The organism is Kitasatospora sp. NPDC096204 (assembly GCF_044763205.1).
GTDB lineage: Bacteria > Actinomycetota > Actinomycetes > Streptomycetales > Streptomycetaceae > Kitasatospora.
The window spans coordinates 69630-115757 of record NZ_JBIWFT010000034.1 but is presented as its reverse complement, the minus strand read 5'-3'; the positions used below and the strand labels follow the sequence as shown (position 1 = coordinate 115757).

Annotated in this window: 39 protein-coding genes and 2 pseudogenes; 28 read left to right on the top strand and 13 right to left on the bottom strand. The window is 72.2% G+C overall.

The genetic code is table 11. The features are described 5' to 3' along the window. The 5 genes from ACIQ87_RS30555 to ACIQ87_RS30535 form a co-directional block, all read left to right on the top strand. On the top strand, positions 1 to 1538 hold a 1538-nt coding region (locus ACIQ87_RS30555; protein WP_402412877.1), incomplete at its 5' end, for an alpha/beta fold hydrolase. Between the two features lie 233 nt (positions 1539 to 1771). After that, positions 1772 to 2572, top strand: a complete 801-nt coding sequence (locus ACIQ87_RS30550) for an ABC transporter ATP-binding protein (protein ID WP_380452069.1) — start codon at positions 1772 to 1774, stop codon at positions 2570 to 2572. Beyond that, entirely contained in the window at positions 2572 to 5082 is a 2511-nt protein-coding gene (locus ACIQ87_RS30545; RefSeq protein WP_402412874.1) for an ABC transporter permease, read from the top strand. Before ACIQ87_RS30550 ends, ACIQ87_RS30545 begins: the two co-directional genes overlap by 1 nt. A 338-nt stretch (positions 5083 to 5420) precedes the next feature. Beyond that, positions 5421 to 6728 (top strand): sensor histidine kinase, encoded by a 1308-nt coding sequence (locus tag ACIQ87_RS30540; protein ID WP_402412871.1) that lies wholly within the window; start codon positions 5421 to 5423, stop codon positions 6726 to 6728. Next, positions 6692 to 7336, top strand: a complete 645-nt coding sequence (locus ACIQ87_RS30535; RefSeq protein WP_380452078.1) for a response regulator — start codon at positions 6692 to 6694, stop codon at positions 7334 to 7336. The genes ACIQ87_RS30540 and ACIQ87_RS30535 overlap by 37 nt, the downstream gene beginning before the upstream one ends. A 176-nt stretch (positions 7337 to 7512) precedes the next feature. Here the strand turns inward: ACIQ87_RS30535 and ACIQ87_RS30530 are convergent, their stop codons facing one another. Next, positions 7513 to 7914 (bottom strand): YccF domain-containing protein, encoded by a 402-nt coding sequence (locus ACIQ87_RS30530; RefSeq protein ID WP_402412868.1) that lies wholly within the window; start codon positions 7912 to 7914, stop codon positions 7513 to 7515. Between the two features lie 474 nt (positions 7915 to 8388). Here ACIQ87_RS30530 and ACIQ87_RS30525 point away from each other — a divergent pair, with 474 nt between their 5' ends. Next, positions 8389 to 10098: a GAF domain-containing protein gene (locus ACIQ87_RS30525; protein WP_402412865.1), complete on the top strand. Its 1710-nt coding sequence runs from the start codon at positions 8389 to 8391 to the stop codon at positions 10096 to 10098. 86 nt (positions 10099 to 10184) lie between these two features. Here ACIQ87_RS30525 and ACIQ87_RS30520 read toward each other — a convergent pair whose 3' ends face one another. Then, complete coding sequence (locus tag ACIQ87_RS30520) at positions 10185 to 10604, bottom strand: pyridoxamine 5'-phosphate oxidase family protein (protein ID WP_402412862.1); 420 nt, start codon at positions 10602 to 10604, stop codon at positions 10185 to 10187. A gap of 161 nt (positions 10605 to 10765) precedes the next feature. Beyond that, positions 10766 to 11467 carry a response regulator gene (locus ACIQ87_RS30515; RefSeq protein WP_402412859.1) on the bottom strand — a complete coding sequence of 234 codons (702 nt, stop codon included), beginning with the start codon at positions 11465 to 11467 and terminating at the stop codon, positions 10766 to 10768. Positions 11468 to 11724: 257 nt separating this feature from the next. On the opposite strand from ACIQ87_RS30515, the gene ACIQ87_RS30510 reads away from it, so the two are divergent. Next, the gene (locus ACIQ87_RS30510) at positions 11725 to 12498 is read left to right on the top strand and encodes an HPF/RaiA family ribosome-associated protein (protein ID WP_402412856.1); all 774 of its coding nucleotides are present in this window, start codon (positions 11725 to 11727) and stop codon (positions 12496 to 12498) included. A gap of 239 nt (positions 12499 to 12737) precedes the next feature. Here the strand turns inward: ACIQ87_RS30510 and ACIQ87_RS30505 are convergent, their stop codons facing one another. Next, on the bottom strand, positions 12738 to 14327 hold the full coding sequence (locus tag ACIQ87_RS30505; RefSeq protein ID WP_402412853.1) for an oleate hydratase: 1590 nt from the start codon (positions 14325 to 14327) through the stop codon (positions 12738 to 12740). Positions 14328 to 14573: 246 nt separating this feature from the next. On the opposite strand from ACIQ87_RS30505, the gene htpG reads away from it, so the two are divergent. From htpG to ACIQ87_RS30485, 4 genes are all read left to right on the top strand, one after another. Beyond that, positions 14574 to 16562, top strand: coding sequence for a molecular chaperone HtpG (gene htpG, locus ACIQ87_RS30500; protein ID WP_402412850.1), 1989 nt, complete (start codon positions 14574 to 14576; stop codon positions 16560 to 16562). A gap of 569 nt (positions 16563 to 17131) precedes the next feature. Further along, on the top strand, positions 17132 to 17599 hold the full coding sequence (locus tag ACIQ87_RS30495; RefSeq protein ID WP_402412847.1) for a hypothetical protein: 468 nt from the start codon (positions 17132 to 17134) through the stop codon (positions 17597 to 17599). Positions 17600 to 17745: 146 nt separating this feature from the next. Further along, complete coding sequence (locus ACIQ87_RS30490; RefSeq protein WP_402412845.1) at positions 17746 to 19398, top strand: multicopper oxidase family protein; 1653 nt, start codon at positions 17746 to 17748, stop codon at positions 19396 to 19398. Positions 19399 to 19866: 468 nt separating this feature from the next. Next, complete coding sequence (locus ACIQ87_RS30485) at positions 19867 to 21678, top strand: amino acid transporter (RefSeq protein ID WP_402412891.1); 1812 nt, start codon at positions 19867 to 19869, stop codon at positions 21676 to 21678. Positions 21679 to 21815: 137 nt separating this feature from the next. On the opposite strand, the gene ACIQ87_RS30480 is transcribed toward ACIQ87_RS30485, so the two are convergent. Further along, complete coding sequence (locus tag ACIQ87_RS30480) at positions 21816 to 22418, bottom strand: transglycosylase family protein (RefSeq protein WP_402412842.1); 603 nt, start codon at positions 22416 to 22418, stop codon at positions 21816 to 21818. Positions 22419 to 22638: 220 nt separating this feature from the next. On the opposite strand from ACIQ87_RS30480, the pseudogene ACIQ87_RS30475 reads away from it, so the two are divergent. Then, positions 22639 to 22920, top strand: a pseudogene (locus ACIQ87_RS30475) (hypothetical protein); the annotation flags it as partial. A gap of 74 nt (positions 22921 to 22994) precedes the next feature. Here the strand turns inward: ACIQ87_RS30475 and ACIQ87_RS30470 are convergent. After that, entirely contained in the window at positions 22995 to 23657 is a 663-nt protein-coding gene (locus ACIQ87_RS30470) for an ArsR/SmtB family transcription factor (protein WP_402412888.1), read from the bottom strand. A gap of 155 nt (positions 23658 to 23812) precedes the next feature. Here ACIQ87_RS30470 and ACIQ87_RS30465 point away from each other — a divergent pair, with 155 nt between their 5' ends. The 5 genes and pseudogenes from ACIQ87_RS30465 to ACIQ87_RS30445 all read left to right on the top strand — a co-directional run bounded on the left by ACIQ87_RS30465 (position 23813) and on the right by ACIQ87_RS30445 (position 28096). Continuing rightward, positions 23813 to 25087 carry an MFS transporter gene (locus tag ACIQ87_RS30465; protein WP_402412840.1) on the top strand — a complete coding sequence of 425 codons (1275 nt, stop codon included), beginning with the start codon at positions 23813 to 23815 and terminating at the stop codon, positions 25085 to 25087. A 107-nt stretch (positions 25088 to 25194) separates the two neighbouring features. Beyond that, positions 25195 to 26799 carry a purple acid phosphatase family protein gene (locus tag ACIQ87_RS30460; protein WP_402412837.1) on the top strand — a complete coding sequence of 535 codons (1605 nt, stop codon included), beginning with the start codon at positions 25195 to 25197 and terminating at the stop codon, positions 26797 to 26799. 80 nt (positions 26800 to 26879) lie between these two features. Further along, positions 26880 to 27527: a lysophospholipid acyltransferase family protein gene (locus tag ACIQ87_RS30455; protein ID WP_402412835.1), complete on the top strand. Its 648-nt coding sequence runs from the start codon at positions 26880 to 26882 to the stop codon at positions 27525 to 27527. A 34-nt stretch (positions 27528 to 27561) separates the two neighbouring features. Beyond that, positions 27562 to 27819 (top strand): annotated as a pseudogene (locus ACIQ87_RS30450) (restriction endonuclease); the annotation flags it as partial. 79 nt (positions 27820 to 27898) lie between these two features. Next, positions 27899 to 28096, top strand: a complete 198-nt coding sequence (locus ACIQ87_RS30445; protein WP_402412833.1) for a DUF397 domain-containing protein — start codon at positions 27899 to 27901, stop codon at positions 28094 to 28096. Between the two features lie 9 nt (positions 28097 to 28105). Here the strand turns inward: ACIQ87_RS30445 and ACIQ87_RS30440 are convergent, their stop codons facing one another. Continuing rightward, the gene (locus ACIQ87_RS30440; RefSeq protein ID WP_402412830.1) at positions 28106 to 28714 is read right to left on the bottom strand and encodes a TetR/AcrR family transcriptional regulator; all 609 of its coding nucleotides are present in this window, start codon (positions 28712 to 28714) and stop codon (positions 28106 to 28108) included. A 59-nt stretch (positions 28715 to 28773) separates the two neighbouring features. Here ACIQ87_RS30440 and ACIQ87_RS30435 point away from each other — a divergent pair, with 59 nt between their 5' ends. Continuing rightward, positions 28774 to 29676, top strand: a complete 903-nt coding sequence (locus ACIQ87_RS30435; RefSeq protein ID WP_402412827.1) for an alpha/beta fold hydrolase — start codon at positions 28774 to 28776, stop codon at positions 29674 to 29676. Positions 29677 to 29755: 79 nt separating this feature from the next. Here the strand turns inward: ACIQ87_RS30435 and ACIQ87_RS30430 are convergent, their stop codons facing one another. Together ACIQ87_RS30430 and ACIQ87_RS30425 are read right to left on the bottom strand one after the other, a co-directional pair. Further along, the gene (locus tag ACIQ87_RS30430; RefSeq protein ID WP_402412825.1) at positions 29756 to 30169 is read right to left on the bottom strand and encodes a peptidase inhibitor family I36 protein; all 414 of its coding nucleotides are present in this window, start codon (positions 30167 to 30169) and stop codon (positions 29756 to 29758) included. Positions 30170 to 30342: 173 nt separating this feature from the next. Continuing rightward, positions 30343 to 30630: a hypothetical protein gene (locus ACIQ87_RS30425; protein WP_402412822.1), complete on the bottom strand. Its 288-nt coding sequence runs from the start codon at positions 30628 to 30630 to the stop codon at positions 30343 to 30345. A 99-nt stretch (positions 30631 to 30729) separates the two neighbouring features. Here ACIQ87_RS30425 and ACIQ87_RS30420 point away from each other — a divergent pair, with 99 nt between their 5' ends. The 5 genes from ACIQ87_RS30420 to ACIQ87_RS30400 all read left to right on the top strand — a co-directional run bounded on the left by ACIQ87_RS30420 (position 30730) and on the right by ACIQ87_RS30400 (position 35963). Continuing rightward, positions 30730 to 30855, top strand: coding sequence for a hypothetical protein (locus ACIQ87_RS30420; protein ID WP_402412819.1), 126 nt, complete (start codon positions 30730 to 30732; stop codon positions 30853 to 30855). A 125-nt stretch (positions 30856 to 30980) separates the two neighbouring features. Next, positions 30981 to 31436, top strand: coding sequence for a hypothetical protein (locus ACIQ87_RS30415; RefSeq protein WP_402412817.1), 456 nt, complete (start codon positions 30981 to 30983; stop codon positions 31434 to 31436). Next, positions 31436 to 31858, top strand: a complete 423-nt coding sequence (locus tag ACIQ87_RS30410) for a cupredoxin domain-containing protein (RefSeq protein ID WP_402412814.1) — start codon at positions 31436 to 31438, stop codon at positions 31856 to 31858. Before ACIQ87_RS30415 ends, ACIQ87_RS30410 begins: the two co-directional genes overlap by 1 nt. Positions 31859 to 31907: 49 nt before the next feature. Further along, the gene (locus tag ACIQ87_RS30405) at positions 31908 to 35246 is read left to right on the top strand and encodes a hypothetical protein (RefSeq protein ID WP_402412812.1); all 3339 of its coding nucleotides are present in this window, start codon (positions 31908 to 31910) and stop codon (positions 35244 to 35246) included. 93 nt (positions 35247 to 35339) lie between these two features. Beyond that, positions 35340 to 35963, top strand: coding sequence for a hypothetical protein (locus tag ACIQ87_RS30400; protein ID WP_402412809.1), 624 nt, complete (start codon positions 35340 to 35342; stop codon positions 35961 to 35963). On the opposite strand, the gene ACIQ87_RS30395 is transcribed toward ACIQ87_RS30400, so the two are convergent. Continuing rightward, positions 35951 to 36415: a hypothetical protein gene (locus ACIQ87_RS30395; protein ID WP_402412806.1), complete on the bottom strand. Its 465-nt coding sequence runs from the start codon at positions 36413 to 36415 to the stop codon at positions 35951 to 35953. The genes ACIQ87_RS30400 and ACIQ87_RS30395 overlap by 13 nt on opposite strands. A 432-nt stretch (positions 36416 to 36847) precedes the next feature. On the opposite strand from ACIQ87_RS30395, the gene ACIQ87_RS30390 reads away from it, so the two are divergent. Further along, positions 36848 to 38035, top strand: coding sequence for an alpha/beta hydrolase (locus tag ACIQ87_RS30390; RefSeq protein ID WP_402412803.1), 1188 nt, complete (start codon positions 36848 to 36850; stop codon positions 38033 to 38035). A gap of 42 nt (positions 38036 to 38077) precedes the next feature. Here the strand turns inward: ACIQ87_RS30390 and ACIQ87_RS30385 are convergent, their stop codons facing one another. After that, positions 38078 to 38878 carry an STAS domain-containing protein gene (locus tag ACIQ87_RS30385; protein WP_402412800.1) on the bottom strand — a complete coding sequence of 267 codons (801 nt, stop codon included), beginning with the start codon at positions 38876 to 38878 and terminating at the stop codon, positions 38078 to 38080. A gap of 315 nt (positions 38879 to 39193) precedes the next feature. Here ACIQ87_RS30385 and ACIQ87_RS30380 point away from each other — a divergent pair, with 315 nt between their 5' ends. Further along, the gene (locus tag ACIQ87_RS30380) at positions 39194 to 39394 is read left to right on the top strand and encodes a hypothetical protein (protein WP_402412798.1); all 201 of its coding nucleotides are present in this window, start codon (positions 39194 to 39196) and stop codon (positions 39392 to 39394) included. Positions 39395 to 39447: 53 nt separating this feature from the next. On the opposite strand, the gene ACIQ87_RS30375 is transcribed toward ACIQ87_RS30380, so the two are convergent. Next, positions 39448 to 39933, bottom strand: a complete 486-nt coding sequence (locus ACIQ87_RS30375) for a universal stress protein (RefSeq protein WP_402412795.1) — start codon at positions 39931 to 39933, stop codon at positions 39448 to 39450. 215 nt (positions 39934 to 40148) lie between these two features. Continuing rightward, positions 40149 to 42380 carry a potassium-transporting ATPase subunit KdpB gene (gene kdpB / locus ACIQ87_RS30370; protein WP_402412792.1) on the bottom strand — a complete coding sequence of 744 codons (2232 nt, stop codon included), beginning with the start codon at positions 42378 to 42380 and terminating at the stop codon, positions 40149 to 40151. 302 nt (positions 42381 to 42682) lie between these two features. On the opposite strand from kdpB, the gene ACIQ87_RS30365 reads away from it, so the two are divergent. From ACIQ87_RS30365 to ACIQ87_RS30355, 3 genes are all read left to right on the top strand, one after another. After that, positions 42683 to 42856, top strand: coding sequence for a hypothetical protein (locus ACIQ87_RS30365; RefSeq protein ID WP_402412789.1), 174 nt, complete (start codon positions 42683 to 42685; stop codon positions 42854 to 42856). Between the two features lie 50 nt (positions 42857 to 42906). Continuing rightward, positions 42907 to 44259, top strand: a complete 1353-nt coding sequence (gene lysA / locus ACIQ87_RS30360; RefSeq protein WP_402412786.1) for a diaminopimelate decarboxylase — start codon at positions 42907 to 42909, stop codon at positions 44257 to 44259. Between the two features lie 156 nt (positions 44260 to 44415). Beyond that, positions 44416 to 45975 carry a phosphatidylinositol-specific phospholipase C domain-containing protein gene (locus ACIQ87_RS30355; RefSeq protein ID WP_402412783.1) on the top strand — a complete coding sequence of 520 codons (1560 nt, stop codon included), beginning with the start codon at positions 44416 to 44418 and terminating at the stop codon, positions 45973 to 45975. Positions 45976 to 46128 lie beyond the last annotated feature (153 nt).

The window sequence follows — 46128 nt, the reverse complement described above, 5'->3', positions numbered from 1 at the left end:
GCTTCCACGACGGTGTCCGGGCGCTGGAGGCCGCGGGCGTCACCCGTTTCGTGGAGCTGGGCCCCGACGCGGTGCTGACCGGGCTGGCCCGCGAGAGCGTCCAGGCGCCGGACACGGCGTTCGTCCCGCTCGGCCGCCGGCTCGGCTCGGAGAGCGTCACCCTGCTGACGGGGCTGGCCCAGCTCTACGTGGACGGCCTGGCTCCCGACTGGCAGGCGGTCTTCCCCGGTGCCGGGCGGGCGGAGCTGCCGACGTACGCCTTCCAGCACCAGCGGTACTGGCTGGCGGCGGACGTCCCGCTGGTCGTCGGCGCGCTCGACACCCCCGACCAGCAGGCCGGGGCGGGGGAGGTGGCGCCGCTGCGCGCGCGCCTCGCCGGGGTCGGCGAGTCCGAACAGCACGAGCTGCTGGTCGAGTTGGTCCGCTCGCAGAGCGCCGCCATCCTCGGCCACTCCTCCGTGGAGGCGATCGAGCCGGAGGTCGGCTTCCTGGAGGCCGGGATGGACTCGGTCTCCGGCACCGAACTGCGCATCGCACTCTCCGCGGCCACCGGGCTGGCCCTGTCCGCCGGCGTGGTCTTCGACCACCGCACCCCGGCCGACCTGGCCGCCCACCTGCGAACCGAGCTGGCCCACGGCGGGTCCGGGCTCGCCGGGGCCGGCGCCGACGGCGCTGTCGACGGCGGCGCCGAGGACGCTGCCGAGGACCTGGAGTCGATCAGCGGGCTGCTGCGCCGGGCCGCCGCCGAGGGCCGGATGGCGAAGGGGATGGCGCTGCTCGACGCGGTCGCCGAGATCCTGCCCGACTTCTCCTCGGCGGCCGAACTGGAGCGCCTGGCCGAGCCGGTCCGCCTCGCCCAGGGGGAGCAGGGACCCAAGCTGATCTGCTTCCCCTCCCCGATGGCGCTCGGCGGCGCCCACCAGTACGCCCGGTTCGCCTCGCACTTCCGTGGCCGCCGCGAGGTGGTGGTGCCGCCGGTGCCGGGGTTCGGCCCCGGGGAGGCGCTGCCGTGCTCGGTGGACGCCGTGCTCGACGTCTTCCTCGAAGGCCTGCCGGCCATGGCGGCGGGGGAGCCCTTCGTCCTGGTCGGCTACTCGTCCGGCGGCCAGTTCGCGCACGCCACCGCCGAGGTGTTGGAGAAGGCGGGCACCCCGGCGGCCGGGGTCGTCCTGCTGGACACCTACCTGCCCGGCGGCGAGGGCCAGGACGAACTCTGGCCGCAGATGTTCCGGGGCATGCTGGACCGGGAGTCCTCCTTCGGCCGGTTCAGCGCCGCCAGGCTTGCCGCGATGAGCCGCTACAGCGACCTGATCGTGGACTGCCTGCCGGGAGCGCTGTCGACCCCGGTGCTCTTCGTCCGCCCGGCGCAGCCCTTCACCGACGCGCCCGGCACCGAGGACTGGCGAGCCTCGTGGAGCGGCGAGCACCTGCTGCGGGAGGTGCCCGGCACCCACTTCACCATCCTGGAGGAGTCGGCGCCGGTGGTGGCAGAGGCGGTCGACGACTGGCTTTCGACGCTCGGAACCCTCGAAAGCTGACCGTTACTCGCCGGCCCTGCCGTCAGGGGCCCGGTGACCAGGGGCGCGGGCCATCGGTTCCGCGCCCTCGGTGTTCCCGGAAGCGGCTTGCGGTGGTGGTAGAACATCCGCCACCGAGGGGGAGAAAGTTCTACCTCGGATACGCCAAGCAATGCCAATGTGCCGAACCGCCGCCGCTTCTACCGTTGATACCAGTTCGCGTGAGGTGCGTGATTAACCGGGTGGGAGTTCCAGTGCAGACTCAGGAGAGCGGTCAGCAGGCAGTGGCCGTCCGGCTGGAAGCGGTCGAGAAGATCTACGGCAAAGGCGACAACGAGGTGGCCGCGCTCAAGAGACTGAGCATGACCTTCGATACCGGCAGCTTCACGGCCGTGATGGGCCCCTCGGGATCGGGCAAGAGCACCTTCCTGCACTGCGCCGCCGGTCTGGTCAAGCCCACTTCGGGCAAGGTGCTGGTCGGTGACACCAACCTCGCGGACCTGGACGAGGTGCGGCTCACCAAGCTGCGCCGCGACCGGATCGGCTTCATCTTCCAGTCGTTCAACCTGCTTCCGGCCCTGACGGTCATGCAGAACATCGTGCTGCCGCTCCAGCTGGCCGGCAAGCGTCCGAACAAGAGCCAGATCCTGATGGTGGTCAACCGGGTCGGTCTGGCCGACCGGCTCGACCACCTGCCCGGCCAGCTCTCCGGCGGCCAGCAGCAGCGCGTGGCGATCGCGCGAGCCCTGGTGACCCGGCCCGCCGTGGTCTTCGCCGACGAGCCGACCGGCGCCCTGGACACCCGTACCGCCGCGGCCGTGCTCGGCCTGCTGCGCGAGTCGGTGACCGCCGGCGGGCAGACCCTGGTCATGGTCACCCACGACCCGGTGGCCGCCTCCTACGCCGACCGCGTGGTCTTCCTCGCGGACGGCCGCTTCGTCGGCGAGCTGTACCAGCCGACCGCCGAGGCCGTCGCCGCGCGGATGACCCGGCTCGGCGCCTGGGACGACGAGAACTTCGAGCCCTCCTCCGCCCTGTCGGGGGGTGGCCGCTGATGCTGCTGCTGGCCCTGCGCACACTGAAGTTCCGTAAGACCGGGTTCATCGCCACCTTCGTGGCGATGTTCCTGGGTGCCGCGATCGTGATGGCCTGCGGTGGCCTGATGGAGACCGGCGTCCGGATGGCGGCCCCGCCGCAGCGCCTGGCCGGGGTGCCGATCGTGGTGACCGGTCAGCAGACCTACGACGACACCGCGCTGACCGAGCGCAACCGGATCGACCCGAGTGTGCTCGACACGGTCAAGGCGGTTCCCGGCGTCGGCAACGCGATCACCGACCTGTCGTTCCCCGCGACCGTGGTGGTGGGCGGCAAGGCGGTCGACGCCGGCTCGAAGGGCCACAACTGGTCCGGCGCCGGGCTGACCCCGTTCACGCTGACCCAGGGCGTGGCCCCGGGCAACGGCCAGGTGGTCCTCGACGCGAAGCTGTCGGCAGATTCGGGCGCCGGCGTCGGCTCCAGCGTGCAGCTGACCGTGCACGGCGCTGCCCGGACCTTCACGGTCTCCGGCATCGCCCACCAGACCACCGGCGAGACGATCCAGCCGAGCCTGTTCTTCTCCGATGCCCAGGCGCAGCAACTGGCCGATTCCAAGGGCAAGTTCGACTCCATCGGGGTGCAGCCGGCGGCCGGTGTCGACGTTGCCGCGCTGGAGCAGGCCGTGAGTTCGGCGGTCAGCGGCAAGGCGATGGTGCTCACCGGCGAGCGGCGCGGCCTGGCCGACCTGCCGGGCACGCTCTCCAGCCAGCGGACCGTGACCATCCTGGCGGCGATCTTCGGCAGCTGGGCGGTCCTGATCGTGATGTTCGGTGTCGCCTCCACGCTCGGGCTCTCGCTCCAGCAGCGGGCGCACGAGATGGCCCTGCTGCGGGCGATCGGCACCACCTCCCGGCAGGTGCGCCGGATGATCCTCGGTGAGACCGCCGTGCTGTCGGTGATCGCCACCGCCCTGGCGATCGCCCCCGGCCTCGTCGTCGGCAAGCTGCTGTACGGGCAGCTGACCGGCAACGGCGTGGTGTCCAAGGAGATCATCTTCCGCGAGGGCTGGATCCCGATCACGGTCGGCGCCTTCGCGGCGATCGCGGCCGCCATGGGCGCGGCGCTGTTCGCGGGGCGCAAGGCCGCGAAGACCGAGCCGGTCGCGGCGATGGCCGAGAGCACCCTGCAGACCAAGTGGCTCACCACCACCCGCCTGCTGCTGGCGCTGTTCTTCATGCTCAACGGCGTCACGCTGTCGGTCGTCACGGTCACGGTGATGACCGACGGTCCGACCCTGGCGAGCACCGCGGGACCGGCCTCGGTCCTGTTCGCGATCGGCGTGGCGCTGCTCGCCCCGGGGATCACCAAGGCGATCGTGGTGGCGCTCCGTTGGCCCGTCCGCGCGTTCTCCGGACTGTCCGGGTACATGGCGCTGCGCAACGCCACCACCAACAACGTCCGGATGGCGGGCGCGGTGGCTCCGATCATCCTGCTGATCGGCATCGCCAACGGCACCCTGTACATGCAGGCCACCGAGGACACCGTCTCCGCCAAGAGCTACGAGAGCAACGTGCTGGCCGACTACGTGCTCGACTCCTCGACCGGCGGCTTCGCGCCGGGCGTGATCGGCTCGGTCCGCTCCATCCCGGGCGTGTCCGGCGTCTCCGAACTGGTCAGCTCCATCGGCTTCGTGGACGCCGCAGGCAGCGGCAACACCATGGATCTGCGTGGCGTCTCGGCCAACGGTGTCCAGCAGACCATCGCGCTCGACTCGCTGAACGGATCGATCGGCGACCTGAAGGGCAACACGGTTGCCCTGTCGGACAAGCAGGCGAAGGACTTCGGCGTCCGCATCGGGGACAACCTGAAGATCCACTTCGGTGACGGCACCGCCGCCGACCCCAAGGTCGTGGCCACCTACGCCGACAACCCCCAGGAGCAGTACCTGCTGCTGCCCTCCGACGTGCTGGCCCCGCACACCACCACCGGCCTGCCGACCAAGATCCTCGTCAAGGCGGACGGCAGCGCCGACCACGCCCAGATCCAGTCCCACCTCGACGGCGTGGCGGCCACGGTGCCCGGCACCGCGATCGCCGACCGTTCCACGCTGACCAGCTCCAACAACCAGATCCAGCAGATCCTGGTCTCCTCGAACTACACCATCGTCGCCATGATCGTCGGCTACGCGGCGATCACCGTGATCAACAGCCTGGTGGCGGTGACCCGCAAGCGCCAGGGCGAGTTCGGTCTCCAGCGTCTGACCGGCTCCACCAAGGCCCAGGTGCTGGGCATGCTGAGCGTCGAAGGCGCCCTGGTCGCCGTCATCGCGACCGTCCTGGGCACCATCTCCTCGGCGACCACGATCGTCCCGTACAGCCTGGTGAAGGCCGACTCGATCCTGCCGAAGGGCTCGATCGGCATCTACCTCGCGATCATCGGCGGCGCGCTCGTCCTGATCTTCGGCGCGACCCTGTTCCCCTCCTGGAGGGGCATGCGGACGCCGCCGATCGAAACGGCCAGGTCCGCCTGACCGGCACGCCGGGGCCGCTCTTCCGTCACCCCCGGACGGAGGAGCGGCCCCACAGCCGTTTCCCGGCCGACCGCCGGTCGGTCAACTCGTCACGGCCCGTTGAGTTTTAGTAACGTGGCGCCGATCGAAAAAACCCGCGAGCACGACCGGTGGGTACGTCCTGTACGTACTCGTCGGACGGGCTCGCGGGATCACTGCTGTCACGGATGGACGATCGCTCAGGTGTACTTCGCTTACCGCCCTTCCTTCGACCCGTCCATCGACCGAGCCGCGGATCCGGAGGCCTTGCCCATATCCCGCCGGGCCACATCCCCCTGCGCGGGCCCGAGCGAGACCTGGTGAACATCAGGAACGGCCTGCACGAGTTCCCCGCCCGACTCCGCCGGGCCGGCACCGACCTGGTGGTAGGGGTGCTGATCGCGCTGGGCGCCATGCTCTCGGTCTGCCTGTTCCTGATCACCGCCTATTTCGTGATCCTCTTCGTCATCGGTATCGGCGCGGTGATGCTGCCGATCGTGACCAAGTGGGTCCGCTGGCTGTGCAACGCCAACCGGCGGGTGGCCGCCCGATCGGGAATCGAGATCGCCGTTCCCTACCGGCCGGAGCCCCAGGAGTTCGAGAAGGACATCGTCGGCTGGATCCGCCGCTGCAAATGGATTCTGACCGATCCGGCCAGCTGGCGGGACCTGCTCTGGCTGCTGCTCAACTCGGTCGTCGGCATGATCGGTTTCCTGCCCGCCGTGGTGCTCTACTACGTCCTCGAAGGGTTTGCGCTGGCCTGCGGCCTGTGGCGGCCCATCCTGCGGGCGCAGGGCACCGGGCGCGAGTACTTCTTCGTCCCGATCCAGAGCCAACCCACCGCCGCCCTGGGCGCGCTGGCGGCAGCGGCGCTCTTCGTCGTCTGGGTGTGGTACAGCCCGGCCTTCCTCACCGCGCACGCGTACTTCACCCGCCTGCTGCTCGGCCCCACCGAGCGCTCCCGACTCGCCGTCCGGGTCCAGCACCTGGCCGAGACCCGATCCGGTGCCCTGGACGCGGCCGCCGCCGAACTGCGCCGGATCGAACGCGACCTGCACGACGGTGCCCAGGCCAGGCTGGTCAGCCTCGGCATGACCCTCGGGGCGCTCGAACGCCATCTCGGCAGCGAGTCGGACGAGGCCCGCAGGCTGCTGCGCGACGCCCGCACCTCCTCCATCTCGGCCCTGCGTGAGCTGCGCGACCTGGTGCACGGCATCCACCCGCCGATCCTCGCCGAACGCGGCCTGGCCGACGCGCTGCGCGCCCTCGGCCTGGCCAGCCCGCTCCGGGTCGAGGTGACGGTGAGCATCCCGGGCGAGGTGCCGCCACCGCTCGAATCCGCCCTGTACTTCGCGGTGTCCGAGCTGCTGACCAACGCCCTGAAGTACTCCGGCGCCGAGCACGTCGAGGTCAGCGCCTGGCAGGACGGCGCCGTGCTGCACGCCCGGGTCATCGACGACGGCCGCGGTGGTGCCGACCCCACCGCGGGAACCGGTCTGCACGGCATCCGCCGGCGGCTGGCCACCTTCGACGGAACCCTCGACATCAGTAGCCCGCTGGGTGGTCCGACCGCAATCAAGATGGAGATACCGTGCGTGTTGTCCTCGCTGAAGACCTCTTCCTCCTGAGGCAGGGGCTGATCCAACTCCTGGACGCCTACGGCTTCGAGACCGTGGCGGCCGTCGACAACGGTCCCGACCTGCTCGAGGCCGCCGCCAGGCATCGTCCCGACATCCTGATCGTCGACGTCCGGCTGCCGCCGACCTTCACCACCGAAGGCCTCAAGGCCGCCCTGCAGGCCAGGCGTGAGATCCCCAAACTCCCGATCCTCGTGCTCTCCCAGCACGTCGAGCAGATGTACGCCAGGGAGCTGCTCGCCGACGGCACCGGCGGCATCGGTTACCTGCTCAAGGACAGCGTCTTCGACAACGAGCAGTTCATCGACGCGATCCGCCGGGTCGCCGCCGGCGGCACCGCCATGGACCCCTCCGTGGTCTCCCAACTGATGGTGAGCCACGCACGCGACGAACCGCTCGCCGCACTCACGGTACGAGAGCGCAGCGTCCTGGAGCTGATGGCCGAGGGCTGCTCCAACACCGCCATCGCACAACGCCTCGTCATCACCGAGGGTGCGGCGGCCAAGCACATCTCGAGCATCTTCGTCAAGCTCATGCTGCCCCCGGACAGCGACAGCAACCGGCGCGTCCTGGCGGTCCTCGCCTACCTCAACGCCTGAGTGGACGCACGAGGCCCTGTCCGGCCGGTCGCGCCGGGAGGAAGCCGGAGTGGCCGCCGCTGCTCGGTCGCCGCCTACGCGGCGCGCAAGGCCCTCACCCGCCGCGCCTGACCCCCGGAAACGCGAACGGCCGGCGAGGGCTGCTGCCCTCCGCCGGCCGTCGAGGTCCGTGACGGTTACCGCGCGCCCCACTCCTGGTCGGTCGGCACGATCTCGCGGCCGAGCGGCATCAGCGAGACCGGGATCATCTTCAGGTTGGCCCACCCGAAGGGGATGCCGATGATCGACAGGAACAGCGGGATGCTGGTGATCAGGTGCCCGAGAGCCAGCCACCAGCCGGCGAACACCAGCCAGATGACGTTCCCCACGCAGGACGCCGGCCCCGCGTCCGGCCGCTCCACCGCCGTCCGCCCGAACGGCCACAGGATGAACCCGGCCAGCCGGAACGACGCGATGCCGAACGGGATCGTGATGATGAGTACGCAGCAGATGATTCCCGCGACCACGTAGGCAAGAGCCATCCAAATGCCGCAGAAAATCAGCCAGATGACATTGAGGATGAACCTTATTGCACTCATGCGGGATACCTTCTCACGGCTGGTGGCGTTGCACTACGACCGTGCCATGCCCGTCGGCGAGCGTGTCCACGCCCTTAGGGGTCGTACCTCAGGGACCGGTCCGGGTCGCAGCCTCGGACGGAACACCCGGGGCCCCGGCGCCGATCGAAGGTGAAGGGGGATGATCGCATGACTCGCCGATATCCCTTGACCAAGGGGCAAGGGATTCGGAAGTTCGATTCCTGACATCTCGGCCGGTGTTTTCGTGGGTCGTAGGACGCTTTCGTTCGGTCAGGGTCGGCTGTGCCGGTTCAGGAAGTCGGTCAGGGCACGTTCGGGGGCGTTTCCTCCCGGGCCCGGCGCGGTGGCGGGCCGGGGCCGGCGGCAGGGGTCGGGTCGGCTCCTGACAGGTCGGAGGTGGTGCCTGCGCCCACCGGGGGCGGTCGCCTTCTGCGACAATCGACCGGCCGGTGACCAGGACGAAGGGAGGCCCGGATGGGTGCGGGCGGGGCGCGGTCGCGGATTCCGCAGCTGCGGCTGGACGAGCTGTTGGAGGAACTCCAGGCCCGGATCGACGCGGCCCGGGGCACCCGGGACCGGGTGCACAGCCTCCTGGAGGCGGTCCTGTCGGTCGGGCGCGAGCTGGACCTGACGCAGGTGCTGCGCAGGATCGTGGAGGCCGCGGCCCTGCTGGTGGACGCCCGGTACGCGGCACTCGGCGTGATCGGGCCGGACGGCGAGACGCTCTCCGACTTCCTGACCGTGGGGATGTCACCGGAGGAGATCGCGAGGATCGGCCCGTACCCGACGGGCCGGGGGCTTTTGGGCGAGCTGATCCGCAACCCCGAGCCGCTGCGCCTGGAGGAGCTGTCGGAGCACCCGGCGTCGTACGGCTGCCCGGCGCACCACCCGGTGATGCGGACCTTCCTCGGCGTTCCGGTCCGGGTGCGCGACGAGGTGTTCGGCAACCTCTACCTGACCGACAAGCGGGGCGGTGAGGAGTTCGACGCCGACGACGAGTCCGTGATCGCCACCCTGGCCGTCGCGGCCGGCGTGGCGATCGACAACGCCCGCCTGTACGAGGAGGCCCAGCGCCAGCAGCGTTGGCTGAGCGCGAGCGCGGAGATCACCCGGAGCCTGCTGTCGGGCAGTTCCCGCTCCGAGGTGACGGAGCTGATCGCGCGGCGGGCGCAGGAGATCACCGGCGCCCGGCTGGCGGACGTGTCGGTACCCGTCCCGGGTACCGACACGGTCCGGGTGGAGCTGGCCCTCGGCGGCGACACGGCCGCCAGGCAGGGCCTGGTGGTGCCGCTGGACGGGACGCTGTCGGGGGAGGCGAGCGCACAGGGCTCTCCGGCGACCACGGTAGACCTGGCGGGTGATCCGCGGCTGTCCGGCGGCCCTCGGCGGTTCGAGGGACTCGGACCGGCGGTGGCGGTCCCGCTGGGCCGGACCGAGGGGCCGAGCGAGGGCGTGCTGCTGCTGGCCAGGGAGGCCGGTGAACCGGCCTTCACCGAGCGGGAGATCGGCCCGCTGCTCGGCTTCGCCGACCAGGCGGCACTGGCGCTGGAGCTGGCGGAGCGGCGTCGGGACGCCGAGCAGCTGGTGCTGCTGGAGGACCGCGACCGGATCGCCCGCGACCTGCACGACCTCGCCATCCAGCGGCTCTTCGCGACCGGGATGACGCTGCAGAGCGCGTCCCGGTTCATCGAACACCCGGGTGCGTCGGACCGGGTGCTCCGTGCGGTCGGCGACCTGGACGAGACCATCAAGATCATCCGATCGACGATCTTCGGGCTCCGCGCGCGCGAGGAGCGCGGCGGGCAGGGCCTGCGGGCCAGGGCCATGCGGACGGTCGAACGGGCGCAGGCGGTCCTGGGCTTCCCGCCCCGGCTGAGCATGGAGGGCCTGCTGGACACCGACGTCCCGGCGGAGGTCGCGGAACACGTCGTGGCCGTCCTGGGGGAGGCGCTGAGCAACGCCGCCCGGCACGCGAAGGCGAACCGCGTGGAGGTCGCGCTGCACGCCACCGGGCAGCGGGTCGTACTGACGGTGCAGGACAACGGTGTCGGCGTCCCCGCGCAGGGGCGGCGCAGCGGCCTGCGCAATCTCGCCGAGCGGGCGGAAGGCCTCGGGGGCGCGTTCGAGGTGATCAGCCCGACCGAGGGAGGCACCCGGCTGACCTGGTCCGCCCCGCTGGCGTGAGGACCGGCCGGCCGCGCTCGCGGGGTCGGCCACGGCTCGCGGGGCCTGGCGGGCCGGTCATGCCTCGCGGGTGTTCGCGGGGCCGGTCACGGCTCGCCGGGGGGTGAACCGGGCAGGGAACGCCCGGTCACCAGTTCCGGGCGGATGCGGATGGTCACGTGGCCGGCGGCCGGTTCCGCGGGCGTGGGCACGACGGCGGGAACGGGGCGGCCCTCCGGGGCGTCGGCGGTGACGGCCGCCCGCCCGAGGACGGTGACGCTCCAGCCGCTGCCGTCAGCCTCGCTGAGTTCGCCCACCTCGAAGGCGACCACCGCGTCGGCGACCGCCCGGGCGATCTCGGAGTCGGCGTCGGCGCGGAACAGGACGCTGCCGTCCGCCGCGATCCGGTGACGGACCGGCATGACGGCCGGCAGCGCACCAACGGTATAGACCAGTCGGCCGACGGCTGTCCCGCTGAGAAGCCTCAGGCACTGCAGCTCGTCCAGTGGTGTGAATTCGGCGGTCATGGCATCCATGCTCGGCGGGGGCACGTCCTTCCGCGAGGGGCTGATGGTCCCCCGAAGGCCCCGGGTGGTCCCCGGACACCGGGTGCTTTCGGCCCGGGCGCGGGTGCCGCTCAGACGGCCCGGCCGCTCAGACGGTCCGGCGGGTCGGACGGCCAGGCGGGTCAGAGGGTTCGGCGGGCCGACTGCGGGTCCTGGCCGGTCAGCACCTGGTTGGCGATGATCGCGGCCTGGACCCGGCGCTCCACACCGAGCTTGGCGAGCAGCCGGGAGATGTGGTTCTTGACGGTCTTCTCGGCGAGGAAGAGCCGCTGGCCGATCTGCCGGTTGGTCAGGCCCTCGCCGACCAGGGCGAGGATCTCCCGCTCGCGGTCGGTGAGCTGCGGGAAGTCGGACGGCTGCTGGGCCGCGGCCTCACCGCGCAGCCGGGCCATCAGCCGGGTGGCGGCACCGGGATCGAGCATGGACTGCCCGGAGGCGACCGTGCGGACCGCGGAGACGAGGTCGGTGCCGCTGATCTGCTTGAGGACGTACCCGGCCGCGCCGGCCATGATCGAGTCGAGCAGGGCCTCCTCGTCGTCGAAGGAGGTGAGGATCAGGCAGGCCAACTCCGGCATGCGGGAGCGCAGTTCGCGGCAGACGGTCACGCCGTCGCCGTCGGGCAGGCGCATGTCCAGGATCGCGACGTCCGGGCGCAGGGCGGGAACGCGGGTGAGCGCCTGCGTCATCGTGGAGGCCTCGCCGACCACCGTGAAGCCGGGCTCCGCGTCCAGCAGGTCGTGCACACCCCGTCGGACCACCTCGTGGTCGTCGAGGAGGAACACCTTCACCGGCTCGCCCGCGTCGGCCACCGTGTCGTCCGCCATCACCGCTCCGTGCTCAGCCCGCCCCAGGGGCAGGTCGTACAGATCTCACCGCAGTGTGCCGGATATCGGGGCGCGCCGGTAGGGCCGGACGGCCCTATCCCACGACCCGAGGCATTGCCGACGGCGGCGGAACCGGGACCCAGGGCGCTACCGACGGTGGCGGGACCGGGACCCAAGGCGCTGCCGACGGGACCTTCAGCCCTCGGCCCGGCGGGCCGGCGCGCGGCAGTCTGAAGCCCACCCGGAAAGGAACTCCGATGACCCGTCTGCAGAGCCGTCCCGCCCCCGCCGTCCTGGTGACGACCCGTGGTGAGGTCTCCCTGGCCGCGCCCGACTACGCCCGGACCAAGCTGCTCGCCGTACTCGAACGTCTCGATGAGCCGGTCCTCTCCGTTCGGGTGAGGCTCACCCAGGAGCCCAACCACGCCGTGGCCAGGCCGTCGACCGCCCAGGCCACGATCGATCTGAACGGCCGTCCGGTGCGGGCCCATGTCGCCGCCGCCACCATGCAGGAGGCCGTCGACCTGCTCCAGGACCGGCTGAACGCCAGGATCGCCCGGGTCCGGGCCCACCGGCACCACCACCGCCACCACGCCGGGCAGCTCGCCGCCGCGGGGCGCGAACACCGGCCGCAGCGCCGGGTGTTGGGTGCCGAGGAGCGCCGCATCGTGCGGCACAAGAGCTACAGCCTCGCGCGTCAGAGCACGTGGGCGGCGGTGTTCGAACTGGAGGCGATGGATTACGACTTCCACCTGTACACCGACGCGGTGACGGGCTGCGACAGCGTCGTCCACCACGACGGCGAGACGGGGGAGTACCGGATCGCGTCGGCCGGAGCGGCGCCGGAGACCGAGCCGGGCATCTCGGTGAGCACCCACGAGGCGCCCGAACTGACCGTCGCCGACGCCGTCTCGCGGCTCGACCTCAGCGGCCTGCCCTTCGTCTTCTTCACCGACAGCGAGACCGGGCGCGGCAATGTGCTGTACCACCGGTACGACGGCCACTACGGCGTCATCACCCCCGTGCGGTAGCCGGGGCGAGCCGACCCGGCGGGGCCGCTCCCCGGCCGCCCCGGGTCGGCCCCGCCCCGTCCCGGCCCCCGTCCCGGCCCGATCGTCAACGGCCCGCCACCGAAGCCACGGTGGCGGGCCGTCGGCGTGCGGTGTGCGGCCGTGCGGCATTCGGCGGCGGTCGCGCGGCGGAGGCCGGAAGCCGTAAGCCCGATGCCGCGCCCACCCGGGGATGGACGCGGCATCGGGGCGTCGCGGGCTCAGCCGAAGGCGGTCTTCAGTGCCTGGAACGCCGTCTTCGGGTCGGACAGGGCGTGGTAGACCGGCGGAATCGGATTATCGAGGCCGAGCAGCCGGTAGACGGCGTGCATGGCGCCGCGCACCGAGTACTCGACGGTGAAGACGACGTCCTCGGGAATCTCGACGAACTGGCCGAGGAAGGCGAAGTTCCGGGCGCCGTGCGGGATCACCAGCGGCCGGTCGTGGACACCGCGCCGGACGAACTGGCTGGTGATGTAGGGCATCATCACGGTGGTGACCGTGGTGGTGGCGCGCACCTCGTCGGCGATGTCGTCGAAGCCGAGCTGGCCGAGGAGTTCGTCCAGGATCTCCCGGCCGGTCGACTCGGCCATCGCCTTGCCGGTGTGCTCGCCGGGCGTGTCGATGAACAGGCCGTAGCCCCACAGGGTGAGGACGTCCTCGGGCTGGCCCTCGAAGTGCGGCGGGCGCGGCACCACGACGGACATCAGCCAGGGCGAGTCCTTGAACGTCATCAGCGCACCGGTGCCGGGGGCGTTGCCGGAGAACTCCTCGATCCGCTTCAGCAGGGCGGGGCTGCGCATGGTCAACGTGAAGGACTGCCAGGCGGCTTCGGCGATGTTGCCGTTGAAGACGGCGGGCCGGCCGAAGTCGGGGGCCTTGCGGGAGAGCGTCTCCCAGAGTGCCCAGCCGCCGTCGCGCTTGTCGCGGACCAGCTCGGCCACGGTGTCGTCCGAGCCGTAGGCGGCGTCCGCGGTCATCGAGCCGAGGGTGATGAACGCCAGGTCGGGATCGGCGAGTTCGAGGGTCTCCGGCCGGCCGTCCCGGTCGAGGTGGAGGCGCTTGGCGCGGCGGATGCCGCGGTCCTCGGTGAAGTCGACGTCCCGCACCGTGACGCCGTGCTCGAAGCGCACCCCGCGCTCGGTCAGCCACCGGACGAGCGGCCGGACGATCGAGTCGTACTGGTTCAGCCGGGTTCGGCGGACCCCGGAGAGGGTGTGGATGCGCGGGAACTCCTGGACGAAGCGCAGGAAGTAGCGCTTGAGCTCGATCGCGCTGTGCCAGTTCTGGAAGGCGAAGGTGGTGCGCCACATCGCCCAGAAGTTGGTGGCGAAGAAGTGTTCGGAGAAGAACTCGTCGATCCGCCGGGGGCCGATCACCGACTCGGGCAGGGCCAGCAGACGGGCGAGTTCCATCCGGTCGCGGGTGTCCAGGCCGAGTTGCGAGGCGTCCAGGATGCGGTGGTCCCGGTCGATCAGGCGCGCCTTGGCGTCGGTGGGCCACTGTTCGTTGAAGGCGAGGATCTCCTGTCGGACCGTCCGGTCCGGGTCGTCCAGGGTGGGGATCGTCTCCAGGAGGTTCCACAGGCAGGTGTACGCCTCGTCCTCCAGCATCCGCCCGCCGCGCGTCACGTAGCCCTGTTCGGCGGCTCCCCGGCCGTCCAGTGAGCCGCCGGCCAGGGGGAGCTCCTCCAGGACGTGGATGTTCTCACCGGGGAACTCGCCGTCCCGGATCAGGAAGGCCGCTGCGGCGAGGGAGGCGATGCCGCCCCCGACGAGGTAGGCCTTGGTCTCCCGCGAGCTGTCGATCATGGTTTCTCCGGATGTGCGGGTCGGCGCCCCTGGGCGCCCTGCGTCGGGTCGGCAGGCTGCTTCCAGCCTTCTGGGACCGGGGCGGTGGCCGCGAGGGCCGAGTGGTCCCGGCCGCGGGACCACTGGTCCCGGGCGGTCGGGTCGTGACCACCGGACGTCCCCGGGGCGGCCGCGCGGTACGCTGAGCGGTTCCGGTGGCTCGATCCGATCCGAGCCCGTTCCGTCCTTCCGAAGGAGACACCTCTCGTGGCCAGCCCGACCCAGACGCTGGAGTTCCAGGCGGAGACCCGCCAGCTGTTGCAGCTGGTGATCCACTCGATCTACTCGAACAAGGACATCTTCCTGCGCGAGCTGATCTCCAACGCCTCCGACGCCCTCGACAAACTCCGCCTGGAGTCCCTCACCGACAGCGGCCTCGGTGTCGACACCTCCGACCTGCACATCAGGCTGGACGTCGACCGGGACGCCCGCACCCTGACGGTACGGGACAACGGCATCGGCATGACCCGCGACGACGTCGTCGACCTGATCGGCACCATCGCCAAGTCCGGCACCGCGAGTCTGCTGGCCAAGATCAAGGAGGCCAAGGACGCGGAGGCGGCGCAGAGCCTGATCGGCCAGTTCGGGGTCGGCTTCTACTCGGCGTTCATGGTCGCGGACAAGGTCGCCCTGCACACCCGCCGGGCCGGCACCGAGCAGGGCACCGTGTGGGAGTCCGACGGTGAGGGCACCTACACGATCGCGGAGGCCGGTGACCTGCCGGTCGGCACGTCGGTCACGCTGCACCTCAAGCCCGCGGACGGCGAGGACGGGCTGGGCGACTACCTGGCCGCGTGGAAGATCCGCCAGATCGTCAAGCAGTACTCGGACTTCATCCGCTGGCCCATCCGGATGGCCCCCGAACCCGCGGGCACCGGCGCCGGGTTCGGAGCCGAGACCGGCACCGAGTCCGGCACGGAGTCCGGCACCGAAGGCGAAGCCGCGGGCGAGCGCGGGGACGAGCTGGAGACGCTGAACTCGATGAAGGCGCTGTGGGCCCGTCCCCGCAGCGAGGTGACCGAGGCCGAGTACAACGACTTCTACCAGCAGATCAGCCATGACTGGCAGCCCCCGGCCGAGACCGTCCACATGCGCGCCGAGGGCACCTTCGAGTACGAGGCGCTGCTGTTCATCCCCTCCCACGCCCCGTTCGACCTGTTCTCCCATGACGCCAAGCGCGGTGTGCAGCTGTACGTCAAGCGGGTGTTCATCATGGACGACTGCGACGCGCTGATGCCGAACTACCTGCGGTTCGTCAAGGGGGTCGTCGACGCCCACGACCTGTCGCTGAACGTCTCCCGCGAGATCCTGCAGCACGACCGCCAGATCACCGCCGTGCGCCGGCGCCTCGTCAAGAAGGTCCTCGGCGCCCTCAAGGAGATGCGGGCCGGCAGGCCCGACGCCTACACCGCGCTGTGGGAGCAGTTCGGCCGGGTCCTCAAGGAGGGCCTGATCGAGGACCGCGACAACACCGACGCGCTGCTGGAACTGGTCAGCGCCGCCTCGACCGACGACGCGGAGAAGACGACCACGCTGCGCGAGTACGTCGCGCGGATGAAGGACGGCCAGGACACCATCTACTACCTGACCGGCGAGAACCGGGCCATGGTGGAGAACTCCCCGCACATGGAGGCGTTCACCGCCAAGGGGTACGAGGTCCTGATCCTCACCGACCCGGTCGACGAGGTCTGGACCGACCAGATCCCCGCCTTCGACGGCCACCGCTTCCAGTCCATCGCCAAGGGCCAGGTCGACCTCGACGGCGACGCCGAGGGTGACGGCGGCGACGAGGCGAAGACCGAGAAGGCCCAGCGCGAACAGGACTTCGCCGCCCTCCTCGGCTGGCTCCAGAACGCCCTGGCCGACCACGTCAAGCAGGTCCGCCTCTCCACCCGCCTGACCACCTCCGCCGCGTGCCTGGTCGGTGACGCGCACGACCTGACCCCCACCCTGGAGAAGATGTACCGGGCCATGGGCCAGGAACTCCCGCCCGTCAAGCGGATCCTGGAACTCAACCCCACCCACCCCCTGGTCACCGCCCTGCGCCAGGCACACGAGGCGAACGCCGACGACCCCGCGCTCGCCGACACCGCCGAACTCGTCCACGGCAGCGCCCTGCTCGCCGAAGGCGGCGACCTGCCCGACCCGGCCCGCTTCACCCGCCTGCTGACCGACCGCCTCACCCACACCCTGTAACCCCGCCCGGGGTGCGGCCCGCCCACGCCGACCGGCCCGGCCGGCCGCACCCCGCGCGTGTGTCGCGTGTGTGTGGGCAGCGGGCCCGGCGAGGGCGGGCGCGGGCCGGTGCGGTGGCTGGGGTAGCGTTCCTCTGTCCACCAACCGGCCCGCCCCGTCGGGCTCTTGAGCGGAAGCCCCGATGATCGAAGCCGGCTACTCGGCCGCCCCTGCCGTCTTGCCCGTGTTCGTCGTCCTCGCCCTGATGAGCTCGGCCGGAACCGCGTGGTGGGCCCGCCGGAGGGGGTGGCCGTCGCGCCGGCGGTGCTGTGGGGGTTGAGTCTGGCGGGCGAGGTGGCGGTGACGCCGACGGCCGCCGGGTACACGGGGCGCCCGAGTTGCACGTGGCGGCCGCGGTGCTGGGTGCGGTGCCGGATGCGGACCGGCACGGCACGGCCTGAGCGGCACGGTGCACGGCGCGCCCCGGGGCGGTCCGGGGCGCCCCGGGACGGCCCAGGGCGCCCCGGGGCGTAAGGTCGGGATACCCTGCGGGGGTAACAAGGGGCAGTGCGGAGGACGGGAGGCGGAGGATGGCGCGCTCGCGGTCGCGGGTGTTCGGTCCGCCGGTGCCATGGGCGCCGCGCCTGCTGCTGCTCGCCGCGCTGCTGCTCGGCATCGTGACCATGCACACCCTCGGTCATCCGAGCGGCGGGCACGGTGGCTCCGGCGGGCACGAGGGCCCGGGGACGCACGCCTCCGCGATGCACCCGGCGGGCGCCGTCCACCACGGACCGGCCGTCGAGCCCGTCCGCTACGCCGCCTCCGCGGCTGACCTCGCCGCCGACCCCGCCGCCCCCGGCGGCATGGACCCGATGACGGTCTGCCTCGCCGTCCTGGCCGGCTGGACCCTGGTGTTCCTCCTCGCCGGCTCGCTGCTGCGCCACAGCGGTGACGCCGCCGCCGACGTACGGGCCCGGCTGCTGCGGGCCGTACGCGCGCTGCCCCCGCCCGGAGGCGGGCGGATACTCCTCACCCGGCTTTCGGTGCTGCGTCAGTAGGCGCGCGCCCGCCGTTCCGTGCCCGCGCCCGCTCAGGGGCGCCCACGCGCACATCAACGCGCCCGCTCGCACTCCCGAGTGCCCGCGTGCGGAACGGCCGACGCGACGTCCTGCACACCCACACACCGCACGAGGTGCACTCCGTCATGCGCACACCCACCCGTCGTACCGTCCTCGGCGCCGCGCTCGCCGCCGCCGGGACCGGCCTGCTCACCGCCTGCTCCTCCGACTCGATGAAGGGCATGGACCACGCGTCCATGGGCCACGGCCCCACGGGCGGAGCGACCGCGACCGCCGCCCCGGCCGGCTACCTCGCCCCGAACGGCCCCGAAGTCGCCGCCGCCGAGGCCGCGCGCAACCCGGGCCCGGAGCGCAGGGTCGCGCTCACCGCCACCGAGACCACCCTCGACCTGGGCGGCCGCACCGTCCGCAGCTGGGCGTACGGCGACCGGCTGCCCGGCCAGGAGGTGCGCGCCACCCTCGGCGACACCCTCGCCGTCACCCTGGCCAACCACCTGCCGCAGGCCACCTCGCTGCACTGGCACGGCCTCGCGCTGCGCAACGACATGGACGGCGTCCCGGGCCTGACCCAGGCCGACGTCAGGCCTGGCGCCTCCTTCGAGTACCGCTTCGCGCTCAGCCACCCGGGCACCTACTGGTTCCACCCGCACTCCGGCGTCCAGCAGGACCGCGGCCTGTACGCCCCGCTGATCGTCGAGGACCCGAAGGAGCCGCTCGCCTACGACAGGGAGTGGGTCGTCGTCCTGGACGACTGGGTGGACGGCGTCGACGGCAGCACCCCGGACGCCGTCCTCGCCGAACTCGCCAAGGGCATGGGCGGGATGGGCGGGATGTCCGGAATGGACCACGCGGGCGGCATGGACCACACGGGCGGCTCCGGGCACGACATGTCCGGGATGCCGGGCATGAACGCGGCCGGCACACCCGGCACGCCCGGCACGGCCGCCGGCCCGAGCCGGATGCTGATGGGCGCCCGGAGCCCACTGCTGGGTGGCGACGCCGGCGACGTCGCGTACCCGTTCCACCTGGTCAACGGCAGGCTCGCCAGCGCGCCCGAGACCTTCACCGCCAAGCCCGGCGACCGGATCCGGATCCGGCTGGTCAACGCCGGCGGCGACACCGCCTACCGGGTCGCCCTCGGCGGCCACGAGCTGACCGTCACCCACACCGACGGCTTCCCGGTCGAACCGGCCACCACCCAGGCGCTGCTGCTCGGCATGGGCGAGCGCTACGACGTCCTGGTCACCGCCAAGGACGGCGCCTTCCCGCTGACCGCGCTGGCCGAGGGCAAGAACGCCACCGCCCTGGCCGTGCTGCGCACCGGCGGCGGTGCCGCGCCCGACGCCGCCGTCCGCCCGGCGGAGCTGGACGGCCGGCTGGTCACCGCCGGGCAGCTCAAGGCCGCCCAGGGCGTCCGGCTGCCCGCCAAGGCGCCGGACCGCACGGTGAAGCTGGAGCTCACCGGCGGGATGGCGAAGGCCGACTGGGCGTTCGACAACCGCAAGTACGACCCGGCGCAGCGCCACCCGGTGGCGGCGGGCGAGCGGGTGCGGCTGGAGTTCCGCAACAGCACCGGCATGTGGCACCCCGTCCACCTGCACGGCCACAGCTTCGCGCTGCCCGGCGACGGCCCGCGCAAGGACACCGCGGTCGTGCTGCCGGGCACGACCCTGACCGTCGACTTCGACGCCGACAACCCGGGCCTGTGGATGGTGCACTGCCACAACGTCTACCACGCGGAGACGGGCATGATGACCGTCCTCGGCTACCGGGCCTGACCCGCAAGCCCCCCCCCGCGGAAATGATCCCGGGTTTCACCCCGGGAGTGGCCCCGAACCGGCGCGACGGTTCGGGGCCACTCCGTTCGCGGCACCCGACCCACCACGCCGTGCCACCGCGCCGACCTGCGCGGCCATGACGTTTTCTTAACGCGGGCCGGTAGCGGATTCTTAACGCCCGTCGCATAGCGTGTCGCTCTGCCGTCGCCCGACGGCGTTTTTACGGGGTCTTTAAACAAGAGGTGCAAGGTGGTTTCGTCGGGTTCGACGGAGACGGCGGAGTCGGATGCGCCGTCGGCGCGAATACGCCTCCGCAGCTGGCTGCTGGAGGACGTGACCGCGGAGAAGCCGGCGCAGACGTCCTCGGCGCAGGGCGCCCCCGAGGCGTCGGACGAGGCCGCGGCGGCGGGGGACTCCGCCGCGCCCGCCGCGCAGGGTGGGCACGTCGGCCAGCGCTGGTGGCGGGTGATGTGCCTGACCGGCCTGGACTACTTCTCGACGCTCGGCTACCAGCCGGGCATCGCCGCCCTCGCCGCGGGCGTGCTGTCGCCGATCGCCACCATCGTGCTGGTGGTGGTCACCCTGCTGGGCGCGCTGCCGGTCTACCGGCGGGTGGCCAAGGAGAGCCCGCGCGGCGAGGGCTCGATCGCGATGCTGGAGCGGCTGCTGTCGTTCTGGAAGGGCAAGCTGTTCGTCCTCGCGCTGCTCGGCTTCGCGGCCACGGACTTCCTGATCACCATCACGCTGTCCGCCGCCGACGCGAGCGCGCACCTGGTGGAGAACCCGCACCTGACGGGCTTCCTCGGCGGCAAGCAGGTGCTGATCACGCTGATCCTGGTGGCCCTGCTCGGCGCGGTCTTCCTCAAGGGCTTCAGCGAGGCGATCGGCCTGGCGGTGTTCCTGGTCGGGACGTACCTGGTGCTGAACGTGGTCGTGGTGGCCGTCGGCCTCTGGAAGATCATCGAGGCGCCGCACGTAGTCACCGACTGGACGGACGCGCTGACCGCCCAGCACGGCAACCCGATCGTCATGGTGGGCGTCGCCCTGGTGACCTTCCCGAAGCTGGCGCTGGGCCTGTCCGGCTTCGAGACCGGCGTCGCCGTGATGCCGCACATCAAGGGGGACCCGACCGACACCGAGGCCGACCCGGTGGGCCGGATCCGCGGCACCCGCAAGCTGCTGACCACCGCCGCCGTGATCATGAGCTGCTTCCTGATCACCACCAGCTTCATCACCACGCTGCTCATCCCGGCCGACCAGTTCAAGGCCGGCGGCGACGCCAACGGCCGAGCCCTGGCGTACCTGGCGCACGAGTACCTGGGCGGCGCCTTCGGCAGCGTCTACGACCTCTCCACCATCGCGATCCTCTGGTTCGCGGGCGCCTCCGCGATGGCGGGCATGCTCAACCTGCTGCCCCGCTACCTGCCGCGCTACGGCATGGCCCCGCACTGGGCCCGCGCGGTGCGGCCGATGGTGATCGTGCTGACCCTGATCGCCTTCCTGGTCACCTGGATCTTCGACGCGGACGTGGACGCCCAGGGCGGCGCGTACGCGACCGGCGTGCTGGTGCTGATCAGCTCTGCCGCCATCGCGGTGACCATCGCCGCCTACCGCAAGCGCGAGCGCGGCTGGACCATCGCCTTCGCGGTCATCGCGGCGATCTTCCTCTACACCACCGTGCTGAACGTGCTGGAGCGGCCGGACGGTCTGAAGATCGGCGCCTGCTTCATCGCCGGGATCATCCTGGTCTCGCTGCTCTCCCGGCTGCGCCGCGCCTTCGAGCTGCGCGTCACCAGCGTGGCCATGGACGACGTGGCGGAACGTTTCATCAGGGACTACGCGCACCGACCGCTGCGCCTGATCGCCAACGAGCCGAGCCACCGCGACATCGCCGAGTACCGCGACAAGATCCGCCAGATCCGCGCCGACAACGACATCCCCGGCGAGGACGACCTGGTCTTCGTCGAGGTGACCGTCCGCGACGCCTCCGACTTCGAGGCCGAGCTGACCGTGCGCGGCGAGGTGCTGCACGGCCGCTACCGGGTGCTCACGCTGGAGAGCTCCAGCATCCCGAACGCGCTCGCCGCGCTGGCGCTGAACATCCGGGACCGCACCGGGCAGCAGCCGCACCTCTACTTCGAGTGGACCGAGGGCAACCCCTTCGCCCAGTTCCTGCGGTTCTTCCTGTTCGGACAGGGCGAGGTCGCGCCGGTCACCCGCGAGGTGCTGCGCGAGGCCGAGCCGGACCGCTCGCGCCGCCCGCGGGTCCACGTCGGCTGACGTCCGTCCGGAAGCCAGTCGCACGACGGCCCGTCCGCTCCGGGTGAGTGGACGGGCCGTCGGCGTTCCCGGGGGCAACAGGACGCCGCCCGCGCCGGGGCGGGCGCGGGCGGCGGGTCGATGGATTCTGGAAGGGGTCAGGAGGGGAGGACGAGGACCATGCCGGGCTGGATGAGGTCCGGGTCCTCGCCGATGGTGTCGCGGTTGAGCTCGAAGAGCGCGGGCCAGCCGCCGGGGACGTCCAGGTTCTCGGCGAGTTCGCCGAGGGTGTCGTACCGGCGGACGGTCCAGGTGCCGTCCTCCGAGACGGTCGACGCCCGGGCGGCCGCCGGGGGTGGCTGGACGGCCTCGCGGCCCTTGCCGCGGGCGGCGCGGGCGCCACAGACGGGCCAGGGGGAGAGGCCGCGGCGGTCGGCGAGGTGCTGGGCGACGGCGATCTGCTGCTCGCGGGTGGCGAGGTCGGCACGCGGTGCGTAGGCGAGGCCGCCGTTCTCCCGCCACGTGGGCTGGTTGAACTGGAGGCCGCCGTAGTAGCCGTTGCCGGTGTTGATGCGCCAGTTGCCGTTGCTCTCGCAGGACGCCACGCGGTCCCAGTCGTACGAGCCGCCGTCCGACCTCCCGGGGTCGGACCCGGTGGCGCGGCCCGGTGGCGCGGCGTGGGCCGCGGGGGCGGCGAGGGCCACGGAGAGGGCGCAGAGCGCGGTCGGGACGATACGGCGTAGACGGGCGGTGGGAGGCATGCGCGGCTCACAGACTCGGGGACAAGGACCCGCGCCGTCCGCGGACGGCGCACTCCCACCCATGCACGTCGGACGGGATGCTCCCGCGCCGACACGTCCGACAGGTCACCCGCACGGCCGCCCGGGACCACCCCGGCGGCCCGCGGCCGATCGGCCGTCACCCTCACGGTCCGCCACCGACCCACAGTGGCCCGGACGTTCTCGAAGAAGGGTGCGAACGATGACGATCGATCAGGGCGCCGCGCGGGCCGAATCGGGCGTGATCGGCGGGTCGGGGCTGTACGCGCTGCTGGACGACGTGACCGAGCTACGGGTCGACACGCCGTACGGTCCGCCGAGCGACGCGCTGTTCCCGGGCGAGGTGGCCGGGCGCCGGGTCGCCTTTCTGCCGCGGCACGGGCGCGGCCACGGCCTGCCGCATCTGCTCGCACGCCCTGGACGGAGCCACCACCGGCCTGCCGGGCGTCCGCTGAGAACCCCCCGACGGCGTCCCCCGGCCGGCCGCGACCGGTCGGCCTGTCGGGGGACGGCGGTTCGGGTTCCGACGGCCACCGTTCGGGTTCCGACGGCGATCGTTCAGGTGCCGACGGCCACCGGCAGCTCGGCGAGGCGCCACTCCAGCATGCCGTCGTTGAGCCGGACCGCCCGCAGGCCGCGGGCGGTGAGCAGGCGGACGGCGTCGTAGGCCAACACGCAGTACTCGCCGCGGCAGTAGACGACCACCTCGGTGTCCGCGGGCAGTTCGTCCACCCGCTCGGCCAGCTCGTCGACCGGGATGGAGAGCGCGCCGGGGATGTGCCCGGCCAGGTACTCCTCGGCCGGGCGGACGTCCAGCACGACCACCTCGCCGGTCTCGGCGCGGGCGCGCAGCTCCTCGGTGTCGACCTCCCGCGCGCCGTCCTCGCCCAGGTAGGCGTCCAGTGCGGGCGGCACCGCCGCCTGGTGGCGCTCGGCGACCTTGCGCAGCAGGGCGAGCAGCTCGCCGACGTCCGGGCCGGAGAGCCGGTAGTGGATCCGGACGCCCTCGCGGCGGGTGGCGACGAAGCCGGCCTGCTTGAGTGCCTGGAGGTGGGCGGAGGCGGTGGTCAGGTTCAGCCCGGCCGCCTTGGCCAACGCGTCCACGGTGCGCTCGCCCTGGGCGAGCAGGTCGAGCAGCTCCAGCCGCTTTCCGCTGGCCAGGGCCTTGCCGCTGGCCGCGAACGCGTCGTACAGCTGTGCCTTCGCCTCGCTCTTGGCCATCTTGGTCACCGCTTCCTCCAGGGTTCCATGGAATATTGTACCGGGGCCTTTCTCCATAAATCCATGGAATATTGTTGATGCTGCCGGTCGCTGCGACCGAGCACACGACGCACACCGGAAGCACCCGTCGTCGACAAACCCACGCAGGAGAACCGATGAGCACCACGACCCCCGAAGCGCCCGCCCGGGAGGCCGCCCGACCGGTCCGGCTGGGCCTGCGGGAGAACTGGCTCCAGTTCTCCCTGCTGGTCGTGGTCACCGCCACCGTCGGCGGCCTGGTCGGGCTCGAGCGCACCACCGTGCCGCTGATCGGCTCCGAGGTCTTCCACCTCACCAGCGACCTCGCGGTCTTCTCCTTCATCATCGCGTTCGGCGTCACCAAGGCCCTCACCAACCTCGCCGCCGGTGCGCTGACCGCCCGCTTCCGCCGCAAGCGGCTGCTCGTCGCGGGCTGGCTCGTCGGCGTCCCCGTCCCGTTCGCCCTCGCCTGGGCGCCCTCCTGGGGCTGGATCGTGGCCGCCAACGTGCTGCTCGGCATCAACCAGGGCCTCACCTGGTCGATGACCGTCAACATGAAGATCGACCTGGTCGGCCCGGCCCGTCGCGGACTCGCCACCGGCCTCAACGAGGCGGCCGGCTACGCCTCGCTCGGCGCGACGGCCCTGGTCACCGGCTACCTCGCCACCTCCTACGGGCTGCGGCCGACGCCCGAGCTGATCGGTGCCGTCTTCGTCGTCGCCGGCCTCGCGCTCTCCCTGGCCGTCCGCGACACGGCGGCGCACGTCGCGCTGGAGCTCGCCCGGCACCCCACGCCCGACGGTGACGGCCCGCGCCCCGGCCTCTGGCAGACCTTCGCGCACACCTCCTGGCGGGACCGCTCGCTGCGCGGCGCCAGCCAGGCCGGCCTGGTCAACAACCTCAACGACGGCCTCACCTGGGGCGTCTTCCCGCTGCTGTTCACCGAGCACGGGCTCGGCCTGGCCGCGGTCGGCCTGATCAAGGGGCTCTACCCGCTGCTCTGGGGCTTCGGCCAGATCCCCACCGGTCACCTGGCCGACCGGATCGGCCGCAAGCCGCTGATTGTCACCGGCATGCTGGTGCAGGCCGCCGGCCTCGCCCTGGCCCTGGTGCTGCTCGACCGTCCGTTGTCGGCCGGCATCGTCTCGGCGGTGCTGCTCGGGCTCGGCACCGCGATGGTCTACCCGGCGCTGATCGCCGCCGTCTCCGACCACGCCCACCCGAGCCGTCGGGCCAACGCGCTCGGCACCTACCGGTTCTGGCGCGACATCGGCTACGCGGCCGGCGCCCTGCTCGCCGGAGTGCTCGCCGACGCCCTCGGCCTGCGTGCCACCATCGTGGCGGCGGCCGTCCTCACGGCGGCCTCCGGGCTGCTCGCCGCCCGGCTGATCCGCGAGCGGGCCGCACACTGATGCGCAGCCCCGAGGTCAACTTCCGTTTGCCGAAAGCGAATTCGATCGCGAAATCGAGGACGTCGGGCCTCTTGTCAAAGGTTAGGGAAGTTTCCTAACTTGATGTCATGTCCGAGACCGAGACCCCACGGCACTCCCGGCGTGACCTCCTCCGAGTCGGCGCGGCGGGCGGAGCGGCCCTCGCGACCGGCGGCCTCCTGCTGCCCGGTACCGCCCTCGCCGCCCCGGGCCCGACCGCCCTCGCCACCCCGACCGTCCCCGCCACCCCGACCGTCCCCGCACCCCGCAGCGAGCGGATCGCCGGATCCGCGCTGCGGCCCTTCGGCCGGCACCTCGCCTTCGGGGCCGACCCCTCCCAGCAGGTCGTCGTCTCCTGGCAGGTGCCGGACGCGGTGACCGCCCCCTTCGTCCGGCTCGGCGTCCAGCCCGGCGACTTCGGCGCCCCGATCGCCGCCGAGGTCCGCACCCTGGTCAGCAAGCTCTCCTGGCAGCACCCGGTCGAGGACCAGCCCCTGGTCAAGCCCACCACCGTCACCCAGTACTACCTGCACGCGCGGTTGGACCAGCTGATCCCGGACACCACCTACTACTACGTCGTGGGCCACCAGGGCCACGACCCGGCCGGTCAGGGCACCCGCCTCGGCGACATGGCGAGCTTCCGCACCGCGCCCGCTCCCGGCCGCGGCGCCGGGTTCACCTTCACCGCCTTCGGCGACCAGGGCATCGGGTACAACGCGGCCGCCACCGGCAACCTGATCGCCGGCCTCGACCCCGCCTTCCACCTCCACATGGGCGACCTCTCGTACGCCAACGCCGGGGGCAGCGGCAAGACCGACGACGCGTACGACGCCCGGCTGTGGGACTCCTTCTTCGTGCAGAACGACCCCGTCGCCTCCCGGACCCCGTGGATGCCGGCGATCGGCAACCACGAGATGGAGCCGTGGTACGGGGCCGACGGCTACGGGGGCATGCGCGCCCGGTTCACGACTCCCGACAACGCCTGGAACCAGTCCACGGGCATCTACTCCTGGCGGTACCAGAACGTCGGCCTGATCAGCCTCGACGGCAACGACGTCTGCTACAACACCCCGGCCAACCTCGACTACACCAAGGGCAAGCAGAAGAAGTGGCTGGAGAGCCGGCTCGCCGCGCTCCGCGCCGACACCGGCATCGACTTCATCGTCGTCTACCTGCACCAGTGCACCTACTCCACCTGCCACGACAACGGAGCCGAACTCGGCGCGCAGCAGGACTGGGCCCCCTTGTTCGACAAGTACCAGGTGGACCTGGTGCTCAGCGGCCACAACCACGTCTACGAGCGGACCGACCCCATCCGGGCCGGCAAGGCCACCCGCAAGGTCGCCTCCGGTGACACCGTCGACCCGGTGAAGGACGGCACCACCTACGTCGTCGCGGGCGGCGGTGGCGGCGGGCTCTACTCCTTCCCGGCGGCCGACACCTACCTCGGGCACGAGACCGCCAACGACAAGTCCGTCCCGATGGTGGTCTCCGACCGCGGTGGCCACAACCAGACCGTCAAGGTCACCTGGTCCAGGGTCCGCTACACCGGCTACTGCCTGGTCGCGGTCGACGTGACCCCCGCCGTCGCGGGCAGGCCCGCCCGGATGGAGGTGCGCTCCCTCACGGAGGACGGCACGGCGGTGGACCGGGTCACCGTGCAGCGGAGCCGACCGCAGACCCGGACCGGTTGAGTACTCCTACTCAGGCGGCCGGCGGTGCCACCCGGCGAGCATGGAGACGTCACCTCGCCGAAGTCCACGAAGGAACCGCCATGCTCAGCCGGATCGCCGGCACCCTGGTGCCCGTCCTCGGCCGCCTGTCCGTCACCTCCGAGGTGCCGGGCCCGATCGCCCCGGGCAGCATCGTCGCCGCCAACCACAGCTCGCTCGCCGACCCGGCCGTCGTGCTGGCCGCCCTCCGTCGGCTGGGCACCGAACCGGTCGTGATGGCGACCGCCGGGCTGTGGCGGGTGCCGGTGCTCGGCGCGGTGCTGCGGGCCGGCGGGCACATCCCCGTCCACCGCGGGACGGCCCGGGCGGCCACCGCCCTCGACCCGGCCGCCGAGGCGCTCGCGGCCGGCCGGGTCGTCCTGATCTACGGTGAGGGCGGCCTGCCGCGGCGCCGGGACTCCGGCGACACGGCACCGGGCGCCTTCCGCACCGGCCTGGCCCGGCTCGCGGCGGCCGCCGGCGCCCCGGTCGTGCCGCTCGGCCAGTGCGGCGCCCGCCGCCTCAGCTCCGGCGGCGCCGCCAAACAGCTCGCCGGATTCGCCACCGCCCCCCTGCGCCGCCCCGCCCTGCACGTCCACCTCGGCGCCCCGCTCCACCTGCCCGCCGACATCCCCGACGCCACGGCCGCCGCCCACCGGGCCGTCACCGCCGCCTGGCACATCGCCCAGCAGCGGTGCGGCCGGCGCTGATCCCGGCGCCGGGGCGCCAACTACGCTGGCGGGCATGGACTGGCTCGATCGGGTGGCGCGGCTGAGGCGCTGGACGAACAACGGTGTGCGGGCGCCGCACAAGCCACTGCTGCTGCTCTACGCCCTCGGCCGCCACCAGCAGGACGCGGACGGTGAACTCCGGTACAGCGCCGTCGAGGAGGAGCTGAGGCGGCTGCTGGCGGAGTACGGGCCGTCGCATCCGACGACTCCCGCGTACCCGTTCCACCACCTGGTCAGCGACGGAGTGTGGGAGGTCCGGACCGACCAGGGGGTGCGAGGGGCCGCTCAAGCCCGAGGCCTCCCGCGACGTCATCCGCTGTATCGCCCGAAGCATGTGAGACGGGAAGACCATGACTGTTCAGAACTGGCAGAAATCCTCATTCAGCGGCGACACCGCCAACTGTATCTACGTCGCAGCGGTGTCTGGTGGGGGCGTCAAGCTTCGCGAGAGTGATGACCCGGATGTCGTCATCATCATGCCGCCCGCTGTGCTCGGCGCCCTCCTGGACGGTGTCAAGGCTGGAGAGTTCGACCAGTTGGCGGGGTAGCCCGTCCCCTCATCCGCGGCCGGGGAAGATCCGGCCCAAGTGATAGTGCAGGACGGCGGTCGCCTCGGCCGCCGTCCGCTGCTTGAGCAGCACGCTGAGGCCCAGGCCGGCGGAGACGGCCAGGAGCACCACGGCCTCCTGACGGGGGTCCAGGCCGGGGGCGGTGTCCCCGGCCTGTCGGGCGGCGGTGAGTTGGGCGGCGAGGAAGGCCTCCATCTCGTTCGGCGCGGCCAGGAACGGCTGCCCGCCAAGGCCGGGATCGGTGACGGAGAGCACCGCGTACTCGGTGTAGACCAGGTGGAACGCCCGGCTCTCCTCGTCGGTCGGCACCGCCTCCAGCAGCACCGCCTCGATGATGCCGCGCGGATCACCGGCCGCCCCGCTCTCGCGTGCGCGCCGCTGCACGCGCTCGCCCATGCGGGTCGCCAGGCGGGTCATGGCGGCGAGCAGCAACTGTTCCTTGGTGTCGAAGTAGTACTGGACCAACCGCACCGAGACGCCCGCCTCGACGGCCACCGACCGCATGGTGACGGCGTGCAGTCCGCTGCTCGCCGCCGATCGCAGCAGGGCGTCGACGATGTGCGCCCGCCGCTCCTCGTGGTCCACCAGCTTCGGCATCGGGTTCCTTCCGGATATTTTTGTGGTACAACCATACCATCAAACAGGGGAGGGTGATCATGACCAGGACCACCGTCGGACACTTCGTCAGCGAGGCAGCCCGGGCGAAGTTCCTCGCGGCCTACGACCGGGCGATGGAACTCTGGCCGAGCCCGCGCCAGGAACTGGACGTCGAGACCGCCTACGGCAGCGTCCACGTCCACCGCTACGGCGCGGCGACCGGCGACCCGATCGTGCTGCTGCACGGCCACGCCGGACACCCGTCCAACTGGTACCCGCAGGTCGCCGCCCTCGGCGAACACCACCCCGTCTACGCGATCGACACCCTGGACGACCCCGGCCGCAGCGTCCAGCGCGCCGTCGCGGCCGGATCACCGGAGAACGCGGCCTGGCTGGGGGAGGTGCTGGCCGGCCTCGGGTTGGAGCGGGTGCACCTGGTCGGGGCCTCGTACGGCGGCTGGCTGGCACTCAACCAGGCCGTCCACGCCCCCGAGCGGCTGGCCTCCGTCGCGCCGCTCGACCCGGGCGGGATCGAGAAGGTGCCCGCGCGCTTCTACGTCCACCTGGTCGCCGGGCTGTTCGGCATGCTCGCCCCGCGTCCGCTGCGCCCGGCGGTCGGCCGGCTGCTGGCCAACCCCGCGCTGAGCGCGCCGCGTGAGATGACCGCGCCGCTGATGCTCGCGCTGCGGAGCTACAAGCCCAGCGGCCGCCCGCCGGTCCGGACGTTCACGGACGAGGAGTTGGCGTCGATCCGGGTGCCCGCGCTCGTCCTGCTGGGCAGGCGCAGTGCGCTGCTGCGGCCGCGCCGGGTGGTGGAGCGGGTCACCCGGCTGATCCCCGGAGTGCGGGCCGAGATCCTGGAGCGGGCCGGGCACGGGCTCAACCTGGAGCAGCCCGGAACGGTGAACGAGCGGCTGCTGGGCTTCATCGACGCGGTCGAGCGGGAGCGGCGGGCGGCGTAGCCGGGTGGCGGCCCGCGGTGCCCCGAAGGCCCCCGCCCGGTGGCGGGGGCCCGTCGGATCGCCCTGTGGCGCCGGCGTGTCAGGAGAACAGGCGGGCGTCGTTGTTCGCCGCGCTGTTGAGCGATCCCGCGTACCCCGCCGGGTAGGAGATCCAGAAGCCGTCGCTGATCTGGCTGACGTACACCGTGTGGCCGGTGTTGTTGACGATCGAGGCGGCGTTGCCGTACATGTTCTGGCCGTAGCCGGAGCCGTTCGCGTAGTGGGCGAAGGTGTAGTTGTGCAGGTCGAGGTTCTGGTTCGGCGAGAAGTTGTCGAACGATCCCCAGCCGACCCCCGGCGAGTTGTAGTACAGGCAGACGCTGCCGCTGGGGCAGGCCTCCACCCCGCCCGGGCCCGCCGCGTAGGCGCTCCCGGTGGCCAGGGCCACCGTGCCGGCCGTCAACGCCGCCACCGCCGCGATTCTGGCCGCACGCTGTCCGAACTTGATGCGCATTCCGTACTCCCGTCCCAGTCGACAGTGCAGGAAGGCCGGGCAGGCCGGGTCCCTTGCGGACCAGCGCCCCCGAGGCCTGGAACAGGCTGGCACGCCCGTCCCGTCCGCGCCACGGTTTCGCGCCGTTCCGGTTGTGCATACATGTGAAGGCGCCGGTCCCGGTCCTGCGGCGCTCATGCGGCCGAGCGCAGCGCGGTGGCCGCCCTCGCCTCGTCGTGGCGGCGCAGCACCAGTCGGGCGACGGTCGGGTGGGCGCCCAGGGGGGCGCTGGTCCAGGCGGCGGGAGTGGTGGCGGCGCGGCGGGCGAAGAGATCGGGGGAGAGCAGATAGGAGGCGAGGGCGACCTCGGGATGGCCGGCGGCCCGGAGCTCGGCGACCACCCGGTGCGGGGTGGGGGCGGCGGCCGAGAGGTGGGCGGGGAGGATCCTTCGGCCGAGGCGGGCGGCCGGCAGGGACGCCATCCGGGCGGTGCCGGCGAGGGCGGTGGGGTCGACTCCCGGCGCCGGTCCGCGGCCCTGATCGGGCTCGCGGGAGCGATCGGGGCGTTCGGCGGGGTGCTGGTGAACCTGGCGTTCCGGCGGTCCTTCCTGGTCGGCGGCAACGGGAACGCGGCGTACGGGGGATTCCTGGTGGCGTACGCGGGTTGCTCCGCGCCGACCTGGGTGGTCTGGCTCCGGCGGCGGTGACGGTCGGCGGCGGTCGGCGGCGGGGGCTGGGCTGTTGGCATGACGGTCAGGACGGCCCGGCGCGCGGGCGGTTCTGCAGGCGACTAGCGTCGGCCGCGACACGTCCTCGGACCCCGGAGGCCGCAGTGCAGCGGTGGATCATCACGACGGTACTCACCTCGGCCCTCATCGGCGTCACCGCGCTCGCCGGCGCCGCCGTGCCCGCCTGGGCCGACGACGACCCGGTCGCCACCACCGTCATCCTCGGTGAGGCCGTGATCGACCCCAAGGCCGCCGGCCGGGTCCGCGTGGAGATCGGGTACGTCTGCGCGAACGCGGAGGAAGCCCGCTCGCTCACCGTCTCGGTGGAACAGAAGGACCCGGAGGACACCACCGCCACCGCCTTCGGCTCCAGCCGGACGGCGGAAGCGGACATCGTCTGCGACGGGACGCCGCAGACCCGGGAGGTCATCGTCCAGTCCAAGACCTACAACTGGCTCCCGGACGTCGACGCCATCCTGACCGCCACCGTCGCCGACCTCGGCGCCACCCCGCCCGCCGCCGCCGACGCCAAGCGGGTCACGCTGGCCACCGCTGAGTGATGCGTTCCCGCGCCCGGGCCGCCGCCCTGGCGCTGCTGCTCGCAGCCGGTCCCGCCCTGACCGGCTGCGTCAGCGCGCTGGTGGGGCCGGCGCCGGAGGAGACCAGCAGCCCCGCCGTCGCGTCGCCGTCCCCGGCGAACTCCCCGGCGGCCTCACCCAGCCCGCCCGTCGTCGCCGGGACGGTGACGGCGCGCGACTTCTCCTTCGAGCCGGCCGACTTCACCGCCGGCCCCGGCGCGGTGGTCACCGTGACCAACACCGGCACCACCGCCCACACCCTCACCGCCCAGGACGGCACCTTCGACACCGGCCCCGTCGCCCCGGGCGCCACGGCCACGGTGACGGCGCCCGGCCAGCCCGGCGCGTACGCGTACCTGTGTTCCTTCCACCACTTCATGCGCGGCATTCTGACCGTGTCCTGAGGGGCGATTGCCCTACGCTCGTGCCCTGCACCTGGGGAGGGCACGAGGGATGGCCGACAGCACGTCGAACACGATGAGCGGCACGGTGAACGGGCTGGCCGTGCAGGCCGAGACCGTCAATTTCGTCGGGGGCCTGCCCCAGGTGGTGCCGGACACCGCCGACGACTGGGTGAAGCTCGTCGCACGCTCGCGCGTCTGGAAGCACGTCCGGGAAGGCTGGGGTGTCGAGCCCTATCGGCGTGTCGTGCTGGAGGCAGTCGGCGAGTTGGCCCGGCTGCGGGACGAGACGGTGCTCGCCGAGGACCCTTGGCAGGACCCCGGGATCGCGGAACGCTTCGCGAAGCGGGTCGGTTGGCTGCTCGGCGATGAGCGGCTTGGCCTCTACCCGGCGGAGGCAGCGCTGCTGGTGGTACTGCCGTTCCTCTACCGTGTCCGCTCGCTGCGCCTGGCGGCGGCGCGGGTATCCGCCCGCCCGACCGACCTTGTGCCGTCAACTGATGGTGGCGACCGCTCGGCCTACGAGCAGTTCATCGAGTCCCACGACCTGCTCGTGGGTCGCACCCGAACCCGCCCCGCCTCTGCCGTGCCCCTCGGCTGGTGGCTCTTCCACCGCTGGCTCGACCAGCACGAGGACCTCGCCGACCCCGAGGGTGTGCAGGAGATCCTCGGTCGACTCCCGGCTCTTGCCGACCTCGGCGAGACCTTCGCACTCAAGCGGGTCTGCGCCCTGCTGCACGGCCTGCGCCGGGGACCCGACGTCGGCAACCGTGACTACCTGGCGAGCCTCCGCGTGGACGACCACCTGAGGGCCCCTGGCGAACAGCAGGTCCGGGAGCAACGGTTGGCCCTGCTGCTGGCGCTGGCATACGGGACCGCCATCGAGATGACGGCTCTGCCCGAGATCGTGGCCGAACACCTGGGTATTCCGGACGAGGTCGACCTCACCGCCCTGCGCCGGACCTTGGACGAGGCCGCGTGGGGTGGCTCGTACGACCTTCCGGTACTGCGTGCCGAGTGCCGCCACGAGGCGGTGGTCGAGGGCCTGCACGAGTACACGGCCCGGGCCGACGAACTCCTCCACGCCGTCCGCCGCGTCCTCACCGATCACCCGCTCCCGACCCGCCTCACCTCGGACGAAGCCGTCCCCGCCACTGGTGCGTTCACCGGCTGGGCACGGTTCCGCATGGACGAACGCCGGGTGCGCAGTCTGCTGATGGGCGTGGAGCTGTATCGCGACCGGGACTTGGCCGTTCGCGAGCTCTACCAGAACGCCCTCGACGCCTGCCGGTACGCGCGAGCCAGGGTGCAGTACCTGGACCGGTCACGTCCCTCTTACCTGGGCGGCGGGACTTCCTACGACGGCCGCATCGAGTTCCGCCAAGGCGTGGACGAGGACGGCCGCGCCTACCTGGAATGCCAGGACAACGGCGTCGGCATGGGCGAGGAGGAGTTGCGAGGAGTCTTCTCCAACGCCGGCGCCCGTTTCGCGGAGCAGTTGGACTTCAAGCTGGAACGGGCAGAGTGGCGAAAGGTCGACCCGCCCGTCGAGCTGTATCCCAACAGCCGCTTCGGCATCGGCGTGCTGAGCTACTTCATGCTCGCCGACGAGATCAAGGTATCGACCTGCCGCATGGACGCCTCGGGCCGGTTGGGCCCGCAGCTGGAGGTCTCCATCTACGGCCCGAGCCACCTCTTCCGCATCGCCGAGCGGCCGGAACAGGGCCACGCGCCGGGCACCACCGTACGGCTGTACCTGCGGGACGACATCGAGATGGCCGCGTCGTGGTCGTGTGTGGACGTTCTTGAACGCCTCCTGGCCGTGGCGGAGTTCTCCACATCGGCGGTACACGGAGACCGGGCAGCAGTCTGGGATCCCGGAGTGCTGAAGCCTCGGGAGGCGCCCCGGAACGAACCCTTCGGCTTCAGCGCCCGGGGCCGGATGACGTCCTGGGCTGAGGCCCCAGAGGGCGTACAGGTGACGTGGTGCGAGCACGGTGGAGCCCTGCTCGTGGACGGCCTCGTGGTCGAGCCGGAGGTTGTCCGCGGGGTTCTCTCGCCGAGGGGGTTGTCCGGGGTCGTCCTGAACCTCACCGGCAGCCTGTCCCCGACGAGGCTGTCCGTGGATCGCCGCCGTGTCATCAGCGACCTGTCGGAGACGGTCCGGGAACTGCTGGAGGCGGCGGCTGACGAGTTCGTGAGCAGCGACTCGGCCGTGTTGAGCATGGCGTGGATCTATCAGGTGACGGAGCGGAACTACCACCTCGCCGACCTGGTGGCCACCGAAGTCATTCGAAAGGGCCGCCACTTCGAATTCCTCGGGGTCGAATACGAGACCCGTAACACGGGCTGCTTCCTGGCGGACGAGGGGATTCTCAAGTGGTCCGAGAACTCCGACCAGTTCGCTGGTGGGAGGGTTTCGGGCAATCCGCCCGATCACATCCTCCTCTGGCGGATGATGGCTCACGGGCGGGATCACGCGTTCCCGGAACTGTCCGCTCTTTGTCCGGAACTGCTCGTGTCCCGGAATGTACGCCCGGCGATGCCGTCCGACATCGCGGTGCTGGCGCCAAGGCATCAGGCCTTCGGGACCAGGTCGTGGACCCTGGAGAGTCCGGGCGAAGGGTGGGTTTCGGACCTTGGGCGGAATCTCGGCATCACGCCTGAGCAGGCCCGCGATCGGGCCGCTGGGCTCGGAGTGTTTCCCGTTGCCGATTTCCGTGTCCGGCTGGTGCCCGACCGCCAGGCCACGGTGGATCGGAACAGCGGTTACGCGGCCGAGGAGATGGACACCGGTGTCGGGGATCCTGAGCTTCGTGAGCTGGTAGAGCTGTGGCGGGATGATCCTGCCGAGCTGACCTACGACTTGATCTTCATGATTGCGGAACTCGATGGGAGTTCGTTCCGTGAGGTGATCGATCGGCTCCGGGCCCAGGGCGCCGAGATCCCGATTCTCCTGCCGGAACGACCGGACCGGCTGGACAGGGAACTCTTCTCGCCCGATGGCGCGATGGACTGGGACGACCTCCCGTTGGGCGACCCCGTGCCGTTCGCGCGCTTGATCCATGCGGCTCGGACGCTTCAGCGGGAGCCAGAGGAACTGGCTCGCCACCTGAGGATCCGCGGGATCGTTCCGTCCTCGGACAACCTGCCGGACGGGCTCACGGTCGAGCAGGCGTGTGATCTCCTCGACCGCGGCCAGTCGTGGTCGATCGGACTGTTGTGGATCGAGGACGTCACCCTGGCCGACTTGCTGAAGGTGTCGATGAGGACGGGGCATCCGATGGCGCGGATCACCAGGTGGTACCGCGAGTGGGGCCTCGACGTCCCCGACCCCGCCCAGCTGATCCGCGACGCCCTCGCCCGGGTCCCCATGGCCGACCCCTCCTGAGCACCGAATCCACCCGTGAACAGGGCTGCTGCATCGCCTCTCCTTGTTCTACAGTTCTGTAGAACTACAACGGGGCGACGATCGGGGACGAGCATGGACAGGCCGCTTCGGCTGCCGCAGCAGGATCGGGCGGACTTCGAGACGGAGCTCGGGCGGGCGTTGGCCGCGCCGCAGGTGCGGGCCGCGCTGCGGGAGACGGGGGAGGACGCTCGGGGGGTGGAGCGGTTGCGGCGGGCGGCGCGGGAGAACGCGGGGTTCGTGCTGGCCGCGGCGGCGCCGGAGTACGAGCGGTACGCGGCGTTGCGGGCGGATGCGGACGCGGTGGCGCGGGTGCCGGCGGAGGTGCCGGCGCGGGAGCGGGCGTCGGGGTGGTGGGGGGTGTTGGGGGTGGTCGTGCCGATCATCGCGGGGACGGCGGCGGTGATCTTCCTGCTGCTGGGCTCGGTGCTGGGGCTGGTCGAGGACCTGGGGGTGCTGGCGCGGGCGCTGGTGGAGGCCGGGTGGGTGTCGGCCGGGGTGGCCGCGGTGAGTCTGCTGGTGGGCGGGCTGGGGCTGCTGGGGGCGGCCCGGTCGAGGGGGGCCGGGGCCGGCGAGGCGTCGGACGGGCCGGGGGAGTTGCCGCTGGCGCGGGAGGCCTGGCGGTCGGCGTTGGCGGAGCGCGGGCTGGTGCCGTACCTGGTGGCGCAGGCGGGTGCGGCGCCGGGTCAGCGGCGCTGATCGAGTCTCGCCGAGCGGGCCGCGTCGACCAGGAGTTGGGCGGCGTCCGGGGGGATGGCCAGGCGGCGGGCGATCCAGGGGGCCGGGCGGCCGGCCCGGGCGAGCATCCAGGCGGAGTACAGGTGGCCGAGCTGGGGCGCGTTCTCGGCGAGCAGCAGTGGGCGGACGGCCTCCATCGGGAAGCCCTCGAGGGCGCGGGCGCTGTACTCGCGGCCGTTGGGGCCGGGCGGGGGCAGCGGGAGTGGGCGGCGGAGGTCGAGCCAGCGGCTGAGCAGCACCGCGCCGACCACCAGCAGGCCGGTGCCGGAGGCGCCGATCAGGATGCCGCCGATGACGGGGCGGTCCTCCTCCTCGGCCATGCCGAGGGCGATCTCCTCCAGGACGAGCAGGCTGAGCGCGGTGAGCAGCACCGCGGCTTCGGCGGGGCGCGGGTGGGTCCGGGACGTCGTCATGCGGAACCTCTTCCTCGGCAGGGCGGCCGGGGGTTTCGGGCGGGCGCGGCGATTCACCTTCCGTACAACGGCGGTGGGCGGCCTGGGGCACGCGTCAAGGCTCAGGCGGTGAAATCGCGGATCGGAATTGACGATTCGTCAAGAAGTCGATGTGGAGGGCCTGTTGGTCGGTCAGCCGGTTCTCGGAGGCTGGTGCCGCACCTCCTTCCGGTCGGGCGCGCCTGGGCGGCGCGTTCGTCGACGGGGTGAGGGGCCCGACTGCGGGTGGGCTTCGGGTCAGCATAGCCCGGGCATGCCAACTTCGACAGGATTGTCGAAGTTGCGGAGCCCGCGCTCGCGGCGGCGTGTCCGGGGGTGCCTGACCGGCTACTTTGAGTACGGAGCTCCGTTTCCACGACCGGGAGTCCACAGTGGTAGGGGAGGTCGGGACCGATGGGACTCACCAGCCACAAGCTGCTGGCCCTGACGGCGCTGCTCGCGGTGTTCACCGTGCTCGGCACGCTGTGGGTCTGGCCCTGGCTGGCCGTGCGGAGCTGGCCCGCGATGTTCCTGCGGCTCGGCACCATCGCCGTCACCCAACTGGTCCTGCTGGTGACACTGGGGCTCGCCGTCAACGACTACTTCGTCTTCTACGACAGCTGGTCCGACCTGCTGGGACGCGAACACGGCGCGGGCGTGGTCCATCAGACGGGTGGCGGCTCCGGTGCGGGTCCCGGCGTTGGTGCCAGTGCCAGTCCCGGGGCCAGTCCCGCTGTCGGAGCCGGTGCGGCCGGGGTGCAGGTGCTCGGCTCCGCGGAGATCACCGGCGTGGGGGCGGTCAGCCGCGATCCGGCTCGGATCGGGCGGCTCGACCGGGTGCGGCTGCCGGGTGCGACCACCGGGCTGAGCACCGAGGGCTACGTCTACCTGCCGCCGCAGTACTTCCAACCCGGCGGTGCGGAACGGCACTTCCCGGCCGCGCTGGTGATGACCGGCTTCCCGGGCGACGCCACCAACCTGGTGACCAGGCTCCGCTACCCGGCCGTCGAACTCGACCTGCTGCGCAAGGGGGCGATGGAGCCGACCGTCCTGGTGCTGATGCGGCCCTCGCCGACCATGCCCCGGGACAGCGAGTGCGAGGACATCCCGAACGGGCCGCAGGCGCAGAGCTACTTCACCACCGACGTGCCCGCCGACCTGCGGGCCTCCTACCGGGTGCTGGACGGCACCGGCAGCCTGGGGATCGTCGGCGACTCGACCGGCGGCTACTGCGCGGTCAAGCTGGGCATGGAGCACCCGCAGACCTTCTCGGCCGCGGTCTCGCTCTCCGGCTACTTCAAGGCGGCGGAGGACGCCACGACGGGCGACCTCTTCGCCGGCAGTCCGCAGCGCCGCGCCGAGGCCGACCTCGGCTGGCGCCTGGCCCACCTGCCGATGCCGCCCCTCGCGGTGCTGCTCGCGGACAGCAGGGCGGACGGCAGCACCTACGCCGACTCCAGCGCCTTCGCGGCGGCGGCCCGCCCGCCGCTCGTGGTCGCCCAGGAGACGGTCGACGCCGGCGGTCACAACTTCACCACCTGGGGGCGACTGCTCCCGCCCGCCCTCACCTGGCTGAGCGCCCACCTGCGGGGCCCCGCGTAGCACCCGTGCCCTGGGTGCTCCCGCGTACGTCAGCCGCGTACGTCAGTGCGTCGGGGCCGGCCGGGCCCCGTGGATCGCGGCGGACACCGACTCGTAGATCGGCACGTACATCGGCACGAACTCCTGGATCCTGGTGTTGGTCAGGAACCCGATGACGTGCCGGGCCCACTTGTTGCCGGTGGGGGACAGGACGAGTCGCAGGACCGTGCCCCGAGCCATCATCCGCCGGGAGGTGTAGATCAGCAGTCCGAGCCCCCCGCTGTCCACGAAGGAGCAGCCGCTCATGTCGATCACCAGGTGGAGCGGCTGCTGCTCGGGGTGGGATTCGGCGAGCCCGTTGAGCAACTGGCGGAGTGCGGGGGCCGCCATGCCGTCCATTTCGCCGACCACCCGCACGACGGTCCACGCCTCCAGGGTGCCGACCTCGACGTCCAGGGGGCTGGTCGTCGCGGCAACCGCGTCCGGGGCGCCGGGCGGAGCGACCTTCTCGAACACGAATCGCCGTGCCGGATCACCGGGCCCGGGAGGCGGCGGCTCGGTGATCACCACCCCCGTCCTGGCCGAGGTCCACCGCGCCCGGCACTCCGCCTCGACCGCCGGTCCTTCGTACCCGAGGACCCGAAGGACCCGGATGGCGTAGTCCAGTGGCATGAGGCTGACGCCGGACAGGCCGTCGTGCAGGGTGCTGCGCGGAATGGCCCAGCCCGAGCGGGCCGTTCTGCGCTGGAGTTCCCGGTAGGACGGATCCCCCGCGGCGATCTTCATCCCCTGCAGCCACTTCGCGAACGCGGCGACCGGCGGCGCCGCCTGCCGTCGAGCGGTCTTCTCGGCCTGGACGGCCACTCTCCTGCTCCTCCCCGGCACGGTCCTGCGCGCCGGTACGTAGCGTACGAGAACGACCGCGCCCCGTTGCGGTGTTGGTGGGGCGGAAGCTGTCCGGATACGTCCGGAGGGATGGCGGGCGGGGGTCGCTACCGGGCTGAATATGACCAGCCGGACACGGACCGGCCGCACCGGCCGGCCGGCGGCACCGGACACGGACCGGCCGCACCGGCCGCGCCCGGCGGCACCGGCCGTGTCCCGCCGTGGCGGTCACACCGGGACCGTCACATCTGCCCTACCGGCCAGGCCGGTTGTTCCGAGCACCAGGGAGAAGACATGTCGACGCACAGCCCCCGTTCCGGCCGCCGCACCCCGCGCGGGGGCTTCACGGTTCCGTACCGCTGGGCGGCCGGCGCGGTGGACGTCCTGCTGGTGGCGGGGCTGATCCGGTCCGGCCTCGGCGCCGTTCCGGCGGTTGCCATCGGGATCGGGCTCCTGCTCGTGCCCTGGCTGCTCACCAGGGACGTCCGCCGCTGAACGGCCCCTACAGTCCGAACGGCCCGACCCCCGGCCCCGCCGCCGAGGCCCCGTCAGCGGGCCAGCAGCGGGAGCGGTGCGCCGGTGCGGGCCGGGAGTTCGAGGCGGGTGAGCAGGGCCGAGGGCGAGACCTCGACCACCCGGCAGCCGGCCCGGTGACGGCAGTGGCGGGCGACGGAGCCGTGCCGCAGGCGGTCCAGGCGGCGACGGGTGGCGGCGCCGAGCACGAGCAGGTCCTCCGGGCCGGTGACGGCGCCGACCAGGGCGGGGCCGGGCTCGGCGTTGACCACCAGCGGGTGGATGACCAGGTCGGACGGGTAGCCGCCGTAGGCCTGCTCGAAGGCGATGTCGAGGCGCCGGCGGGCGGCGTGCTCCAACTCGGAGTGCGGGCGCAGGCCGTCCCGCTCGTTGGTGGCCCAGGCGGCCACGGGCACCAGCACCGCCCGGTGCCGGGCCGCCTCGCCGACGGCGTGGTAGAGGGCGGCCAGACTGCTCAGTGATCCGCTCAGGCCGACGATCACTCGGGTGGTCCCGGTCATGGCCGTTCGCCTCCGTCTCTCCGGCGGCTCTCTCCATCGGGCTCCGCCGGTTCGGCACTCCTTGCTTCGGATGACTCCAGTGAACCCCGGAACGGATCCCTCCGTACCGCTGCTGACACCTCCATGACGCAGGCCGCACACATCTTGACGGCCTTCTGACAGGGCCGCGGGGATCTCCCGGGCGGCGCGCTCCGACCGGGGCCCCGACCGGTCCGTCAGCCCAGCCCCGGCACGAACTGGATCAGCAGGTCGATCGCCTTGATGCCGAGGAACGGCAGCACCAGCCCGCCCAGCCCGTACACCCGCAGGTTGCGACGCAGCAGGTCGGTCGCCGAGGCCGGCTGGTAGCGCACGCCGCGCAGGGCGAGCGGGATCAGGGCGATGATGATCAGTGCGTTGAAGATGATCGCGGAGGCGATCGCCGAGGTGGGGCTGTGCAGTTCCATGATGTTGAGGTGGTGCAGCCCGGGATAGGCGTTCGCGAACATCGCGGGGATGATGGCGAAGAACTTGGCCACGTCGTTGGTGATCGAGAAGGTGGTCAACGCTCCTCGGGTGATGAGGAGTTGTTTCCCGACCCGGACGATGTCGATCAGCTTCGCCGGGTTGGAGTCGAGGTCGACCATGTTGCCGGCCTCCTTGGCGGCAGGGGTGCCGGAGTTCATCGCGACGCCGACGTCGGCCTGGGCGAGTGCGGGGGCGTCGTTGGTGCCGTCGCCGGTCATCGCAACCATGTTCCCGGCGGCCTGCTCGCGGCGCAGGTGGGCGAGCTTGTCCTCCGGGGTGGCCTCGGCGAGGACGTCGTCCACCCCGGCCTCGGCGGCGATGGCGCGCGCGGTCAGCGGGTTGTCCCCGGTGACCATGACCGTACGGATGCCCATCCGCCGCAGCTCGGCGAAGCGTTCGGCGATGCCCTCCTTCACCACGTCCTTGAGCTCGACCACGCCCAACGCCCGTGCGCCGTGCCGGTCGTGGACGGCGACCAGGAGCGGGGTGCCGCCGGCCTCGGAGATCCGGTCCACCAGCGGCTTGGCCTCCGTCGGCAGCCGCCCGCCGGAGTTCACCACCCAGCGGGCGACGGCGCCGGCCGCCCCCTTGCGGATCAGGCAGGTGGTGCCGTCCGGCCAGGCGAGGTCGACGCCGCTCATCCGGCTCTGCGCGGTGAACGGCACGGGCTGCTGCTCGCCCAGTTCGCCCGGTGCTCGTGGCGGCAGCCAGTACTGACGGCTCGTCAGTTCGACCAGCGACCGCCCTTCCGGCGTCTCGTCCGCGACGGAGGCCAACTGGGCGGCCTCGGCGAGCTGTTCGATGGTCGCGCCGGGCAGTGGGTGCAGGGCGACGGCCCGGCGGTTGCCGTGGGTGATGGTGCCGGTCTTGTCGAGCAGCAGCACGTCCACGTCCCCGGCGGCCTCCACCGCCCGGCCGGAGAGGGCGACCACGTTGCGCTGCACCAGTCGGTCCATGCCGGCGATGCCGATCGCCGAGAGCAGCGCGCCGATGGTGGTCGGGATGAGCGCGACCATCAACGCCACCAGCACGACGGTGGTTTGGGGAGCGTGGGCGTAGATCGCCATCGGCTGGAGCGAGACGACGGACAGCAGGAAGACGATGGTCAGCGAGGCCAGCAGGATGTTGAGCGCGATCTCGTTCGGGGTCTTCTGCCGGTTGGCGCCCTCGACCAGGGAGATCATCCGGTCGACGAAGCTCTGCCCGGGGCGGGAGGTGACCCGGACGACGAGGTGGTCGGAGAGCACCCTGGTGCCGCCGGTGACACCGGTGCGGTCGCCGCCGGACTCCCGGACCACCGGTGCGGACTCCCCGGTGATCGCGGACTCGTCGACCGTGGCGACGCCCTCGACCACCTCGCCGTCCTGCGGGATCACCTCGCCGGTCCGGACCAGGACGATGTCGTGAAGCAGCAACTGCTCGGCGGGGATGACCTCGTGGCGGTGGTCGCGGGTGCCGACCCGCCAGTGCAGCAGCCGCCGCGCCGTGGTGGCGGACTGGGCGCGGCGCAGCGAGTCGGCCTGCGCCTTGCCGCGGCTCTCCGCGACGGCCTCCGCGAGGTTGGCGAACAGCACGGTCAGCCAGAGCCAGAAGGAGATCACCCAGGAGAAGACGCTCGGGTGGAGGACGGCGCTGATGGTGGTGAGCGCGGAGCCGGTCTCGACCACCAGCATCACCGGGTTGCGCGTCATGGTCCGTGGGTGGAGCTTGCGGACGGCGGCGGGCAGCGCCTCGGCGAGCTGACGGCGGGTGATCAGCCGGCGCCGCCCGCCCGGCGAGGTGGGCCGGTGGCTCGGTGGCGGCGTGGGCGCGGAGGCCGGGGAGGGCTCCGGGCGGCGGAACCAGTTCTGATCGGGCGAGATGCCCGGGGATGTGCCCGGGGTGGTGCCCGGCGTCGTGCCAGGGGTGGAGTCCGGGGTGGTGAGGGCCGAACGGCGCATCGTCTCGGGGCCTTCCGGGCCGCCCGGCTGACAGGGGCGGCGGGTTTCGGGGGAGCGGCGGGAACGCCGGACAGCCCACCATCCGCCCGGCGGGGAACATGCCGGTCTTGACACAGGCTTGGCGGCGGGACGGCGGTCCTTGACGGCTCCCTGACAGCGGCCCGGCCGGGATGTCAGGGAGCCGTCAAGGACTGCGACCGCGCCGTACGCCCTGCGTCAAGGACGGGTGCGGTCGGCGTGCGGAGGGTCTCCACTGGAGGGGTACGGCCGCACGGGCCGCCGCCATCCGAAGGGACCTCGCCATGACCACTGCCGCCGCCCTCATCGACGTCGACGAGCCGCTGGAGCGGACGGTCCGCCCGGTGCCGGTCGCCTGGCGCCGGGACCGCCCCGAGCCGCCGGAACCGGCCCCGGCGGTCGACCGTGCCCGCACCCGCCCGGCGCACTGCCGGTTCGCGGTGCACTACGAGGACTGACGCCCGCGGGAGCACCCCGCAGCCCACCCGTCACCACAGGAGCAGCCGCCATGACCCAGCTCGTCGCCCCCACCGCCCCCGTCGTCCCCACCGCCCCCGCCGACGCGCTCGGCGGCCCCTGGCCGGCCTCGGCGCGGCCCGGCCGGGGAGCCGAGCTGCTGGTCGGCGGCGTGGGGCTGGCCGAGGCCGCCGAGCGCTTCGGCACCCCGCTGTACGTGCTGGACGAGGCCGAGGTCCGGGGCCGGGCCCGGGCCTACCGGCGGGCGCTGCCGCACGCCGAGGTGCTGTACGCGGCCAAGGCCTTCCTGTGCAGCGCGATGGCCGACTGGGTGGAGCAGGAGGGGCTGGGGCTGGACGTCTGCTCGTCGGGCGAGCTGTGGCTGGCGGTCTCGGCGGGCTTCCCGGCCCAGCGGATCCTGCTGCACGGCAACGCCAAGTCCCCGGAGGAACTGCGGCTGGCCCGCAGGCTGAGGGTCGGGCGGATCGTGATCGACGGCCCGGCGGAGATCGCGCGGCTGGCGGCGCTGGTGGCCGCCGACACGCCGCAGAAGGTGCTGGTCCGGGTGGTCCCCGGGATCTCCGCCGGGCACCACGCGGCGGTGCGGACGGGTGTCGGCGGGCAGAAGTTCGGCTTCCCGGTCGAGGGCGGTGACGCGGCGGACGCCATCGCCCGGGTGCTCGACCAGCCGGGGCTCGAACTTGCTGGTCTGCACTGCCACTTGGGCTCGCAGATCACCTCGGTGGAGCCCTACCTGCTCGCGGTGGACGCGCTGGTGCGGCTGCTCGCCGAGGTGCGGGAGCGGCACGGCGTGGAGCTGCCGGAGCTGGACCTGGGCGGCGGCCACGGCATCCGCTACCTGCCCGGGGACGCCGAACTGGACCTCGTCGAGTTCGCGGTGCGGGTGACCGACCGGTTGGCGGTGCGCTGCGCCGAGGCCGGGCTGGACGTGCCCCGGCTGCTCGTCGAACCCGGCCGCGCCGTCGCCGGACCGGCGGCGGTGGCGGTCTACCGGGTGCTGTCCGTCAAGCACACCGCCGACGGCCGCTGCTTCGTCGCGGTGGACGGCGGCATGAGCGACAACCCGCGCCCGGCCCTGTACGGATCGCCGTACACGGTGCGGCTGGTCGGCCGCCGCTCGGAGGCGGGGGAGGCGACGGTGGACGTGGTCGGCCGCCACTGCGAGGCCGGCGACGTGCTCGTCCGGGACGCCTCGCTGCCCGCCGACCTGCGCCCGGGCGACCTGCTGGCCATGCCGGCGGCCGGCGCCTACCAGCTGTCCATGGCCTCCGGCTACAACCTGGTCGGCCGCCCGGCCGTGGTCGCGGTGAGGGACGGCCGGGCCCGTCTCCTGATCCGCCGGGAGACGGTCGAGGACGTCCGTCTGCGCGAGGTCGGCCGCTGAAGGGGGGGCTGGCCCGCGTGAGAAGTCGGCCCGGCCGACTTCTCACGCACGCCCTCACGCACGCCCTCACGCACGCCCGAAACTCCGTTGAACCGGTGCGACCCGGAAGGCCGTTGACGAAGATGATCACCTTCCCCGCCGTCCGACAGGAACCCCATGGGTCGACCCTCCTCTCCCGATGCCCGCACCAGGCCCCGGCGGCGACTTCGCCGACTGACCCACCTGGTGACGGCATGTGTCGCCGCGAGCGCGGCCCTGCTCGCGCCCGCCTCCGCCGAGGCGAGCGGGTCGAGCAACAGCGACGCGTACAACAACCTCGGGTCGACGTCCCGGGCGGACTGGATGCGGAACCTCGCCGGTGACACCTGGCTGGCGTCACTGTCCCTGCCCGGCACCCACGACACGCTCGCCATCCACGGGGGCGACCCCGTCCGGACCCAGCAGGACTTCGGCGACAGCGCCAACACCCTGAGCGCGCAACTGGATCGCGGGATCCGCGCCATCGACATCCGGGTCCGGGTCACCGAGAACAAGTACTTCACCGTCCACCACGGGTCGTTCTACCAGAACGCCAACTTCGACGACGTCCTGGGCAAGGCGAAGGACTTCCTCGGCAAGCACCCGAGCGAGACGATCGTGATGCGGTTGCGCGCCGAGTGCCCGCTCGGTGGCGGCGGCACGTTCGAGTGCGACGACGACCCGAAGACGGTCACCAACGACAGGCGCAGGGAGATCTTCGCGGACTACGTGTCCCGGTATCCCGACCTGTTCTATGCCCCGTCGGTGGTCAAGGGCACCAAGGCCTACGTTCCCCAGCTCTCGCAGGTCCGCGGGAAGCTCGTGCTGGGCAGCTTCGACGGTCTCGACAGCGACAGCTACGGGATCGGGACCTTCAACGACCACCAGGAGGACCACTTCGACGTGCCCGACGCCCGCAGGAAGTGGGAGTACGTCAAGGCGAACATCGACCGGGCGGTCGGCGACGGCAGCGGCCAGATGTTCGTGACGTACACGTCGGCGTCCAACGCCCCCCTCCTGAACCCGCACGCGTACGCGGGCGGACACGTGACCTACGTGGGCAAGGCGCCTGTCAACCTTCCAGGCGTCAACTACCAGCTGATGAACTACCTCAACAACGGCGGGGGCAAGGGCCGCCTCGGCGTCGTCATGATGGACTTCCCGGGCTGGGCACTGGTGGAGAACATCATCGCCCGCAACCAGGAGCACGTCGTCAAGGGCGCCCACCAGGCCGTCTGGCTGGTCAACGCCGACAAGACCTACGTCGACAGCAAGTACCACCGGTGCATGGTCCGGGGGCCGGAGTTCGACAGTTCCAACTCCGGTGGTCTGGTCACCCAGCGCGCGTGCCAGTCGTCGCCGCCCAGCAGCCACCAGTGGGGAGCCGAACGGCCCTCGAGCTACGACGGCCAGGGCTACTACTGGATCAAGGCGAACAACGGCAAGTGCCTGACCGTCCCCTACAACAACGGCACCCCGCCGGCGGCCGGGACCCAGTTGTACTGGTGGGGCTGTGAGACCCGTTGGTTCTCGGGCAGCCAGCTGTGGAACGTCATTCCGACCCAGATCGAGGTCGGGGGCAAGCGCACGACGGCCTACAAGTTCATCAACCAGTGGACGGGCCTGTGCGTGTCGGTGGACCCGGCCACCGCGTCCACCGCGGGCGGCAAGGTGACCCAGGACACCTGCCCGGCCTGACGCGCATTGCCCTCCGCGCCCCGACTCCCCCGGCCGGGGGGGGGGGGGGGGGCGGGGGGGGGGGGGGGGGGGGGGGGGGGGGGCGGCGGGGGGGGGGGGGGGGGGGGGGGGGGGGGGGGGGGGGGGGGGGGGGGGGGGCGGCCCCACGGCGGG

Excerpts from the sequence above, each read along its gene's own strand:
- ACIQ87_RS30545 (WP_402412874.1), top strand. The coding sequence starts at position 2,572 with ATGCTGCTGCTGGCCCTGCGCACACTGAAGTTCCGTAAGACCGGGTTC.
- ACIQ87_RS30530 (WP_402412868.1), bottom strand. The coding sequence starts at position 7,914 with ATGAGTGCAATAAGGTTCATCCTCAATGTCATCTGGCTGATTTTCTGC.
- ACIQ87_RS30525 (WP_402412865.1), top strand. The coding sequence starts at position 8,389 with ATGGGTGCGGGCGGGGCGCGGTCGCGGATTCCGCAGCTGCGGCTGGAC.
- ACIQ87_RS30520 (WP_402412862.1), bottom strand. The coding sequence starts at position 10,604 with ATGACCGCCGAATTCACACCACTGGACGAGCTGCAGTGCCTGAGGCTT.
- ACIQ87_RS30515 (WP_402412859.1), bottom strand. The coding sequence starts at position 11,467 with ATGGCGGACGACACGGTGGCCGACGCGGGCGAGCCGGTGAAGGTGTTC.
- ACIQ87_RS30510 (WP_402412856.1), top strand. The coding sequence starts at position 11,725 with ATGACCCGTCTGCAGAGCCGTCCCGCCCCCGCCGTCCTGGTGACGACC.
- ACIQ87_RS30505 (WP_402412853.1), bottom strand. The coding sequence starts at position 14,327 with ATGATCGACAGCTCGCGGGAGACCAAGGCCTACCTCGTCGGGGGCGGC.
- ACIQ87_RS30495 (WP_402412847.1), top strand. The coding sequence starts at position 17,132 with ATGGCGCGCTCGCGGTCGCGGGTGTTCGGTCCGCCGGTGCCATGGGCG.
- ACIQ87_RS30490 (WP_402412845.1), top strand. The coding sequence starts at position 17,746 with ATGCGCACACCCACCCGTCGTACCGTCCTCGGCGCCGCGCTCGCCGCC.
- ACIQ87_RS30485 (WP_402412891.1), top strand. The coding sequence starts at position 19,867 with ATGTGCCTGACCGGCCTGGACTACTTCTCGACGCTCGGCTACCAGCCG.
- ACIQ87_RS30480 (WP_402412842.1), bottom strand. The coding sequence starts at position 22,418 with ATGCCTCCCACCGCCCGTCTACGCCGTATCGTCCCGACCGCGCTCTGC.
- ACIQ87_RS30470 (WP_402412888.1), bottom strand. The coding sequence starts at position 23,657 with ATGGCCAAGAGCGAGGCGAAGGCACAGCTGTACGACGCGTTCGCGGCC.
- ACIQ87_RS30465 (WP_402412840.1), top strand. The coding sequence starts at position 23,813 with ATGAGCACCACGACCCCCGAAGCGCCCGCCCGGGAGGCCGCCCGACCG.
- ACIQ87_RS30460 (WP_402412837.1), top strand. The coding sequence starts at position 25,195 with ATGTCCGAGACCGAGACCCCACGGCACTCCCGGCGTGACCTCCTCCGA.
- ACIQ87_RS30455 (WP_402412835.1), top strand. The coding sequence starts at position 26,880 with ATGCTCAGCCGGATCGCCGGCACCCTGGTGCCCGTCCTCGGCCGCCTG.
- ACIQ87_RS30445 (WP_402412833.1), top strand. The coding sequence starts at position 27,899 with ATGACTGTTCAGAACTGGCAGAAATCCTCATTCAGCGGCGACACCGCC.
- ACIQ87_RS30440 (WP_402412830.1), bottom strand. The coding sequence starts at position 28,714 with ATGCCGAAGCTGGTGGACCACGAGGAGCGGCGGGCGCACATCGTCGAC.
- ACIQ87_RS30435 (WP_402412827.1), top strand. The coding sequence starts at position 28,774 with ATGACCAGGACCACCGTCGGACACTTCGTCAGCGAGGCAGCCCGGGCG.
- ACIQ87_RS30430 (WP_402412825.1), bottom strand. The coding sequence starts at position 30,169 with ATGCGCATCAAGTTCGGACAGCGTGCGGCCAGAATCGCGGCGGTGGCG.
- ACIQ87_RS30425 (WP_402412822.1), bottom strand. The coding sequence starts at position 30,630 with ATGGCGTCCCTGCCGGCCGCCCGCCTCGGCCGAAGGATCCTCCCCGCC.
- ACIQ87_RS30410 (WP_402412814.1), top strand. The coding sequence starts at position 31,436 with ATGCGTTCCCGCGCCCGGGCCGCCGCCCTGGCGCTGCTGCTCGCAGCC.
- ACIQ87_RS30405 (WP_402412812.1), top strand. The coding sequence starts at position 31,908 with ATGGCCGACAGCACGTCGAACACGATGAGCGGCACGGTGAACGGGCTG.
- ACIQ87_RS30400 (WP_402412809.1), top strand. The coding sequence starts at position 35,340 with ATGGACAGGCCGCTTCGGCTGCCGCAGCAGGATCGGGCGGACTTCGAG.
- ACIQ87_RS30395 (WP_402412806.1), bottom strand. The coding sequence starts at position 36,415 with ATGACGACGTCCCGGACCCACCCGCGCCCCGCCGAAGCCGCGGTGCTG.
- ACIQ87_RS30390 (WP_402412803.1), top strand. The coding sequence starts at position 36,848 with ATGGGACTCACCAGCCACAAGCTGCTGGCCCTGACGGCGCTGCTCGCG.
- ACIQ87_RS30380 (WP_402412798.1), top strand. The coding sequence starts at position 39,194 with ATGTCGACGCACAGCCCCCGTTCCGGCCGCCGCACCCCGCGCGGGGGC.
- ACIQ87_RS30375 (WP_402412795.1), bottom strand. The coding sequence starts at position 39,933 with ATGACCGGGACCACCCGAGTGATCGTCGGCCTGAGCGGATCACTGAGC.
- kdpB (WP_402412792.1), bottom strand. The coding sequence starts at position 42,380 with ATGCGCCGTTCGGCCCTCACCACCCCGGACTCCACCCCTGGCACGACG.
- ACIQ87_RS30365 (WP_402412789.1), top strand. The coding sequence starts at position 42,683 with ATGACCACTGCCGCCGCCCTCATCGACGTCGACGAGCCGCTGGAGCGG.
- lysA (WP_402412786.1), top strand. The coding sequence starts at position 42,907 with ATGACCCAGCTCGTCGCCCCCACCGCCCCCGTCGTCCCCACCGCCCCC.
- ACIQ87_RS30355 (WP_402412783.1), top strand. The coding sequence starts at position 44,416 with ATGGGTCGACCCTCCTCTCCCGATGCCCGCACCAGGCCCCGGCGGCGA.